The organism is Xanthomonas sp. NCPPB 1128 (assembly GCF_001043115.1).
Classification (GTDB): Bacteria; Pseudomonadota; Gammaproteobacteria; order Xanthomonadales; family Xanthomonadaceae; genus Xanthomonas_A.
The window spans coordinates 55,970-113,640 of sequence record NZ_LFME01000009.1; the positions used below are offsets into that span (position 1 = coordinate 55,970).

The 57,671-nt window shown below is 68.6% G+C and carries 46 protein-coding genes and 1 tRNA gene (1 of these 47 cut by a window edge); 24 read left to right on the plus strand and 23 right to left on the minus strand.

Annotated features, from left to right (window positions below; translation table 11 throughout):
* The 3 genes from ACP93_RS08380 to ACP93_RS08390 all read left to right on the plus strand — a co-directional run.
* Window positions 1-683, plus strand: the 3' portion of a protein-coding gene (locus ACP93_RS08380) for an agmatine deiminase family protein (RefSeq protein WP_048490249.1). 355 nt of this gene lie to the left of the window's left edge; 683 of the gene's 1,038 nt are visible here — the last part of the coding sequence; the start codon falls outside the window, past its left edge; it ends in the stop codon at window positions 681-683.
* Window positions 684-827: 144 nt separating this feature from the next.
* Entirely contained in the window at window positions 828-1,712 is an 885-nt protein-coding gene (locus tag ACP93_RS08385) for a carbon-nitrogen hydrolase (protein ID WP_048490250.1), read from the plus strand.
* 159 nt (window positions 1,713-1,871) lie between these two features.
* A complete protein-coding gene (locus ACP93_RS08390; RefSeq protein ID WP_204243658.1) occupies window positions 1,872-3,152 on the plus strand; it encodes a TraB/GumN family protein in 1,281 nt (426 codons plus the stop codon).
* A 300-nt stretch (window positions 3,153-3,452) separates the two neighbouring features.
* On the opposite strand, the gene ACP93_RS08395 is transcribed toward ACP93_RS08390, so the two are convergent.
* Genes ACP93_RS08395 through ACP93_RS08405 form a run of 3 tightly spaced genes read right to left on the minus strand, consistent with a single transcriptional unit; the run spans window position 3,453 to window position 11,160 of the window.
* On the minus strand, window positions 3,453-6,539 hold the full coding sequence (locus ACP93_RS08395) for an efflux RND transporter permease subunit (protein ID WP_048490252.1): 3,087 nt from the start codon (window positions 6,537-6,539) through the stop codon (window positions 3,453-3,455).
* Window positions 6,536-10,042 carry an efflux RND transporter permease subunit gene (locus ACP93_RS08400; RefSeq protein WP_048490253.1) on the minus strand — a complete coding sequence of 1,169 codons (3,507 nt, stop codon included), beginning with the start codon at window positions 10,040-10,042 and terminating at the stop codon, window positions 6,536-6,538. The genes ACP93_RS08395 and ACP93_RS08400 overlap by 4 nt, the downstream gene beginning before the upstream one ends.
* Entirely contained in the window at window positions 10,042-11,160 is a 1,119-nt protein-coding gene (locus tag ACP93_RS08405) for an efflux RND transporter periplasmic adaptor subunit (protein ID WP_048490254.1), read from the minus strand. The genes ACP93_RS08400 and ACP93_RS08405 overlap by 1 nt, the downstream gene beginning before the upstream one ends.
* Before the next feature lie 194 nt (window positions 11,161-11,354).
* On the opposite strand from ACP93_RS08405, the gene ACP93_RS08410 reads away from it, so the two are divergent.
* Window positions 11,355-11,738 carry a c-type cytochrome gene (locus tag ACP93_RS08410; RefSeq protein ID WP_048490255.1) on the plus strand — a complete coding sequence of 128 codons (384 nt, stop codon included), beginning with the start codon at window positions 11,355-11,357 and terminating at the stop codon, window positions 11,736-11,738.
* A 7-nt stretch (window positions 11,739-11,745) separates the two neighbouring features.
* Complete coding sequence (locus tag ACP93_RS08415; RefSeq protein ID WP_048490256.1) at window positions 11,746-12,207, plus strand: c-type cytochrome; 462 nt, start codon at window positions 11,746-11,748, stop codon at window positions 12,205-12,207.
* 445 nt (window positions 12,208-12,652) lie between these two features.
* Here ACP93_RS08415 and ACP93_RS08420 read toward each other — a convergent pair whose 3' ends face one another.
* Both ACP93_RS08420 and ACP93_RS08425 read right to left on the minus strand, forming a co-directional pair.
* Window positions 12,653-14,362, minus strand: a complete 1,710-nt coding sequence (locus ACP93_RS08420) for a hypothetical protein (protein WP_048490257.1) — start codon at window positions 14,360-14,362, stop codon at window positions 12,653-12,655.
* Between the two features lie 13 nt (window positions 14,363-14,375).
* Window positions 14,376-14,972 carry an NfuA family Fe-S biogenesis protein gene (locus tag ACP93_RS08425; RefSeq protein WP_048490258.1) on the minus strand — a complete coding sequence of 199 codons (597 nt, stop codon included), beginning with the start codon at window positions 14,970-14,972 and terminating at the stop codon, window positions 14,376-14,378.
* An 86-nt stretch (window positions 14,973-15,058) separates the two neighbouring features.
* Here ACP93_RS08425 and ACP93_RS08430 point away from each other — a divergent pair, with 86 nt between their 5' ends.
* The 4 genes from ACP93_RS08430 to ACP93_RS08445 all read left to right on the plus strand — a co-directional run bounded on the left by ACP93_RS08430 (window position 15,059) and on the right by ACP93_RS08445 (window position 18,703).
* On the plus strand, window positions 15,059-15,400 hold the full coding sequence (locus ACP93_RS08430; RefSeq protein WP_048490259.1) for a 4a-hydroxytetrahydrobiopterin dehydratase: 342 nt from the start codon (window positions 15,059-15,061) through the stop codon (window positions 15,398-15,400).
* 5 nt (window positions 15,401-15,405) lie between these two features.
* Entirely contained in the window at window positions 15,406-15,837 is a 432-nt protein-coding gene (locus ACP93_RS08435; protein WP_048490301.1) for an energy transducer TonB, read from the plus strand.
* 85 nt (window positions 15,838-15,922) lie between these two features.
* Window positions 15,923-16,744 (plus strand): zinc transporter ZupT, encoded by an 822-nt coding sequence (gene zupT, locus ACP93_RS08440; protein WP_048490260.1) that lies wholly within the window; start codon window positions 15,923-15,925, stop codon window positions 16,742-16,744.
* Between the two features lie 126 nt (window positions 16,745-16,870).
* Complete coding sequence (locus ACP93_RS08445) at window positions 16,871-18,703, plus strand: DUF3300 domain-containing protein (RefSeq protein ID WP_048490261.1); 1,833 nt, start codon at window positions 16,871-16,873, stop codon at window positions 18,701-18,703.
* A 48-nt stretch (window positions 18,704-18,751) separates the two neighbouring features.
* Here ACP93_RS08445 and ACP93_RS08450 read toward each other — a convergent pair whose 3' ends face one another.
* The gene (locus ACP93_RS08450; RefSeq protein WP_048490262.1) at window positions 18,752-19,741 is read right to left on the minus strand and encodes an RluA family pseudouridine synthase; all 990 of its coding nucleotides are present in this window, start codon (window positions 19,739-19,741) and stop codon (window positions 18,752-18,754) included.
* A gap of 394 nt (window positions 19,742-20,135) precedes the next feature.
* On the opposite strand from ACP93_RS08450, the gene ACP93_RS08455 reads away from it, so the two are divergent.
* On the plus strand, window positions 20,136-23,702 hold the full coding sequence (locus tag ACP93_RS08455; protein ID WP_053069710.1) for an Rne/Rng family ribonuclease: 3,567 nt from the start codon (window positions 20,136-20,138) through the stop codon (window positions 23,700-23,702).
* A 610-nt stretch (window positions 23,703-24,312) separates the two neighbouring features.
* Here ACP93_RS08455 and ACP93_RS08460 read toward each other — a convergent pair.
* Window positions 24,313-24,960: a response regulator gene (locus ACP93_RS08460; RefSeq protein ID WP_026143418.1), complete on the minus strand. Its 648-nt coding sequence runs from the start codon at window positions 24,958-24,960 to the stop codon at window positions 24,313-24,315.
* 461 nt (window positions 24,961-25,421) lie between these two features.
* Here ACP93_RS08460 and ACP93_RS08465 point away from each other — a divergent pair, with 461 nt between their 5' ends.
* Entirely contained in the window at window positions 25,422-25,886 is a 465-nt protein-coding gene (locus ACP93_RS08465; protein WP_048490302.1) for a GNAT family N-acetyltransferase, read from the plus strand.
* A gap of 49 nt (window positions 25,887-25,935) precedes the next feature.
* Here the strand turns inward: ACP93_RS08465 and ACP93_RS08470 are convergent, their stop codons facing one another.
* On the minus strand, window positions 25,936-27,123 hold the full coding sequence (locus ACP93_RS08470; protein ID WP_048490264.1) for a DUF2252 family protein: 1,188 nt from the start codon (window positions 27,121-27,123) through the stop codon (window positions 25,936-25,938).
* Window positions 27,124-27,473: 350 nt separating this feature from the next.
* Between ACP93_RS08470 and ACP93_RS08475 the strand changes: the two genes are divergently transcribed.
* Complete coding sequence (locus tag ACP93_RS08475; RefSeq protein ID WP_228135979.1) at window positions 27,474-28,052, plus strand: DUF3617 domain-containing protein; 579 nt, start codon at window positions 27,474-27,476, stop codon at window positions 28,050-28,052.
* Between the two features lie 148 nt (window positions 28,053-28,200).
* Here the strand turns inward: ACP93_RS08475 and ACP93_RS08480 are convergent, their stop codons facing one another.
* From ACP93_RS08480 to ACP93_RS08495, 4 genes are read right to left on the minus strand one after another with little or no spacing between them, the layout of a single operon-like run.
* Complete coding sequence (locus tag ACP93_RS08480; protein WP_048490266.1) at window positions 28,201-29,505, minus strand: hypothetical protein; 1,305 nt, start codon at window positions 29,503-29,505, stop codon at window positions 28,201-28,203.
* A complete protein-coding gene (locus ACP93_RS08485; RefSeq protein WP_228135980.1) occupies window positions 29,498-30,091 on the minus strand; it encodes a hypothetical protein in 594 nt (197 codons plus the stop codon). The genes ACP93_RS08480 and ACP93_RS08485 overlap by 8 nt, the downstream gene beginning before the upstream one ends.
* On the minus strand, window positions 30,078-30,653 hold the full coding sequence (locus tag ACP93_RS08490; protein ID WP_048490267.1) for a hypothetical protein: 576 nt from the start codon (window positions 30,651-30,653) through the stop codon (window positions 30,078-30,080). The genes ACP93_RS08485 and ACP93_RS08490 overlap by 14 nt, the downstream gene beginning before the upstream one ends.
* Entirely contained in the window at window positions 30,650-31,213 is a 564-nt protein-coding gene (locus tag ACP93_RS08495) for a hypothetical protein (protein WP_048490268.1), read from the minus strand. The genes ACP93_RS08490 and ACP93_RS08495 overlap by 4 nt, the downstream gene beginning before the upstream one ends.
* Window positions 31,214-31,613: 400 nt before the next feature.
* On the opposite strand from ACP93_RS08495, the gene ACP93_RS21080 reads away from it, so the two are divergent.
* A complete protein-coding gene (locus ACP93_RS21080; protein WP_162208497.1) occupies window positions 31,614-33,023 on the plus strand; it encodes an AAA family ATPase in 1,410 nt (469 codons plus the stop codon).
* Complete coding sequence (locus ACP93_RS21085) at window positions 33,010-33,894, plus strand: DUF4435 domain-containing protein (RefSeq protein WP_082143403.1); 885 nt, start codon at window positions 33,010-33,012, stop codon at window positions 33,892-33,894. The genes ACP93_RS21080 and ACP93_RS21085 overlap by 14 nt, the downstream gene beginning before the upstream one ends.
* A 94-nt stretch (window positions 33,895-33,988) precedes the next feature.
* On the opposite strand, the gene ACP93_RS08500 is transcribed toward ACP93_RS21085, so the two are convergent.
* From ACP93_RS08500 to serS, 3 genes are all read right to left on the minus strand, one after another.
* Window positions 33,989-34,078, minus strand: a tRNA-Ser gene (locus ACP93_RS08500).
* A 199-nt stretch (window positions 34,079-34,277) separates the two neighbouring features.
* Window positions 34,278-35,267: a LysR family transcriptional regulator gene (locus ACP93_RS08505; RefSeq protein ID WP_010342573.1), complete on the minus strand. Its 990-nt coding sequence runs from the start codon at window positions 35,265-35,267 to the stop codon at window positions 34,278-34,280.
* A 390-nt stretch (window positions 35,268-35,657) separates the two neighbouring features.
* On the minus strand, window positions 35,658-36,938 hold the full coding sequence (gene serS, locus ACP93_RS08510; RefSeq protein ID WP_048490269.1) for a serine--tRNA ligase: 1,281 nt from the start codon (window positions 36,936-36,938) through the stop codon (window positions 35,658-35,660).
* A 131-nt stretch (window positions 36,939-37,069) separates the two neighbouring features.
* On the opposite strand from serS, the gene ACP93_RS08515 reads away from it, so the two are divergent.
* Together ACP93_RS08515 and ACP93_RS21710 are read left to right on the plus strand one after the other, a co-directional pair.
* Complete coding sequence (locus tag ACP93_RS08515; protein WP_048490270.1) at window positions 37,070-37,726, plus strand: energy transducer TonB; 657 nt, start codon at window positions 37,070-37,072, stop codon at window positions 37,724-37,726.
* A gap of 114 nt (window positions 37,727-37,840) precedes the next feature.
* Window positions 37,841-38,092, plus strand: coding sequence for a hypothetical protein (locus tag ACP93_RS21710; RefSeq protein WP_131721600.1), 252 nt, complete (start codon window positions 37,841-37,843; stop codon window positions 38,090-38,092).
* 76 nt (window positions 38,093-38,168) lie between these two features.
* Here ACP93_RS21710 and aroA read toward each other — a convergent pair whose 3' ends face one another.
* From aroA to serC, 3 genes are all read right to left on the minus strand, one after another.
* Window positions 38,169-39,482 (minus strand): 3-phosphoshikimate 1-carboxyvinyltransferase, encoded by a 1,314-nt coding sequence (gene aroA / locus ACP93_RS08520; RefSeq protein ID WP_048490271.1) that lies wholly within the window; start codon window positions 39,480-39,482, stop codon window positions 38,169-38,171.
* Window positions 39,483-40,070: 588 nt separating this feature from the next.
* The gene (pheA, locus tag ACP93_RS08525) at window positions 40,071-41,222 is read right to left on the minus strand and encodes a prephenate dehydratase (RefSeq protein WP_048490272.1); all 1,152 of its coding nucleotides are present in this window, start codon (window positions 41,220-41,222) and stop codon (window positions 40,071-40,073) included.
* A gap of 80 nt (window positions 41,223-41,302) precedes the next feature.
* Window positions 41,303-42,388 carry a 3-phosphoserine/phosphohydroxythreonine transaminase gene (serC, locus tag ACP93_RS08530; protein WP_048490273.1) on the minus strand — a complete coding sequence of 362 codons (1,086 nt, stop codon included), beginning with the start codon at window positions 42,386-42,388 and terminating at the stop codon, window positions 41,303-41,305.
* A gap of 153 nt (window positions 42,389-42,541) precedes the next feature.
* Between serC and msrP the strand changes: the two genes are divergently transcribed.
* Together msrP and msrQ are read left to right on the plus strand one after the other, a co-directional pair.
* On the plus strand, window positions 42,542-43,510 hold the full coding sequence (gene msrP / locus ACP93_RS08535) for a protein-methionine-sulfoxide reductase catalytic subunit MsrP (RefSeq protein WP_048490274.1): 969 nt from the start codon (window positions 42,542-42,544) through the stop codon (window positions 43,508-43,510).
* A gap of 105 nt (window positions 43,511-43,615) precedes the next feature.
* Window positions 43,616-44,245, plus strand: a complete 630-nt coding sequence (gene msrQ / locus ACP93_RS08540; protein WP_048490275.1) for a protein-methionine-sulfoxide reductase heme-binding subunit MsrQ — start codon at window positions 43,616-43,618, stop codon at window positions 44,243-44,245.
* Here the strand turns inward: msrQ and ACP93_RS08545 are convergent.
* Window positions 44,214-45,011, minus strand: a complete 798-nt coding sequence (locus tag ACP93_RS08545; protein WP_048490276.1) for an FHA domain-containing protein — start codon at window positions 45,009-45,011, stop codon at window positions 44,214-44,216. The genes msrQ and ACP93_RS08545 overlap by 32 nt on opposite strands.
* A gap of 116 nt (window positions 45,012-45,127) precedes the next feature.
* Here ACP93_RS08545 and ACP93_RS08550 point away from each other — a divergent pair, with 116 nt between their 5' ends.
* Window positions 45,128-45,403, plus strand: a complete 276-nt coding sequence (locus ACP93_RS08550) for a polyhydroxyalkanoic acid system family protein (RefSeq protein ID WP_048490277.1) — start codon at window positions 45,128-45,130, stop codon at window positions 45,401-45,403.
* A 612-nt stretch (window positions 45,404-46,015) separates the two neighbouring features.
* Here the strand turns inward: ACP93_RS08550 and ACP93_RS08555 are convergent.
* Window positions 46,016-46,735: a DUF8198 family protein gene (locus ACP93_RS08555; RefSeq protein ID WP_048490278.1), complete on the minus strand. Its 720-nt coding sequence runs from the start codon at window positions 46,733-46,735 to the stop codon at window positions 46,016-46,018.
* Window positions 46,736-46,822: 87 nt separating this feature from the next.
* Here ACP93_RS08555 and ACP93_RS08560 point away from each other — a divergent pair, with 87 nt between their 5' ends.
* From ACP93_RS08560 to ACP93_RS08570, 3 genes are all read left to right on the plus strand, one after another.
* Entirely contained in the window at window positions 46,823-48,088 is a 1,266-nt protein-coding gene (locus ACP93_RS08560; protein WP_048490279.1) for a patatin-like phospholipase family protein, read from the plus strand.
* Window positions 48,089-48,215: 127 nt separating this feature from the next.
* Window positions 48,216-48,866 carry a phasin family protein gene (locus ACP93_RS08565; RefSeq protein ID WP_048490280.1) on the plus strand — a complete coding sequence of 217 codons (651 nt, stop codon included), beginning with the start codon at window positions 48,216-48,218 and terminating at the stop codon, window positions 48,864-48,866.
* A 200-nt stretch (window positions 48,867-49,066) separates the two neighbouring features.
* Window positions 49,067-50,083 (plus strand): restriction endonuclease, encoded by a 1,017-nt coding sequence (locus ACP93_RS08570; RefSeq protein ID WP_048490281.1) that lies wholly within the window; start codon window positions 49,067-49,069, stop codon window positions 50,081-50,083.
* A 160-nt stretch (window positions 50,084-50,243) separates the two neighbouring features.
* Here the strand turns inward: ACP93_RS08570 and ACP93_RS08575 are convergent, their stop codons facing one another.
* The 3 genes from ACP93_RS08575 to ACP93_RS08585 all read right to left on the minus strand — a co-directional run bounded on the left by ACP93_RS08575 (window position 50,244) and on the right by ACP93_RS08585 (window position 54,794).
* Window positions 50,244-52,232: an SDR family oxidoreductase gene (locus tag ACP93_RS08575; protein ID WP_048490282.1), complete on the minus strand. Its 1,989-nt coding sequence runs from the start codon at window positions 52,230-52,232 to the stop codon at window positions 50,244-50,246.
* A gap of 380 nt (window positions 52,233-52,612) precedes the next feature.
* Window positions 52,613-53,344, minus strand: coding sequence for a histidine utilization repressor (gene hutC, locus ACP93_RS08580; RefSeq protein ID WP_048490283.1), 732 nt, complete (start codon window positions 53,342-53,344; stop codon window positions 52,613-52,615).
* Window positions 53,345-53,396: 52 nt separating this feature from the next.
* Window positions 53,397-54,794, minus strand: a complete 1,398-nt coding sequence (locus ACP93_RS08585; protein ID WP_048490284.1) for a formimidoylglutamate deiminase — start codon at window positions 54,792-54,794, stop codon at window positions 53,397-53,399.
* 63 nt (window positions 54,795-54,857) lie between these two features.
* Between ACP93_RS08585 and hutI the strand changes: the two genes are divergently transcribed.
* Together hutI and hutH are read left to right on the plus strand one after the other, a co-directional pair.
* Entirely contained in the window at window positions 54,858-56,060 is a 1,203-nt protein-coding gene (hutI, locus tag ACP93_RS08590) for an imidazolonepropionase (protein WP_048490304.1), read from the plus strand.
* Window positions 56,057-57,595 carry a histidine ammonia-lyase gene (gene hutH, locus ACP93_RS08595; protein WP_048490285.1) on the plus strand — a complete coding sequence of 513 codons (1,539 nt, stop codon included), beginning with the start codon at window positions 56,057-56,059 and terminating at the stop codon, window positions 57,593-57,595. Before hutI ends, hutH begins: the two co-directional genes overlap by 4 nt.
* The last annotated feature ends 76 nt before the right edge of the window (window positions 57,596-57,671 follow it).

Genomic DNA, 57,671 nt, shown 5'->3' on the forward strand with positions numbered 1-57,671 from the left:
AGTTCCAGGCCAGCCGCGATGACCAGTTGGTCAGCGTGCTGGCCGCGCAGGGCCTGTTCGCCGACAGCGACGTGCGCCGCATCGATTTCGCCCTGGAAGGCGGCGCCATCGACTGCGACGGCGCCGGCACCCTGCTGACCACCTGGCAGTGCCTGCACGAGCGCCACCCGCAGCGCAGCCGCGACTCGCTCAGCCACGACCTGGCCGACTGGCTGGCGCAGCAGCGCGTGCTGTGGCTGGATTACGGCTACCTGGAAGGCGACGACACCGACGCGCACATCGACACCCTCGCCCGCTTCGCCAGCACCGACGCAATCGTTTACCAGGCCTGCGACGACGCCGGCGATTCGCACTACGCCGAGCTGCAGGCGATGGGCGCCGAACTGGCCGCCCTGCGCACCGCCGACGGCGCGCCCTATCGCCTGTTCCCGCTGCCGTGGGCGCAGCCGGTGATCGACCAGGGCCGGCGCCTGGCCGCGTCCTACGCCAACTTCCTGATCGTCAACGGCGCGGTGCTGATGCCGGCCTACGGCGACGCGGCCGATGCACAGGCGCAGGCGGTGATGGCGCAGGCCTTCCCGCAGCACGAGATCGTGCCGATTCCCTGCCGCGCGCTGATCTGGCAGAACGGCAGCCTGCACTGCATCACCATGCAACTGCCGGCCGGACTGCTGGCGGACTGAACCGCCTGCGCCTGCGCCGCACGCCAGCACAGCGCCGACCACACCCGCGCCGCCGCCACGCGCGGCGCGGGATTCATCTCCCCGGAACCTGCCGCGCGGCCATCCGCGCTACCATGCCGGTTTACCGCGAACCTTGATTCCGCAATGAGCCGAAACACTCTTTCCGTCGCGCTGATCCAGGAGCGCAACCACGGCGACGCCGCGGCGAACCTGGCAGCGATCGAATCGCGTGTGGCCGGGGCCGCCGCGCAGGGCGCGCAGTTGGTGCTGCTGCAGGAACTGCACAACGGCGCGTACTTCTGCCAGCACGAGTCGGTGGACGAATTCGACCTGGCCGAGCCGATTCCCGGCCCCAGCACCGAGCGCCTGGGCGCGCTGGCCAAGCGCCATGGCGTGGTCCTGGTCGGTTCGCTGTTCGAGCGCCGCGCCGCCGGCCTGTACCACAACACCGCGGTGGTGTTCGAAAAGGACGGCAGCCTGCTGGGCAAGTACCGCAAGATGCACATCCCCGACGATCCGGGCTTCTACGAGAAGTTCTACTTCACCCCGGGCGATCTGGGCTTCACCCCGATCCAGACTTCGGTCGGCCGCCTCGGCGTGCTGGTGTGCTGGGACCAGTGGTACCCGGAAGCGGCGCGGCTGATGGCGCTGGCCGGTGCCGAGCTGCTGCTGTACCCGACCGCGATCGGCTGGGACCCCAGCGACGAACAGGCCGAGCAGGAACGCCAGCGCGATGCCTGGATCCTCAGCCATCGCGGCCATGCCGTGGCCAACGGCGTGCCGGTGCTGAGCTGCAACCGGGTCGGCCACGAACCCTCGCCGCTGGGCGCGTCCGGCATCCAGTTCTGGGGCAACAGCCACGTGCTCGGCCCGCAGGGCGAGTTCATCGCCGAGGCCGGTGGCGAGCCCACGGTGCTGGTCTGCGACGTGGACCTGCAGCGCAGCGAGCACGTGCGACGGATCTGGCCGTTCCTGCGCGACCGCCGCATCGATGCCTACGGCGACCTGCTGAAGCGCTACATCGACTGACCCGCAGCGGCCGTGCCGGGTCTTTGCGTGCGCTGCGCCGCTGGCTGCGACGCAGCGCGATCCGGCGGCAGGCGCCCATGCCCGTCGCGGCCGATGCCCTCACACCCCCATGCCCGCTGAGCCCCGGCGCCGACGAGGCGCCCTCCGATGAGTGATGGAATGAACGAACTTTCCCAGGCCGACGGCGACGACGCGCTGTTCGACGGCCAGCCGTACCGCATCGTCGAACGCGACGGCATCCGCTACACCCTGCTCGGCACTGCGCACGTGTCCCTGGCCAGCGTCGCGGCCGTGGAACGGGCGATCGGCAGCGGCCATTTCGATGCGGTGGCGGTGGAACTGGATCCGCAACGCCTGCAGGCGCTGACCGACCCGGACGCGCTGACCAAGCTGGACCTGGTGCAGGTGATCCGCAAGGGCCGCGTGGCCCTGTTCGCCGCCAACCTGGCGCTGGCCGCCTACCAGCGGCGCCTGGCCGAGCAGCTGGGCATCGAGCCCGGCGCCGAGCTCAAGCGCGCGGTGCTGCTGGCGCGCGAACAGCAGTTGCCGGTGTACCTGGTCGACCGCGAAGTCGGCCTGACCTTCAAGCGTGCCTCCAGCCGGCTCGGCTTCTTCGGCAAGCTGAAACTGGCCAGCGGCCTGCTCGGCGGCCTGTTCGCCTCCGATGAGGTCGGCGAGGCGGAGATCGAGAAGCTCAAGCAGGGCGACATGCTCGAGGCCAGTTTCGGCGACTTCGCCAGCGAGAGTCCGGCGCTTTACGAAACCATCATCGCCGAGCGCGACCGCTACATGGCCACGCGCCTGCGCGAGGAACAGGCGCAACAGCGCGCGCTGCCGCTGGCCGGCAATGCCGAACCGCTGGAGGGCGCGCCGGCCAGCGGCGTGCGCGAGGTGCTGGCGGTGGTCGGTGCCGGCCACCTCGCCGGCCTGGCGCGGCACCTGCAGGGCGACCAGGACGACCCGGCGACGCTGCGCAAGGCGCTGGAGGACGTGCCGACGAAGAAGAAGGTGCCGTGGATCACCCTGACCCTGACCGCGCTGGTGCTGGGCGGCGTGGCCTGGGGTTACTGGCACGGCGGCTTCGCACTGGGCACCGACCTGCTGCTGCAGTGGGTGCTGTTCACCGGCGGCCTGGCCGGGCTGGGCTGCATCCTGGCCGGCGGCCACCCGCTGAGCGTGATCGCCGGTGCGATCGCCGCGCCGCTGAAGCCGTTCCGCCCCGGCGTGCCGGCCGGCGCGTTCAGCGCCCTGGTCGAAGTGCACATGCGCAAGCCGGCCTATGGCGACTTCCTGGCGCTGCGCGACGACGCGCAGAACCTGCGCGGCTGGTACCGCAACCGCGTCTCGCGGGTGGTGCTGACCTTCCTGCTGACCAACCTGGGCAGCATGCTCGGCGTGTGGCTGGCCGGCTTCCGCATCTTCGGCAAGCTGGCGGGTTGAGGAACAAAGCACGGCGGCCAACGTCGCTGCGCAAGTTTCACTCTTGTGGGAGGGGCTTCAGTCCCTACGCTGCAGCGATACGGCGTCGGGGCTGAAGCCCCTCCCACATGCGAGTTCCAGCAGCCACGTCGCGTCCAATCCGTCGACAAGCTGGCGGGTTGAACGATTCCTCACGGCGGCGGCAAACGTCGCGCCGGTTTCATCCTTTTGGGAGGGACTTTAGTCCCGACGCTTCAGTGGTACGGCGTCGGGGCTGAAGCCCCTCCCACAGTCGGTTTCGAGCAGGCACGTCGCCACGCATCAGCGCGCCGGCTGCGGCGCCGCGGCGCGCTGGCCACGCGCACGCCGCACCAACTGCGCTACGCCATTGCTGAGATCGTCCAGGATCGCGTAGATGGTCGGCAGGAACAGCAGGCTGACCACGGTCGAGAACGCCAGGCCGCCGGCGATGGCGCGTGCCATCGGGTAGTAGGCCGGGCCGTCGCCGAACATCTGCGTGGTGGTCAGCGAGATCGGCACCATCGCCAGGATCGCCGTGCCCATGGTCATCATGATCGGACGCAGGCGCTCACGCGAGCCTTCGATCAGCGCCTCGGTGCGGCACAGGCCGCGCCGGCGCAGATTGTTGATGTGCTCGATCATCACGATGCCGTTGTTCACCACCACGCCCATCAGCACCAGGATGCCGATGAAGGCCATGATTCCGAAGCTGGTGCCGGTGATCCAGAACAGCCAGAACACGCCGAACACCGAGAACAGCACGCCGCTCATGATCGCCACGGGAAACAGCAGCGATTCGAACATCGCGGCCATCACCACGTAGATCATCACCAGCGCGATCAGCAGATTGAACAGCATTTGCTTGCTGGCCCGGTCGTCGTCCTGGCCATCCGCGCCGTCGAAACTGTAGCGGTAGCCGACCGGGAAACTGACCGCCTTGAGGGTGTCCTCGATCGCCTGCTTGGCTTCCGGCGCGGTGACCTTGGCGCCGAGATTGGCGGTGATGGTCAGCGTGGTCTGCCGGTTGGTCCGGGTGATCTGGGTGGCGGCCGCGCGCGGTTGCGTCTCGACCAGGCTCAGCAAGGGCACGCTGCGCCCGTCCTGGGTGCGCACGTTGAAGCTGTCCAGGTCTTCCGGCGAGGTCTGCTCGGCGCCGGCGAAGCGCACCCATACAGGCACTTCGTTGTCGCCGTGACGGAACTCGCGCAGCGACGCGCCGCGCAGCGCCAGGCCGACGAAGCTGGCGACCTGCTCGGCACTGAAGCCGAACGCGGCGGCGCGCTCGCGGTCCACCCGCACGGCCAGCTCGGTGCTGCGATCGCCGCTGTCCACGCGCACGTCGCGCAGTTCCTTGCGCCGCGCCAGCAGCGGCACCACGTCGTCGGCCAGCGCGCGCAGCGCCTCGGTGGAATCGCCGACCAGTTGCACCTGCACGGTCTGCCCGCCGCCGTTGCCGCCATCGCCGCCGTTGCTGTTGCCGACGTGGAAATCCACCCGCGCCGAGCGCGGCAGTTCCTTGCGGATGCGTTCCATCAGCGCCGGCAGATCGCGGACCTGCTTCAGGTCCACGGTCAGCGTGGTGCTGCTGCCCTCCTCCTCGCTGAACCACGAATACACCTGGGTCACGTGGTACTGCGCGCGGCGCGCATCGATGAAACGCTCGAGCCGGGTCACTTCCTCGGCCATCTGCTCGCGCGTGTAGGCGCCCTTCCACTGGTAGCCGATGAAGACCTGTTCGCCGCCGTCGCCGCCGAACATGTCCTTCTTGGTCTGCAGCATCGGGATCACGCTCAGCGCGCTGATCAGCACGATCGCGCACACGCTCCAGCCGCGGTGGGCCAGCGACCAGGCCAGCACCCGCGCGTAGCGGCGCTGCAGGCGCGGGATCAGCCCGTGCGGGGAATGCACCAGCGCCGGGGTGCGCATGCGCGCGGACAGCATCGGGATCAGGCTCACCGCCACCAGCCACGACGCCAGCAGCGACACCGAGATGGTGATGGCGATCTGCGACATGAAGACGCTGATGTTGTTGGTCTCGCCGAACAGGTTCGGCAGGAACACGATGCAATGGCACAGGGTGCCGGCCGACAGCGCGATGGCGACGTTGCGGGTACCGACGATGGAGGCGCGCTGCGGCTGATCGGGCATGCGCTCGCGCTCCTGGTAGATGCTTTCCACCACCACCACCGCGTTGTCCACCAGCATGCCCACCGCCAGCAGCAGGCCCATCATGGTCAGGATGTTGAGGGTGACCCCGGCGAAATACATGAAACCAAGGGTGATCGCGAAGCAGATCGGGATCGCCAGGGTCACCATCAGCGTCGACGGCCAGTGCCGCAGGAAGAAGAACAGCACCGTCACAGACAGCAGCAGGCCCACCGCGCCAGCCTCTGCCAGCTCCGCCAGCGACGAGGTCACCGCCTTGCCCTGGTTGTCGATGACCTTGATCTGCACGTCGCTCAGCGCCGGCTGCTTGCGGATCTGCTCGACCTCGGCCAGCACCGCGCGCGAGACCTCGACCAGGTTGGCGCTGCGCTCCTTGAACACGTCCAGACCCACCGCCGGGCGCCCGTCCAGGCGCCGGCCGTAGCTCATCCGGGTCGGCTTCAGCCGCACCTCGGCGATGTCGCCCAGGCGCAGGCCCTTGGCGTCGATGACCAGGTCGCGCAGCTCCTGCAGGTCGCGCAGTTCGCCGACCGGCTGCACCCGCAGGCGCTGGCCGTTGTCGTCGATCTGCCCGGCCGACAGCGAGAAGTTGAGCTTGCCCAGGCGTTCGCTGAGCTGGTTGAGGCTGAGGTTGTGCGCACTGAGCCGGTCCGGGGCGATGGCGATCTCGACCTCGTTCGGCGGCGCCCCGGACACCGACACCTTGGCGACCCCGGGAATGCGCTCCAGGCGACGCTTGAACTCGCGGTCGAGCATGTCGTACGCGCCGGTCAGGTCGGCCGCGCCGGCCAGGCGCACCTTCAGCACCGGCTGGTCGCTGCTGGACCACTTGAACACGTTGTAGCGCCGCAGATCCGTCGGCAGGTCGGCGCGGATCGCATCGATGCGCTCGCGCGCGTCGGAGGCGGCGATGGCGATGTCGCGGTCCCAGTCGGAGAACTCGATGAAGATGTTGGCGCCGTCGGCGGTAGCGGTCGAGCGCATGCGCTTGATCCCGGTCATCGTCGCCAGCGCTTCCTCGGTCGGCCGCACCAGGTTGCGCTCGACCTCGTCCGGGGTCGAGCCGGTGTACGGCAACTGCACGAACAGGAACGGCGCGGAGATGTCCGGCAACGCCTCCAGCGGCAGGCGGAAGGCGGCGATCAGCCCAACCACCACCAGCGACACGAAGCACATGATGGTGGTGACCGGACGGCGGATGCTGAATTCGGCGACGCTCATGCCGGTGCACCCTCACCATCCTGCAGACGCTGCTGTCCCTGCTCGCGCTGCCGCGTGCGGCGTCCGCGCTCGGCGTAGTACGCGTCGGCGCGGCGGTCCAGGCGATCGTAGACCACCGGGATCACCAGCAGGGTCAGCAGCGTGGACACCAGCAGTCCGCCGATCACGGTGATTGCCATCGGCGCACGCACCTCGGCGCCCTCGCCGCTGGCGATCGCCAGCGGCAGGAAGCCGAACAGCGTGCACAGCGTGGTCATCACGATCGGCCGCAGCCGCGAGCGCGCGCCTTCGATCAGCGCCGCGCGCTTGGCCACGCCCTCCTCGCGCAACTGGTTGACCTTGTCGATCAGGATGATCGCGTTCTTGGTTACCAGGCCCACCAGCAGGATCAGGCCGATGAACACCACCACCGACACCGGCTTGCCGGTCAGCAGCAACGCCAGCACCGCGCCGACCAGCGCCAGCGGGATGGTGAACAGGATGACGAACGGATGCAGCAGCGACTCGAACTGCGAGGCCATCACCAGGTACACCAGGAACACCGCCAGGCCGAATGCGAACAGCAACGAGCGCGCCGACTGCGCCAGTTCCTCGCCCTGCCCGCCGATGTGCATGCCGACGCCGGCACCGAGCGGATCGCGTGCCACCATCTCGCCCACCTCGCGCACCGCCGTGCCCAGATCGATGTCGCGCAGGTTGGCCGAGACGATCGCCACGCGGATCTGGTCGGCGCGGTGGATCTCGCTGGGACCGGTGGTGGCGACGACGTCGGCGACCGCGTCCAGGGTCACCGGCCGGCTGCTGCCGGGATTGACGATCAGCCGACGGATGCTGTCGACGCTAGCGCGGTCGCTCTGCTGCGCGCGCACAAGGACGTCGATCTTGCGGTCGCGGAAGCTGTAGCGGGTGGCGACGTCGCCGCGCACCTTCTTCACCACCACGTCGGCGATCTGCCGCGTGGTCAGCCCCAGCGCGCCGGCACGTTCCTGGTCGAAGCGGATCTGGATCTCCGGGAAGCCCTCCTCCACCGTGGATTTGACGTCGGCGAAGTGGCCGTTGCCGCGCAGCAGCGCTGCCAGTTTCTGTCCGGCGTGCTGGATGGTCTGCAGGTCCTGGCCGCGCAGCTCGATCTCCAGCGGCGTGGAGAAACTGAACAGCTCGGGCCGGCTGAAACCGACCTGCACGCCCGGGTGGTTGCGCATCGTCGCGCGCATGCGCTCGCTCTGCTGCGCCTCGAACTGTGCGCTGCCACCGCCGGCCATGGCGATGGTCAGCTTGCCGATGTTCTCGCCGCTCTCGGTGGGGTTGGCGTCGAGCCGGGTGCCGCTGCCGCTGACGCCGTACAACGCCTGCACGCCGGCGTCTTTGCCGTGCACCTCCTGCAGTTCGCGCACCAGCGCGTCGGTCTGCCGCAGCGGGGTGCCTGCCGGCAGCTTCACGGTCATCTCGAAGCGGTCCTGCGCCAGCTGCGGGATCAGGTCGGCGCCCAGCAACGGCGCCACCGCCAGGGTCGCGGCGAAGGCCAGCGCCGCCAGCCCCAACACCCATCCCGGACGCGCCAGCGCGCCCGGCAGCAGCCGCAGATAGCCGCGCTCGGCCAGCGCGTACGGCGCCATCGCCAGGTCGCTGGCCTTGCGCATCACCGGCGCGATCACCGCCACCGCGCCGCGCCACAGCCGCACGCACAACCAGGCCACGCCGAAGAACGCACCACGCACCGCCGCAGCGGCACCGCGCCGGCTCCAGGCCAGCGGCTTCAGCCAGCCGCGCCGCGGCTGCCAGTGCGGCGGCGCCGGCTCCACCGGGAACGCCAGCGGCGCACGCCCCTTCAGCGAGCTGAGCATCGGAATCAGGGTCATCGACACCACCAGCGAGATCGCGATGGCGATCGCCACGGTCAACGCCTGGTCGCGGAACAGTTGCCCGGCCACGCCTTCCACGAACACCAGCGGCAGGAACACCGCGATCGTGGTCAGGGTCGAGGCGACCACCGCCATGCCCACCTCGCGGGTACCGACGATCGCCGCATCGAGCACGCTCAGGCCGCGCTCGCGCGCCTTGGCGATGCTTTCCAGCACCACGATCGAATCGTCCACCACCAGGCCGGTGGCCAAGGCCAGCCCGCCCAGCGACATCACGTTGAGGCTAAGCCCGAGCTGGCCCATGAAGAAGAACGTGGTGACGATCGACACCGGCAGCGACAGGCCGATCACGAAGGTGCTCCAGCCGTCGCGCAGGAACAGGAAGATGATCAGGATCGCCAGCAGGCCGCCGATCACCGCATCCTTCTTGACGTCGCCGATGGCGTGCTCGATGAAGCGCGACTGGTCCTCCAGCGTGGTCAGCTCGGCGTCGGCCGGGATCTGCGCCTGCAGTTGTTCCAGCCGCTTGCGCAGCGCCGCCGCGGTGGCCACGGTGTTGGCGTCGCCTTCCTTGTAGATCGCCAGCTCCACCGCCTCCTTTCCGCCCAGGCGGATGATCGCCTCGCGTTCCTTGTAGCCCTGCCGCACCTGCGCCACGTCCTTGAGCCGGATCGGCAGGCCGCCGGCGACGGTGGTGGTATTGCTGGACGACGCGCTCTGCGCCGCCGAGGCCGCCGCGATCGCGGCTTCCGAACCAGTGGAGGCGGCGATCGCGTACATCTGCTGCAAGGCCGCGTCGGCCGCGTTGCCGCCGGCGCCCTGGGTGGTCAGCAACAGGTTGCGGATCTCGTCCAGGTCGGCGAACTGGTTGACCGTGCGCACCAGGTAGCGCTGCGTGCCCTGCTCCAGGCGTCCGCCTGAGAGATTGACGTTCTCGTCCTTGAGCCGCGCGATCACCGTGTCGATCGGCATGTTGAGCTGCGCCAGCCGTTGCTGGTCGATGTCCACCTGGATCTCGTCCTCCAGGCCGCCACCGACCTTGACCGCGGCCACGCCCGCCACCGGCTCCAGCTTCTTCTTCAGATCCTCGTCGGCATAACGGCGCAACTGGGTGAGCGCGCGCACCGACTCGGCGTCGCTGTGCGCGGCAACCTTGCTCGACAGCACCAGGCGCATGATGGGCTGCGTGGAGGGATTGAAGCGCAGCAGCACCGGCGCCTTGGCCTCCAGCGGCAGCGACAGCGCCTCCATCTTGTCGCGCACCTCCAGGCTGGCCTGGTCCATGTTGGTGCCCCAGGCGAACTCCAGCACCACGTCGCTCTGCCCGGTGCGCGACACCGACTTGAGCTTGCGCAGGTTCTTGACCACGCCGACCGCTTCCTCCACCGGCTCGGTCACCAGCGTCTCGATCTCCGAGGGCGCGGCGCCGGCGTACTCGGTGCGCACGGTGAGCGTCGGATAGCTCAGGTCCGGCAGCAGGTTGACCTTGAGGCCGTGCAGCGCGATCGCGCCGAACAGCAGCATGGTCAGGGTGATCATCGCGATGGTCACGCGACGGCGGGTGGCGAATTCGACCAGGCCGCCGCCGTGCGCAGCGGCGGGCGCAGGCGGTGCGTGCGGGTCGGGACCGGCGCCGTGCATCAGCGCGCTCCGGAAGCGGTCGCCGGTGCGGCAGCGGCGACCTCGCGTTGCGGCGCGATCACCTGCACGCGGCTGCCGTCGCGCAGCGCGACCTTGCCGGCGGTGACCACTTGGTCGCCCGCCTGCAGGCCCTGGCGGATCTCCACCCACGGCCCTTCGGCATAACCCAGGGTCACCGGCACCCGCGCGACCTTGCCGGCGACCACGCGGAACACCGCCGGCTCGCCATCGTCGAGCAGCGCCAGCCGCGGCACCACCAGCGCATCGGTGCGCTGGTCGTAATCGATGCGGATGCGGCCGAACATGCCCGGCTGCAGCGCTTCGGCGCCCTCGTCGAAGGCGCAGACCACGCGGAAGGTGCCGCTGCCCGCATCCACCACCGGTGCGATGCGGTCGACCCGGCCACGGAACTGCTTGCCCGGCAACGCATCGGCCAGCAGGGTCACCGGCTGCCCGGTCTTGAGCGTGGCCAGTTCGCGCTCGGGCACGTTGAGCGTGGCCTCCAGCCGCGAATCGTCGACGATGCGGAAGATCGGCGTGTTGATCTGCACGAAGTTGCCGGTCTTGATCGAACGCGAGGCGATCACCCCGGAGATCGGCGCCACCACCGTGGCGTAGGACAGTTCCAGCGACGCCAACTGGTGTTGTGCGCGCACGTTGGCCAGGTCGTACTTGATCTGGTCGACGTCGGCGGCACTGACCAGTTGCTGGCCCACCAGTTGCTGCGAGCGCCGGTAGTTGTTCTCCAGCTTGCGCAGTTGCGCCTCGCTCTGCGCCAGCGCCAGCCGCGCGCGGTCCGGGTCCAGCCGCACCAGCGGCTGCCCGGCGCGCACCTGCTGGCCTTCCTCGGCCAGCACCGCCAAGGCTACGCCGGAGGTCTTGGCCACCACCTGCGATTCGGCACGCGCCTCCAGCGCCGCGGTGCCGCTGTAGCTGGCCGCCACCGCGCGGCGGCTGGCCGCGGCCACCTCCACCGGCACGGCCTCCGGCGCCTTCTCGCTGTCGGCGGCCTTGGCCTTGGCCTCCGCGGCCGGCTTGCAGGCGCCGAGCAGCAGCGTGGTGGTGACCAGCAGCGCGGCAGCGCAAGTGGCAGTGCGGCGCGTGAGCGGTCGCGTCATCGTCGTGTCCTTGGTGGATGGCGTGAATGGTGTTGTAGATAAGTAGATCACCAATCGACGTCGCGTCGAATGCCCCAAAGGTCACGGGTCGCCCAGCGCCGCCAGTTTCGGAGCCGCGAAAGGTGAGGCTATACTCGGGCCGTTCCGTGTTCCCCCACGCCGGAACCCCAATCAGTCCTCCGGACCACGAAACCATGCGCACGCAGCCGCTAGCCGCTTGTTTTGCTCTGGCCGTACTCGTTTCTGTTGGGGCCGCCCCGGCCATGGCGCAGACCGCGCCGGCGCCCGCCGCTCCCGCCGCCGCAGCCGCGGCGCCCGCGCCCATTCAGGGCAACGCCGCCAACGGTCGGGTGCTCACCTACACCTGCCAGGGTTGCCATGGGGTCACCGGCTACAAGAACGCCTACCCCAGCTACCGCATCCCCAAGATTGGCGGGCAGTCGGCGCAGTACCTGACCCAGGCGCTGACCGAATACCGGCTCGGCAAGCGCAAGCATCCGACCATGCAGGCCCAGGCGGAAAGCTTCTCCGACCAGGAGATCGCCGACATCGCCGCTTTCCTGTCCACCCTCAAGTAGGCCTCCCATGCCGAACGCCGCGCACGCCTTGCGTCCCGCCCTCGTCCTGCTTGCCGCCCTGTGCCTGGGGGCCTGTTCGCAATCGCAGGTGGAATCCACCAGCAAATCCGCCGGCGATGCCGGCCACGGCAGCGGCGAGCACGGTTCCGGCTCCTCCGCCGGCCTGCCCGGCGGACGCATCGAGGCCGGCGACAAGTTGGCCCACGCCAAGGGCAAGGCCACCGGGCAGAGCTGCATCGACTGCCACGGCGCCGACGGCAATGCGCCGATCGACCCGACCTACCCCAAGCTCGGCGGCCAGTACGGCGACTACCTCGCGCACGCGCTGCAGGCCTACCGCGGCGGCACCCGCACGCATCCGCTGATGAGCCCGCAGGCGGCGCAGCTGAGCGACCAGGACATCGCCGACCTGGCGGCCTACTTCGGCTCGCGCAGCAGCCAGCTGCGCGATTTGCACGGCGTGAACTGAGCGCACCACGCGCAGGCGACCACGCATGCGGCATGACGCGCGGCCGCCTGCACCATAGTGCGCTGAGCAGCGGCGACGCGACTGTGCACAGGGCGCTCTGGATGCGCCACGGTAGACCCGTGGCGACCGCGCCGCCGCGTTAGAAGGCTGGGTAATCCTGTATCGCTCCGGCCCTATCCAACGACGTAAGGCACACACGTAGGAGCGGCTTCAGCCGCGACGGGGCTTTACCGGGAACGCCCGTCGCGGCTGAAGCCGCTCCTACGAAACAGCACGCCGTCCGCAACAGGTCGTTCGGAGTTGCCTTTCCGCCGCGACGCACTCTCGCTGGAAACGCCATGCCGGCTGAAGCCGCCCACGCAGAGCAGGCCGCGTCCCGTTCGCGTGTACTGAACGTTGGTGATGTGCGTCGCCCGCATGTCGGAGCAGGCGGGTATACCGTCGCTCAGCGGCTGCCGTTGTCTTCCTGCAATTCGCGCTTGAACGGCACGTTCGGCGGCGGCCGTGCGCCGGCCGGCTGTTCGTTGAGATTGGGGTCGGTGATGCCGCAGCCGCCGCCCACCTGCAGGATCGAGATCACGCAGGAAATGCTGCTGGTAGTGCCGGGGATCGGGATCTTCACCGACTTGATGCCGCGCCGCACCCACTCTTCCAGCAGGGTCGCGTTCGGCAGCCAGTACTTGTCGAACGAGGTCGGCCTGTAGTCGTACGGCGGACGCTTGAGCCATTCCCCGGCCTTTTCGATGCGCTCGCGCGTCCAGGTGTCGGTCTCGGAACCGGGCGCGCTGCGCGCCGGCGCCTGCTCGTTGCCGCGGCCATCGGCCAGGCGCACGCTGCCGTCGGCATTGAACAGGCCGCCGCCCTTGCTGGCGCCGGCACCGGCATCGCCGGGGCGGTTGCGGGCGGCCGCGCCCCAGTCGTCGCCGCGCTGTGGCGTGGCCCAGCCGCCATCGCGGGCGACCGGCGCCGGGCCGCTGCCCGGCGTCGCGGCCTGGCTGCCGGGCGGCGCGGTGCCGGCTGCAGGTGTGGTCGGCTTGGCAGTCGCGCTGGCCGCAGCGCCGGCAGCGGCGGCCGGTGCCGGCTGCGGGGTCGGCGCGCTCGCCGGCGTGGCGTCCGGGCTGGCAACCGGAGCAGTTGCCGGTGCCGGCGTGGTCGCGGTGGCGGGACTCGGCGTCGGCACTTCGATCTGCCGCACCTGCGGCGCCTCGGCACTGCGCAGCACCGGCGTCGACGCCGGGGTGCGCATCTGCGGTGCGGGAATCTGCACCTGCGGCAGCGGTGCCGGCACCTCGCGTTCGCGCACCTGCACCTGCTGCGGCGCGGCTGGGCGCGGCACCGCGATGTCGCGCGGGCGCAGCTGCGCCACGGTCGGCACGTCGGTGACCACCTCGACGTCGCGGACCGGCACCTGCACATCGGGCGGCACCACCGCGCGTGGTGTCGGCACCGGCACGCGCACGCTCGGTGGCGGCGGCAGCACGAAGTCGCGGGTGGGCGTCGGCGTTTCGGTCACCTGCAGCGGCTGCTCGGCCGGCGGCGGCGGCGGCGGCGGCGCGCTGGCCGCGGCCTGCGCCGGCACTGCCGGGGTCGGCTCCGCGGCAGGCGCCGGTGCTGCAGCGGCTGGCGGGGTCGGCCGCGCGGACGCGGCGCGCTGCGCGCGCGGCGGGGTCGGCGACGTCGCATCCGTAGACGCAGCCGCCTCGGCCGGCGCACCGCCACCGCTCTCGGCCGGCGTGCCGCGGCCGACGAATTCCACCTGCACGCGGCCAGCCTGGTCTGCGTCGGCGAGCGGCGGCAACCAGCGCACGAACGCCACCCACAGCAGGAACATCGCGAACAGCAGATGCAGCAGCAGGCTGAGCAGCACGGCCAGGCGCCGCCACCAGCGCTGGTCGTAGGGCGCCGGATCCCAGTGCTGCCACCACAGGCGGCGGAACGCCTGCCACAGCGGCAGCGCCGGCAGGCGCAGGGTCGCAACCGGCTGCGCCGGTGGCATCGCCGCGATCAGCTCGGGTGCGGCGAACGGACGCGGCATGGCAGGCTGCGCCGCGATCCAGTGCGCCCACGCGTACGGCAGGCCGGTGCGGCGGTCGCGCAGCAGCTTGCGCGGCGTGCGCGCCAACAACACATCGAGGATGTCGGCGGCGCGCGTCACCGGCAGCGGAACGTCAGGCGGCCGAATCGCGCGGAATGTAGGGAGCGCTGCCGCTGTCGTGGTCGGTGGCGTCGCGCACCGCGGTCACCCCCGGCACGCGGCCCATCAGCGTCTTCTCGATACCCTGCTTCAGGGTCACGTCGGCCATGCCGCAGCCGTGGCAGCCGCCGCCGAAGCGCAGCAGCACCACGCCATCGGCGGACACTTCCTGCACCGCCACGCGGCCGCCGTGCTGGGCCAGTTGCGGATTGACCTCGTTTTCCACCACCCAGCGCACCCGCTCCACCAGCGAGGCCGCCTCGCCCGGGGCTTCGCCCTTGATCTTCGGCGCCTTGATGGTGAGCTGCTGGCCGGTGCCCTGGGTGACGTAGTCGATTTCGGCGCCGTCGAGCCAGCCGACGCTGTCGGCCGCCACGTACAGGGTGAAGCCGGCGCAATCGATCGCCCATTCGTCGCCGGCCAGGTCCGCCGGCTCGGCGAACTCCAGCCGCGCATCGGCGCGTGGCGTACCGGCATCGACCGCGCTCAGGCGAACGCCCATGCCGGGCACGGCCTCGCGTTCGAGCAACTTGCGGAAATGGGTTTGCGCGTTGTCTGAGATCTGGATCATGCGGGTATTCTAGACCCTTCCACGCCTTGCGCTCGTCGCGGGCGGTATGTTGACCGGCCCTGTCCGTTCCACCGCAGAGACCCTCCATGAACGACCTGATCCCGCTCGCCCAGGCCCACTGCTCGCCCTGCAAGGGCAGCGAATACAAACTGACCCAGGCGCGCCTGGCCGAACTGCTGCCGCAGGTGCCCGGCTGGGACGTGGTGGAGAACGGCAACGCGATCAGCCGCACCTTCCGCTTCCCCGACTATTACCGCACCCTGGCCTTCGTCAACGCGCTGGCCTGGATCGCGCACCGCGAGGACCACCACCCCGACCTGGGCGTGCACTACGACCGCGTGGTGGTGCGCTACTCCACCCACGACGTCGGCGGCCTCAGCGAGAACGACTTCATCTGCGCCGCCAAGGCGTCCGCCCTTCCGGAATGATCCCGATGACCGCTACCGCCCGCCGTCTGCTCCCCCTGGCCTGCCTGAGCGCCGTGCTGCTCAGCGCCTGCGGCCAATCCCAGCAATCGCAGCAACACACCGTGGCGCAGCCGCCGACCGAGGTCGCCGCGGTGAAGACGCCGCCGCCGGACTACCCGATCGACGTGGCCTGCGCCGGACTCGGCGGCACCACGGTGCTGAAGGTGGTGGTCGGCGTGCAGGGCAAGCCGACCGAGGTGGACGTGGTTGCCGGCAGCGGCCAGGCCAAGCTGGACGCCTCGGCGCAGGAGGCCGTGCGCGGCTGGACCTTCAATCCCGCCACCCGCAACGGCCAGGCGGTGCCGTGGACCATCCAGGTGCCGGTCAACTTCAATCCGCCGCAGCCGCGCCCGGACCGTTGCTTCGCGCTGGACGCGCAGGCGCACAAGGCCGGCTGAGCCACGGGCGCGCACCGCGCGCCTTCACGCGACACCCGCACCGCGCCGGGTTTGATCGACGCCTCTTCCTCGGAGCCGCCGGCGCATGCTGGAGATCCCGCTGCACAATGTCCTGGTCGCGCTCGCCGTGACCCTCGGCGCCGGCCTGGCCACCGGCCTGGGCAGCGTACTGGTGTTGTTCAGCAAGGGGCCCAATCCACGCCTGCTCGCCTTCGGCCTGGCGTTCTCCGCCGGCGCGATGGTGTACGTGTCGCTGACCGAGATCCTCGGCAAGTCGATCGCCGCCTTCAGCGACGCCTTCGACCCGCGCCTGGGCCAGGCCTACGCCACCCTGGCGTTCCTGGCCGGCATGGTGCTGATCGTGACCATCGACCGCCTGGTACCCAATCCGCACGAAAGCCTCAACAGCCGCGATCCGCTGTTCCGCGACGACAACCGCGCCTACGTCAAGCGCGTCGGCCTGCTCACCGCGGTGGCGATCACCGCGCACAACTTCCCCGAGGGCCTGGCCACCTTCTTCGCGACGCTGGAGAGCCCGGCGGTGGGCATGCCGCTGGCCTTCGCCATCGCCGTGCACAACATCCCCGAGGGCATCGCCATCGCGGTGCCGGTGCATTACGCCACCGGGCGCAAGTCCTATGCCTTCGCCGCCAGCCTGCTGTCCGGCCTGGCCGAGCCGATCGGCGCGCTGATCGGCTACGTAGCGCTGGCGCGTTTCCTGTCCGATGCAGTGTTCGGCGCGGTATTCGGGCTGATCGCCGGGGTGATGGTGTTCCTGGCGCTGGACGAATTGCTGCCGGCGGCCAAGCGCTATGCGCAAGGACACGAAACGGTGTACGGCCTGGTCGCGGGCATGGCCACGCTGGCGCTCAGCCTGGTGCTGTTCCGGTTATCCGCGCCGCTCTGATGGCAGCGGCCGACGCCGGCTGAACGCGCGCTCGCTGGCCCGCGCGAGCACGCCGCGCAGAAAGGTCGCAGACACCAAAGGCGGCGCATGCTGCGGCCACCTTCGCCCCGCTCGATGAGGTGTCGCATGGAGTTCCGTCCCCTGCCCCCGGCCAGGCTGGCCCTGTTCACCGCGCTGAGCGTCGTGGCGCTGGGTGCCTGCCAGCGACAAGACACGCCATCCCCCGCAACCCAGGCCGATGCGACCGCCCCTGCCGCAGCGCCCGCGCCTGCGCCCTACGTGCCGCCCACCGCCGACCAGTTGTATCAACTGGTGGCGCCGATCGCCCTGTTCCCGGACAAGCTGCTGGCGCAGACCCTCGCCGCCTCGGTGTATCCGGACCAGGTGATGTCCGCGCAGGACTGGCTGCGCAACAACCGTACCCTTGCCGCCACCGACCGCTTGCAGGCGGCCGCGGCGCAGCCCTGGGACCCCAGCGTCAAGGCGCTGACCGCCTTCCCCGACGTGGTAGACCAGTTGGCCGGCAACGGCGACTGGACCCGCGCACTGGGCGATGCCTATGCCCACGATCCCAACCAGGTGCTGGACGCGGTGCAGGTGATGCGCCAGCGCGCGCAGGCGCAGGGCCACCTGCGCAGCACGCCGCAGCAGCGCGTGCAGGTCGTGCAGCGCACCGTGGTGGAACCGGCGCCGGCCCATGCCGACGCAGTGCCGCCGCCGACCCGCACCATCGTGATCGAACCGGCGCAGCCGGACGTGGTCTACGTGCCGCGCTACGACCCCGACGTGGTCTACGGCGCCCCGGTCAACGTCTACCGCGAGTACCGCTACCGTCCGCCACGCCCCTATTACGACACCGGCGACCTGGTCACGGCCGGCATCATTTCCTTCGGCGTCGGCGTACTCGTCGGCGACGCGCTCGAACACCATCACCACAGCGTGTTCGGCTGGCTGGAACCGGCACCGCCGTGGCACAGCTGGGGCTGGAACAACTGGGGGGTGAACTGGAACGCGCCGCCGTCGGCGCCGAACTACGTGGTCTACCGCAACAGCGTGTACGCGCCGCGCACCACCATCATCAACAACCACTACGACAACCGCAGCTACGTGCACAACGACTACCGCGGTGCGCCGCCGCCGGCCGCACCGATGAGTGGACCGGGCGGTCAGCAGGCCTTCGCCGCCGCACATGCGCCGGGCGCCGCGTTTGCCGCTGCGGCGATGGGCGCGCGTGCTCCTGCCGCGGCGTTCGGGCCGGCCCGCGCGCAGCCGCCGGCGCTGCCGCAGACCATGCCGCACTTCACCAACCAGATGCTGCAGGCCGGCCGCCCGGTGGCGGCGATGGCACCGCCGGTGCAGCGCCCGCCGGCCCCGGGCACCCCGGCGGCCATGGCCGCCGCGCGCGACCCGCGTCTGCTGCCCGGCTTCGCCCAGCATGTTCCGGCAGCGCAACGCACCGTGGCGATGGCCCAGCCGAACGCGCTACGCGCAGCGCCGGCGATGCCGGTCCCGCAGTTCCATGGTCGGCCGGTCCCGCAGGCGCTGACGCCCACACCGGTGCCGCGCGAGGCGACCGCCAATCGTGGCGGCATGCCGGAAGCGCGCTTCGCCGAACCGCCGCGGCACGGCGACCCGGGCATGCAACCCTCCGGCTTCGCCCGCGAGATGGCACGCACGCAACCGCCGCGAGAGGCAATGCCGACCGAAGCCCCACGCGCGCAGGCCTGGCATGCGCCGGCACCCGAGCGCGAAGCGCGCGCGCCGCAGATGCCGCGCGAGGCAATGCGTGCGCCGATGCCGGAACCACGCCAGGAGCAGCAGCGCCAGGAGCAGCGCGTGGCCCGGTTCTCGCCACCGCCGCGCATGCCTCAGCAGCGCCCGGCCGAGTCGCATCCGGCACAACGGCCGGCCCCCGCCCACCACGACGGACGCCACGATCACGACCATCACGACAGTTGAGCGCGATATCGGGGGCGGCCGCGCGATGCCGCTCCCGGCGCGTCCGCCTCAGCCGAGGCGGTTCAGCGCCTCGGCCAGTTCGTCGGCCAGCGGCGCGTTCAATAAATAAGGTGTCTTGCCGTCGTCCAGGCTGAACTCCAGCGAGGCGGCATGCAGGAACAGGCGCTTGAGCCCGATCTGCTCGCGCAGGCGCTTGTTGACCGCCGGATCGCCGTACTTGTCGTCGCCGGCGACCGGATGCCCCAGGTGCTGCGCGTGCACGCGGATCTGGTGGGTGCGGCCGGTCTCGATCCGCACCTCGCAATAGGAATGTCCGCCGCGCCGCTCCAGCACCCGGAAGTGGCTCAGCGACGGCTTGCCCGCCGCGTTCACCTGCACGTGGCGCTCGCCGCCCTGGCGCAGGCCGATGTGCAGCGGCGCGTCCACGCTCATGGTGCCGTCGGGCATGCGCCCGACCAGCAGGGTCAGATAGCGCTTGCTGATGCCGCGGCCCTGGACCCGGTCGTCCTCGCGCATCAGCGCCTGCAGCTCGGTCAGCGCCGAGCGCTTCTTGGCCACGATCAACAGGCCGGAAGTGTCGCGGTCGAGCCGGTGCACCAGCTCCAGCGATTGATTGGGACGCAGCGCACGCAGCGTCTCGATGGCGCCGAAACTGATCCCGCTGCCGCCGTGGCTGGCGACGCCCGACGGCTTGTTCAGCGCCAGCAGCCGCGCGTCCTCGTAGACGATCGCCGCCTCCAGCCGGGCCATGAAGGCGTCCGGCGGCGCGCTCTTCTCGCCTTCTTCGGCCAGCCGCACCGGCGGAATGCGCACCTCGTCGCCGGCTTCGAGCTTGCGCTCGGCCTTGGTGCGGCCGCCGTTGACCCGCACCTGGCCGCTGCGCATCAGCTTGTAGATCAGGCTGCGCGGGGCGCCCTTGAGCTGGCCGAGCAGGAAATTGTCTACGCGCTGTCCGGCCCTGTCTTCCGGGACCTTGAGAATGCGCACCGCGCTGGTCGCGACATCGCGCGGCTTTGGAGGGATCGGGGGGGAAGTCATCAGGCAGTTTATTCTGTTACACTCGGGGGGCGAGATAAGGGTTTGATTTCGTTGGAAGTTAGTTGAGGGCCAGAAGCCCGGCTTACGACGATTCCGGCACAGTGCGCGACCACCGCCCCCGGGGCGGCCATGTTAGCGGCTCACCGGCCTGCCCGGCCATCGCCGGATGCCGCAAGCGTCCGCGCTGAACATGCCCCGTGCGGCGCCCAGCCTGGCTGGAGTCGCCGCCGGTCCTGAACCACCTAAAAGCAAAAAGCGCTCCCGCGGCTCGCCGTGGTGTCGTAGCGCTGGAAACCCAAGACGCCCACCCCGCGCCTGCGCGATGGGCGACGAAGCGTGACCAGAAGCGAAACCCCATGGCGTTCCGCGCGGTAGCAGCGCGAGGAACGCAACAATGAAGCGAATGCTGATCAACGCCACGCAGGCAGAAGAACTGCGTGTGGCCATCGTGGACGGCCAGACCCTGTACGACATCGACATCGAGCAGCCGTCCAAGGAACAGAAGAAGTCCAACATCTACAAGGGCCGCATCACCCGGCTCGAGCCCTCGCTGGAAGCGGCCTTCGTCGAATACGGCGGCGAGCGCCACGGTTTCCTGCCGCTGAAGGAAATCTCCCGCGATTACTTCCAGGCCGGCGTCGACCACAACAAGGCGACGATCCGCGAACTGCTGCGCGAGGGCCAGGAAGTCGTGGTCCAGGTCGACAAGGAAGAGCGCGGCAACAAGGGCGCTGCCCTGACCACGTTCATCTCTCTGGCCGGCCGCTACATGGTGCTGATGCCGAACTCGCCCAGCGCCGGCGGCGTCTCGCGCCGGATCGAAGGCGAGGACCGCGCCGCGCTGAAGGAAGCGCTGGACAAGCTGAACATCCCCGACGACATGGGCGTAATCATCCGCACCGCCGGCGTCGGCCGCGATGCCGAAGAGCTGCAGTGGGACCTGGACTACCTGCTGCAGGTGTGGAAGTCGATCGCCGAGGCGGCGCTGGCCAAGCCGGCGCCGTTCCTGATCTACCAGGAATCGCGGCTGATCATCCGCGCCCTGCGCGACTACCTGCGCGCCGACATCGGCGAGATCCTGGTCGACACCGCCGAGATGTACGGCGACGCCCAGGAGTTCATGCAGCAGGTGATGCCGCAGAGCCTGCGCAAGCTCAAGCACTACACCGACGACATCCCGCTGTTCAACCGCTTCCAGATCGAATCGCAGATCGAGGCCGCCTACGAGCGCAGCGTGCGCCTGCCGTCCGGCGGTTCGATCGTGGTCGACCAGACCGAGGCGCTGACCGCGGTGGACGTCAACTCCTCGCGCGCCACCAAGGGCAGCGACATCGAGGACACCGCGTTCCAGACCAACCTGGAGGCGGCCGAAGAGGTCGCGCGCCAGCTGCGCCTGCGCGACCTCGGCGGCCTGGTGGTCATCGACTTCATCGACATGGCCTCCAACAAGCACCAGCGCGAGGTCGAGAACCGCCTGCAGAACGCGCTCAAGTACGACCGCGCGCGGGTGCAGATCGGCCGCATCTCGCGCTTCGGCCTGCTGGAGATGAGCCGCCAGCGCCTGCGTCCGTCGCTGGGCGAATCCAGCCAGATCGTCTGCCCGCGCTGCGACGGCCACGGCCGCATGCGCAGCGTCGAGTCGCTGTCGCTGTCGATCATCCGCGTCGCCGAAGAGCACGCGATGAAGGAGAACACCGGACAGGTGCTGGTGCAGGCCCCGGTGGAGATCGCCAACTACCTGCTCAACGAGAAGCGCCGCGCGCTCAGCGAGATCGAGAAGCGCCACGACGCGCCGATCGTGATCGTCGCCGACGAGCAGTTGCACACCCCGCACTACGAAGTGACCCGCCTGCGCGAGAACGAGCTGGGCGAGGAAAGCACCAAGCCCAGCTACCAGCGCGGCACCCCGCGCAAGCTGCCGGTGCATGCCCTGACCAAGGCGCAGTTGAACATCCCGGCGCCTGCGGTGACCAATGTGAAGCACTCGCAGCCGGCCCCGGTGCGCGAAGTGGTCGAAGAACCGGTCGCCGCGCCGGCACCGGCCCCGGTCGTCGCGCCGGCACCGGTCGCACCGCCGGCCACCGGCGTGGTCGGCTGGCTGAAGCGCATCTTCGGCGCTGGCGACAGCCCGGCCCCGGCCCCGGCCGCCGCCGAGCCGGCACAGCGCCAGCGCCCGCAGGACGGCAACCGCAACCGCAACGACCGTGGCGATCGTAACGACCGCAATGCGCGCCGCGACGGCAACCGCAACGGCGGCCAGGGCGGCAATGCCGCGCGTGGCAACGGCAACAACGGCGGCGGCAACGCGCGCCGCGATGAGCGCCGCAACGGCAACGGCAACGGCGCTGCCGCGCCGGCCGGGCAGCAGAACCCGCAGCCTAAGGCACCGCGCAACGAGCAGGCCGCGCAGCAGGCCAAGCCGCAGCCGCAGCCGCAGACGCAGACGCCCAAGCCACCGAAGCAGCAGCAGCAGCCGCAGAACCCGCCGCGCCAGCCGAAGCCGCAGCAGGAACCGGCACAGGCCGCCGCGCAGGGCGACAAGCCGCAGCGTCAGCCGCGTGCCGAGGAGGCCGTCGCCAAGCAGCCGGCCGCGCCTGTCGCCACCGCACCGGTGACGCCGGCACAGGACGCCACCACCCTGGCCGCCGCCGCGGTTGCCGGTGGCGCGATCGCCGCGTCGCAGGAACCTGCAGCAGCTGTCGACGCTGCAGCCGCAGCACCGGTGCAGCCGGCGCAGACCGCGGCAGCAGCGAGCATTGATGAACGCGAAAGCGCCGCCGAAACCGCGCAGGCCGTGCCCGCCGGCGAAGGCGCCGAGGGCGAGGACGGTACCGGCGACGCCGGCGGCCGCCGCCGCCGTGGCCGTCGCGGTGGCCGCCGCCGCCGCCGTGGCAATGGCGAAGCCGGTGCTGCCGGCGATGCCGCCGGTCTGGACGATGCCGACCTGGATGCCGGCGACAGCGACGGCGAAAGCGCGCCCGCGCCGAGCCGCAGCCAGCCGGAGTTCGACTTCGACGACGACGGTGCCACCGATGCACCCGCGCCCAAGCCGCCCGTGCAGGAGAAGCGCGAGCCGCAGGAAAAGCGCGAGCGCCGTGAGCGTCCTGCTGCCGTCAGTGCCCCGGCACCGGCCGACGACGCAGCCCAGGCCCCCGCGCCGATCGCCGCCGACCCCGTGCCTGCGCCGGCCACCGCACCGATGCAGCCGGCCGCCCCTGCCGACGCCGTGACCGCATCGCCTGCGCCGGCCACTGCAGCCCAGGGCGTCAGCGATGCCGCCGTGGCTCACGCCGACACCGTGGTGGCTGCGGAACCCGCGGCACCGGCAGCGGTTGCAGAGACCACGCCGGTTGCGCAGCAGACCGGCGCCACCGAGGGCGCTGCTGCGCCGGCCGAGCGTGCAACGACACCGTCCGCCACGCCGGCCGTGTCGCAGCCGCAACCGCAGGCAGTCACCACCGCCGTCGAGCAACCGACTGCCACCGCCGCCAAGGCGCCGGTCGCGGAGCCGGACGCTGCGGATACCGCGACCACGGTCGAGGATCCGGCGGGCGTCACCGCGCCGGCGGCAGCTGCCGTCATTCCGCCGAGCGCAGCGCCGGCCGTCACCGCCGCGCCCACCGCTTCCGTGGAGCCGCGTGCGGAAGAAGCTGCCCCGGCCAAGCCGGCCTACGCACCGGTGCAGACCACCTTGCTCGACGCCTTCGCCGAGGCACCGGCGCAGGCATCGCACCATGGTGAAGCAGCGGCCGCAGCGTCGACCAAGGCCGCATCGGCCATGCCGGCAAGCGATGACACCGCAACGTCCGTCGCTACTCCGGCGACGCCGGCGCAGGCGGAGATCGCGGCTGCGGACGAGGCAGCGCGGAAGCAACGTGCTGCTGCCGCGGCGCAATCCGCAACGCCTGCGCCACATGTCGCGGACAAGGCCGACGGCGACGAGCACAAGGATCGCAGCTGATCCACGCTCCCGTCGCAGCATGAAAGAAGCGGCCTTCGGGCCGCTTTTTTTCTTGTAGGCACCCTTGAAGCGCGTCCATCGCTGCGGCTCAAGACGATCGTCTGCACGCGTACTGTTTTCGCGCGTCCCGTTCGGCGCAGCAGCAGGGGCTTCAAAAGCCACGGCAAAACTGGCTTTGCCGTGGCTCAACGAGATACACCCTCACCCCGTAGGAGCGGCTTCAGCCGCGACAGACGTCAACGGTAGGGCTGTCGCGGCTGAAGCCGCTCCTACGAAAACACCCGATGAGTGCAGTACGTGCTGCGCGGAACGCGGCGACCGAAGTGTCTTGAAGGCACCCCAACACATGCACGTCCTCGTGGTTGTGCGCTCGCTGCAGTCGTGAGTGATGCATCCGCGCAGAGCACTCCCTGCTCCACTGCTTTCGCCAAGTGACGCCGCAGTGGCACCCAACCATTCCGACCGCGGCACTCACGAGCGCCTAGGACATCGACAACGCCGGTGCGCGGTCGCTATTTGATCAAGCAGCCGCGAAAAGATCTTTTCCTTCGCCCGCACAACGCAAGAGCGGCCCGAAGGCCGCTCTCGTGTCGGTCGACAGGCGCCACCGCTACAGCGGGTGCGTCGGATCCAGCAAGCCGTACTGCGTGGCCAGGCGCGCCAGGGCGATGTTGTCCTGGATGCCGACCTTTTCGAACAGCCGCGCCTTGTGCGTGTTGACGGTCTTGGCGCTGAGGCTCAGGCGCTTGGCGATGTCTTCCTGGCGCAGGCCGCGGGTCAGCAGCAGGGCCACTTCCAGTTCGCGCGGCGACAACGCATCGAATGGCGAACCGCCGCCTTCCAGATTGGCCAGCGCCAGGTTCTGCGCGATGTTGGCGCCGAGATAGCGCTTGCCCATCGCCACGTCGCGGACCGCGCGCAGCAATTCCTGCGCGTCGCCGGCCTTGCCGACGTAGCCGGACGCACCGGCTTCCAGCAGGCGCTTTGGCAACGGGCCGTCTTCCAGCACCGAGACGATGATGACCTTGGTGCCGTGGTCGCCCTTGACGATGCGCTCGGTGACTTCCAGCCCGCTGACGCCGGGCATGTGCAGATCGCACAGGACGATGTCCGGCTTCAGTTGCCGGATCTGCGGGAGTGCATTTTCGCCGCTGTCGGCCTCGCCGACGATCTCGATATCCGTTTGATTCGACAGGATCAGCTTCATGCCCGTCCGGACAAGAGCGTGATCATCGACCAGAAAAACCCTGATGGCCATCTCGTATAACCCCAACGCAGCGGATACCGCACCATCCAGACTATCTGCGTGAATTATTCAGGGCAATACGAATTCGTAGACAAACGACGACGCTTCACGGAGTGCTCATCTGCACCTCGCGAAACGTCATCGTGTCGTCATGAAAACCCTGCCGAGCTTACTCAAGGCTCGGCACGCAGGGTCGAGTGACCTGCCAGCGCTCTCCCCGTGAGGCGCGCGACGGTCCCTGCGTCAGGCCGAGGCCAGTATGCTGGCATGAGTGGGAAAGCGTTATCAGGACAATCCTGATCTCACGTCAGAATTATCTGACCCTCCCCCTTCCCGCTTCCGGACACCACCCCGCTGCGGATCCCGGACAGGCCTGGCGAAATTTTCCGACAACGCGTTCGGAAATGGCCGATGCGGTAGGCCCAACCCGACGCAACCACGACTTGATCGGGCGTCTGCGGCACACTGCACAGGTGAATACCGTCCGTCCGTATGCCGCGCAGGACCACGCCGCCTGCCTGGCGCTGTTCGACAGCAACGTCCCGCAGTTCTTCGCTCGCAGTGAACGCACCGACTTCGAACGCTTCTTGGAGCACGACGCCGACGCCTGGCACTACCTGGCCATCGTCCGCGCGGGCGCGGTCGTGGCCTGCGGCGGCCACGCGCTGAGCGCCGACGGCCGCGTCGCCAGCTTCGGCTGGGGCATGGTCGACCGCCGCCTGCATCGGCAGGGCCTGGGCCGTGCCTTGACCGAGGCGCGGCTCGACGCCTGCCGGCGCAGGGCCGGCGTGGCGCGGATCGAACTGGACACCAGCCAGCACACCCAGGCGTTCTATGCGCGCTTCGGCTTCGTCGTCGAACGCGTGGTCGCGAACGGCTACGGCCCGGGCTTGGATCGCTGGGACATGGCGCTGGACCTGGACCGCGCGCGCGGCTGAAACGGATCGCGACGCGGCGCCAGTCTGTCACTACTCGCGGCCACTGCCGTCAGGCGGCCAGCGCGTAGCGGCGACAATGTTCGAGATAGCCCGCTTCGTGATGGCCGGCGAGCGCGACCACGCTCTCCCACAGCCACGACGGCGTATCGATGGCCTTGCGCCGGTCGGCGTCCAGCAGCTTCAGCCATGCGACGCGCGTTTTGGGCTTCATCTGCCGCGCATGTGCCTTGCCGACGACGAAGGCGAGATAGCGCGCCGAGCGCACCGCCTCGACGTGATTGAACTGGTCGACTTCCAGTTTCAGGTCGCGCGGCGAGAGTTCGCGAATGAACAGCGAACGGCCCAGCAGATGCACCGGCAGCATCCTGCTGCCCAGGTACGGCGACAGCGCACGCGCCGCGGCGGTCACGCGTTCGGCGTTGTCGGCCGGCATGCGTGCATCGGGGGCCGCCGGCGCGATCGGTGCGATCGCCTCCTTCAGATCGACCAGCGCGTAGGACCAGTGGCCCTTGCCGGTCTTCAAGGCGACGATCGCCGCATAGCGCAGCAGACCCAGCGAACTGCAGCCCTTCATCCAGTAGGCCGCATCGACCAGGCGCACCTCGCGGTCCTTGGGCTTCCCCTTCAGCGACAGCACCATCTGCGCCACCGCCGGATCGGCGAACAGCCGTTCCAGCGCCTCGTGTTCTTCCGGCGCCAACGCCCAGAACTTCTCGCCCAACGGGATGCGCGGCTCCACTGCCTGCAGACGCTCCTTGGCCAGATGGCGCCAGCGCCGGCCGAAGGCCTCGCGGCGGATGCTGCGCACGGTCTCGGGTTCGGCGCCGGGGTGATCGCGCGTCGGATCCTCGATGGCGGCGCCATAACCGTCGATCATCGCCTCCATCATCCGCGCCGTGGTGACGCCGGGCAGATCCGAGCCGCGCGCCGCGGTGGCGAGCGACAAGCCCAGGCGGATGAGATCGTGCGCGGGATTGCCGATCACGCCCTGATCGAGGTCGCGGATCTGGATCTCGATATGTCCCTCGCCGTCGGCGACCGGGCCCAGGTTGCCGAGATGACAGTCGCCGCAGATCCAGATCGCCGGCCCCATCGGCACGCGCCGCGCCGCCGGCGACGCTGCCAGCCATTCGTAGAACTTGAGGGTATTGCCGCGGACGTAGGCGTGGGCGGAGCGGGCCATCTTCAAGGTGCGCTTGCGTTCGAGGATGACGGGGCGTTCGGCGAGACTGGGCATCGAGGTACGAACCTGGAGCAGATGGCGTGGGGGTCACGCGCGGCGGCGCAGACGCTAGCAGAGCCCAACGCAATGGTCCGTGCACGGCAGGTGCGGTCCGAACGTGCTCCGCTATCGCCGGAATCGCACGGCGTTGCCCGTGTGCGGCCATACCTTGGCGTCACGTGATTGCGCGGGGTTTCTCCCTCCTCGCCAGCCGCAGAGCAAGCCTGCGACGATCTGCCCTCATCTTTCCCTGGCGCCGGCCTTATGGCCAGGCACCGACCGGCGGCGAGCGCCGGACGTCCACGTGATCTTAATCACGCACCCGGCTATGCTCCGCGCACTTCACATAACTTAGGGAGAAGTTCATGCGTCTGACCATGCCGGCAACGCTTGCTGTGTGTGTGCTGCTCGCCGCCTGCAGCAAGGGCGGCGACAAGAATGGCGACAACGTCGCGATGTCCAACGCCTCGGTCGCCGACGTGGCCAAGGTGCAGGCGGCCAAGCTGCAGCCCGGTCAATGGGAGATGCGGATCGAGCAGGTGAGCAGCGAGACCACCGGCGGCTCCGGCAACATGCCGCAGATGCCGAAGGTGCCGCCGAGCACCGCCAAGGTGTGCCTCACCGCCGAACAGATCAACGACCCCGCCAGCCTCTTCGGCAGTGCCTCGCCGATGCAGAAGAACTGCGTGTACGACACCTTCAGCATGAAGGACGGAAAGATCGACGCGAAGATGCATTGCACGATGGGCGACATCAAGGTCGCGGGCACCAGCACCGGCACCTTCAGCGCCACCGAAATGGCCTCCGAATCGCATTCCGAGATCACCGGCCTGCCCGGCGGCATGTCGATGAAGACGCACATGAAGATGGACGGCAAGCGCCTGGGTGAGTGCCAGCCGGGCGACATCAAGGCGGGCGACACCAAGGCGCCGGCCGCTGGCTGATCCTCCGGGTTTCGACGGCGCCGACCAGAACGCGTCGCCTGATGCCCTGTTCCGCAGCGCCGCGATGTTCAGTCATCGCGGCGCTTTTCTTTGCGCCTTTGCAACCCACAACCGGTGGCGCCGCGAAGACGGCGCAATACGCGCCGGACTACTTCAATGCCCGCCAGCTCCGCCCGGCACGGAAGGCACGCTCCAGCGTCGCTGCAAGCAGGCAGATCTTCAGCGTCTGCGGCAGGATGCCGTCGCCGGGATCGCTGGGCGTACCCAGCACCACCGACAGCTGATTGGCGATCGCCTGCCACACCACCTGCGGGTGGGGGCCGATCAGCCGGGTCAGACCCATCCAGGCCCAGGCCGAGGCCCAGTCCAGGGCGCGATAGAGCACGATCAGGGTGACCAGCGCCGCCAACCCGGTGGCACCGGCCAGTTGCACGCTATTGGCGGCGGCGCGATAGCGCGAGACAGTGCCGGCCCAGAAATGGCCGATGAAGTCGCGCAACCAGGTCGGCAGTTTCCGCCACAGCCCGAGCGTGCCATCGACCTTGCTCGACCACTTGGCGGGCGCGTTCAATGCGGCGTTGTGCACGTCATAGCGGTAGATCAACGCGGCCAGCGCCAGCCAGACCACCGGCAACAAGGCCGAGAAGAAGATCACCACCAGCGTGTCCGCCACGCCGGGCGGCGCCTGCTCCACCGCGCCCGGCAGCGCGGCATGGGCGACGCCGATCGGATGGCTGATGCCCTGCCACAGTTGCTGGCCGAGATCGGCGATGCGCAGATGCGCCAGCCAGCGGAACACCCCGCCCTTCCATTCGGTGAGCACGTACATGCCGACGAAGGTCCAGCCGGCTTCGCACAGCACGATCAGCACGTTCCAGGCCGGATGCGCGCTGCGCTGCTTTTGTTTCTTCGCAGCGCGCCGGATCAGCCACAGCAGCGCCACCGACGCCACCAGCCACCAGCCGCCCGACACCTCGAACAATGAACCGCGGTAGGTCGGGTCGAACGGATTGAACTGCCCCAACCCCTCGCGCCCGTAGGCGCGAATTGTCTCGCCGAGGAAGCCCCAGGCGGCGTAGTAGGCGAAGAACGGCACCAGCGCCTGCGAGACGATCGCCGACAGGCGGCGCCAGCGCGCCCTGCCTTCGTCCTCTGCTGCCGTCGCGTCGGCCTGTTCGGCCAGCGCCGCACTGGCGATCCCCGGCAAGGCCGGGCGCAGCGTCTCGAACAGCAGCACGAAGATCACCAGCTTGACCAGCACCACCAGCGTCAGCGACAGCAAGCCAGCGAGCCGGTTCTGGTAGCCGATCCACACCGCGGCCTGCAGCAGCAGTTCGTTGAGCAACACGCCGGCCAGTGCCACGGCGAGCAGTTGCGGCATGTAGCGGACCCACAGCCGCAGCGTGTCGCCGATCAGCCCCAGCGGCCCGCCACGCAGCGCCAACTCAGTCATGAGCTTGCTCCCGCGCGAAACGCAAATAGTGGGGGCGACCGCCGTGCGTGCTCACGGTGAGTTGCAGCTGCGCGGCCACCGCACGCGGCACCAGGTAATAGCCGTCGATCGCCAACGGCACGCCTGGCTTGGCCGTGGACACGGCCAACCCATCACAGGCGACGCCGGGCGACTCGCCCGGCTTGGCCAGGGCACGCTGCAACAGGTCCGGCACGGTGTCGATGGCGGACCAGGAACGACCTGTGCCGTCGACCAGCTTGAGCGCGCAATCGCTCCACTGCGCGCCGGAAGCGCCCGGCACCAGCGTCAGCCGCGTACGCACGAACGTGCGATCGGCGGGCAGTCCTGCCTCGAACGGCAGCACATCGACCGACGCAAGCCGAACGGCGGCACCGTCGTAGTCCACGGTCTGCGCCATCGCCACATCCACCGGCCACCATTCGCGCGCATGCAGCAACTCCCGCGCGTCGCGCCAGCCGGTCGCGGCCATCGTGCACGGCACCAGCACGACCAGCGCCGCAAGCGCGAGCCAGCGCATGCGCCGCTCGGAAACGGCCGGGGCCACGTCGCGGTCAGAGGCGTGCATGCAGCGCATCCAGATCGAGCACGTCCACCGGAGACCCGGCAGGGATTGGCGGATAGCGCACCAGTGCCTCGGCCGTCAGCTGCGGATCTCGGTCTTCCGACAGCACCAACGTGCCGCCTGCCCGGGCGAGCGCGGACGGCAACTCGAAGACCAGCACATCCTTGCGTTCCAGCCCGGGTTGCAGCGTCTTGATCGACGACAGCACTGCATCGCCCATCTCCGCGCGGCCGCTGGCGCGGTAGCGGCGGCCGTCGGGCGTCGCCCAGACCCGGCCGTACACGCGCGCGGTCGCGCGCGCGACCTTCGACCGCACCGGCACCACCAGCCACACCCCGCCGCTGTCGCGCTGCTGCAGCGCGCCCGCCGCCTTGAAACGGAGCGTGCGCGCGAGTTGCGGCGTCCCGGCGTTCACGGCCAGATTGTCGGTCTGCACCCAACTACCAGGCGCTCCGGATACCGGAATCGGGCCGGTGATGCGCTCGTAGCGCGGCATCGTCCAGCGCATGCCGGCAAGCAGCACGAAGCCGAGCAGCAGGATCGCGATGGCGGCCAGCCGCTTCACGGTTCACCCGCCTGTGCGCCGGCACGCGACACACCAAGCGGCAACTCCACGACCCCGACCGGATGCGGATCGGTCCACAGCGGCTGCGCATAGAGATTGTCGAAGGCCTTGAAGGTCCTGGCGGTGACGTCGAAGCGCACACGCGCCGCCGACTGCTCCGTCGCCGGATAGGTCCAGACCAGGGCGATCTGCTCCGGCAGGCCCGGCTGCAATTCGGTGGTCGCCGCGCGATCGCGCAAGAGATACGCCGTCGGCCGCGCATCGGCCCCGCGCGGCGGCGTCTTCAACGCCACCGCCTGCACCAGCGAGCCGCTGGTCTGCGTGGTGCGGTTGGTCGCCTGCAGATACAGCACGATCGCCTTGCGACCATCGCGCGACACCACCTCGCCATTCGGCAGTTGGTCGCTGGTCTCTACGTGGTCGAAGCGCAGCGACCATTCGCCGGCGGCGACGTCCTTCCCGGCCTGCAGCGCGGGCGGCACCGGCACCTCCTTGGCCTCGAACAAGCCGATGCCCCACCCCACCACGATCGCGGCAATGCCACCGATCCCGGCCAGCATCCGTGTCCGCCACTGTCCTAGAGACGTTTTGCTCGCCAAACCGGGTGACCCTTCTGGAAGCTCGGCCGGAACGTAGCATTCGCTTACAAAAAGATGCAACCTACAACCTCGATCCACAATAGACCTGACCAGGCATCTGCAGCCACGTGCGAAAATCCGTTGTGTTGTACGGCGTCATAGCCATGTCATTTCATACCCACTTTAACGCAGTTGCTAGGTGCTTTACTAAATAGGCTCAGGCTCAACCCCTTAAGAGATGCGGCACTAATAACCTTAAATTTTTGACACTGGGATTTGTGCCTCAATAGTTATACCTAGTGAGACGCTTCAGCCCCGAAACTACAATCCGGATGACACGCGGCTTATGGCCACGGCAAACGTAATCATCAAAGGAGCCTCAGTGAGCCACCAGCCGATTAGCCCCCCGCTAGAAAGCTTCTGCATTAAAGGCCTTCATGGATACAAGGACGTGAGAATTGATTTCTCCGGAAAATCCACAGTCGTAGTCGCAGAGAATGGAACCGGCAAGACGACAGTGCTCAATGCTTTGAACGCTTTTGTTACGCGCCGATTTCAGCGCCTGTCCTCTATCAACTTTGAGTCAATAGAATGTAAGTTTTCGCATTCGCTATTACCAATATCAATTCCAAAAGAACATCTAATTTCACGCAAGGGCGACCCTCTAGAAGAACTCAGCCAACTCGCTTCTTCTGCCTCAATCGCTGAATCTGCACTTTCAGAATTCATATCAACAACCTATCAGCCTGGCAACATGTGGCGCCTGCGCGAGCATCCCGTCGCAAAACAGGTTTACATCAATACACCCCACAACTGGGATTCACTAGAAGAAATCTTTGACGACTTGTACATAGCGCTAGACTTCTCCCTCACCGATGCAGCTAAGGCCGCCAGCGAAGAAGTAAAGGCTTGCATGGGTGACGTTCAAGTAATTTTTCTCCCGACATACCGGAGAATTGAGCGCCCAATTCTCAGGCCATCTCGCGCGCGTCAAGTCGCAAGACGGAATCAGCCAAGCAAAGCTCAGCACGACGATATGGCATTTGGTCTTGCTGACGTCCAGGAGCGCCTTGCTCAACTAAGCGAGGACATAGAGCGACGCTCAAATATTGAGTATCGCAACCTGAGTGCCCGAATGCTGCAGGACATGCTTACGCGGCAGGATTCAAGTGAAACTATAGACGCAGCCCTACTCCCTGACGTGAATTCACTTGCCCTTTTTTTGAGTCGAGTGGACCGAACAGCGAGAACGTCTCCGAGCGCGATGCTAAGCCGAATTCAGCAACTTTATGATACAGGCCACATTGATGACACTGAAAACAAGTTCCTTAGATACTTCCTTAGCCAGCTAGCGCAAGTCATCGATGAAACTCGAGAAACCGAACTCGTAATCGAACAGTTCGTAGCTATCTGCAACAGCTATCTCACATTATCGAGCGACGAGAAGAGTTTAGCGTTCGACCCAAGGACCCTAGAGGTAATCGTCCAGAACACTTGGACAAGAGACCCTATATCTCTGGATGACCTTTCCTCCGGTGAGAAGCAAATAGTCTCGCTCATGGCGCACCTGTACCTCAGCCCACAACCAAAAATCGTATTGATTGATGAGCCTGAGCTATCACTTTCCATCGATTGGCAGAGAAAGGTGCTCCCAGACATTGCCAATAGTCCTTCCGTGACACAAATGCTGGCAATCACGCATTCGCCATTCGTTTTCGAGAACGAACTAGACAAGTGCGCCACGCCACTAACTGTATCTCGCCGGGAGAGCAAAGAAGATGCAGATTCTTGAACGACTGCGAGAAGGAAGAAAGAGTCCTCAAGTACTCAATGTTAAACTCCTATCGATCCGAAGCTCCAGACCAAACTCCATCGTTTTTATATTCGAAAGCCACGATGACGTATCGGTGTATGGCGACTGGATAAGCCGAATCCCAAACAGTCCGAGATATGAAGCAGTAGCTGGGAACGGCAAGGAGCAACTTCTTGCATTTCACCTTATGCTCGAACAGGATAGACGATTGAAGGGCGTATATTTTTTTGTAGACCATGACTACGACGAAAATTCGCCGCTTGCGCAGGTCTTCGTAGTACCAGCATATTCTTTTGAGAACCTTCTGTGCGTACAAGAAGTTATTGACAGCGTTCTCATTGACGAGCTCCGCTGCGCAGGAGACCCAACTACCCGAGCAAGAGTGATATCAACTTTCAAACAAGTTGTTGAGCAATTCGAGAAGCATAGCAACTCTCTTCACGAGACCCTCTTCATTGCCAGGAGGGGAGGCTTCAGAGTGAGTTCACGGCCAAATTCCGCGACTGATTTCTTGGATATATTTCTAACTAGCGTTACCCCAAAATTCTCAAGATTGGAAGAAATCATTGAAGTCAGCATTGATCTGCCTGCGGAAAAACTGGAAGCACTCAGAGTTTCATTTCTTGAGCTAAATTCCACGCACTCTGTTCGCGGAAAATATTTACTTCAGACAACTCGAGAATGGCTACGACTCGTCACTGCAGACCGGCGCAGCGCTAATCCTTCGCTCTTCCCGAAGCTTGATAGCAGACTTCCGGGCTCTCCCGAGCAGGTCACAGTGCGCAGACTCGCTTCTGCAGCATCACTACCGCATGGCCTTCCTGAGTTCATACAGGCTGTGGCTGCATGATTCACAGTACTACCGATCTTTTGCAGGGAAAATACAGAGAAAAGCCCGCGAACTAGCTGGTAACTTCAAAATTATCACGAATTTCGTGAATTATTGGCGGAGAGAGTGGGATTCGAACCCACGGAAGGTTTGACCCTTCGCCGGTTTTCAAGACCGGTGCCTTAAACCGCTCGGCCATCTCTCCGTTTGCGAACGCGGCGGTACTGCGGAAGAGCGTCGCAGCCGCTTGAAGCACAACGCCGCGGAAGCGCGACGCTGCAGTGCCTGTCCCGCTCGACGCGGGCCGGTGCCGCTGACGGCACCGCATGCACCCCGAACCCAGAACCACCAGCACGGGCGCGCATTTTCGCACGCCCGCGGCGGTTTTGCTCGGCCGGCGTCGCTCAACCCGCCTCGACCGCCATCGCGCCCAGGGTCGAGTGCCGGGCCTTGGTGCGTTCGGGGCAGTTGCCGCCGCAGTCCAGGCGCGAGGCCTCGATCTGGCGCGGCAGGTGTTCGGCGAGGAAGTCGATGAACACGCGCACCGCCGGCAGCAGGCCGCGGCGCGAGGCGAACACGGCGTGGCAGATGCCCTGCGGCAGCGACCATTCCGGCAGCACCACTTCCAGTTCGCCGTTGCGCACGGCTTCGGCGCAGACGGTCTCGGGTAGCAGGGTGATGCCGAAGCCGTCCTTGACCATCGACTGCAGCAGCGGGAAGTCGAAGCCGGCCACGCGCGGCTGCAGGTCGACGCGGCGCACTTCGCCGGCCGGGCCGTGCAGCTCCCAGCGCTGTCGGGCTTCGTCCTCGCTGATGCTGAGGGTGACGTGCGAAGTCAGTTCCTCGGGGTCCTTGGGGCGCCCGGCACGGTCCAGGTACTTGGGGCTGGCGACCAGCAGTTCCTGCACCTGGCCAAAGCTGCGCATCACCAGGCTGCCGTCGTCGTCCAGGCGCGAGCGCACGCGCAGGGCGACGTCGTAGCCTTCGTTGATGATGTCGACGCGGCGATTGCTGATGTTCAGTTGCAGCCGCACCTTGGGGTACTGGTCCAGGAACATCGGCAGCAATTTGGGCAACTGCATCTGCGCCAGCGACACCGGCACGCTCACCCGCACCAGGCCGCGCGGTTCGGCGCTGAGCCGGTCGACCACTTCGCGCGCGGCCTGCGCCTCGGCCAGCATGGTCTGGGCGTGACGGTGCACGCTCATGCCCAGGTCGGTGACGGCGAAGCGGCGCGTGGAGCGCTGCAGCAGGCGCACGCCCAGATCGCTCTCCAGCTGGCTGATGCGGCGGCTCAGGCGCGACTTGGGGATGCCCAAGGCGCGCTCGGCGGCGGCGAACCCGCCGTGGTCGACCACCATGGCGAAGTAATACAGATCGTTGAGGTCGTGCATGTTCTTTCGATATTTAGAACGATGGGGACAATCGGATCCGGTTCATTCTACTCCTACAACGATTCGCGCTGCAGCGACGCCGGTCGCGCTGGCGAACTCAGGCAAGGAGGTAGACGTAGACGGCGCAAGATAACCCCGGCCAGGCTAGCGCGAAGTGACGGGTGTGACGGGTGCGGGAGTTCGGCGCGCGCGGCGCGCCGCCTGCTGCGAGTGCTGCAGGGGGCAATGCATGCGAACTTGCTCCATCTGGGTCGAAGACCCAATTAGCGCAAGGCGGGGCATTGCCCGCATCACGCCAATTCGCCTGAGCGCGGTAACAGACAGAAGGCGTCGCCGCGGTAACGGCGACGCCAAGCTCGCCCGAGGCGGATACCCGGGGCTGGGCGGCGATCAGCCGATCCGCTCGGCCCCACCCATATACGGGCGCAGCGCGTCGGGCACGGTGATCGAGCCGTCGGCGTTCTGGTAGTTCTCCATCACCGCGATCATGGCGCGGCCGACCGCGGTGCCGGAGCCGTTGAGCGTGTGCAGCAGCTCGGGCTTGCCGGTGGCCGGGTTGCGCCAGCGCGCCTGCATGCGCCGGGCCTGGAAGTCGCCGCAGTTGGAGCAGGAGGAGATCTCGCGATAGGTCTGCTGCGACGGCAGCCAGACTTCCAGGTCGTAGGTCTTGCTGGCCGAGAAGCCCATGTCGCCGGTGCACAGCAGCATCTTGCGATACGGCAGGCCGAGCGTCTCCAGCACCACTTCGGCGCAGCGGGTCATGCGCTCGTGTTCGGCGGCGCTGTCCTCCGGGCGGCACACGCTGACCAGTTCCACCTTCTCGAACTGGTGCTGGCGGATCATGCCGCGGGTGTCGCGGCCGCCGCTGCCGGCCTCGGAGCGGAAGCACAGCGAGTGCGCGGTCATGCGCAGCGGCAGGCGCTCGGCCTCGACGATCTCGTCGCGCACCAGGTTGGTCAGCGAGATCTCCGAGGTGGAGATCAGGTAGCGCTTCTGCTCGCCCAGCGCGGTGGCGAACATGTCTTCCTCGAACTTCGGCAACTGGCCAGTGCCGTACAGGCTGTCGGCGTTGACGATCACCGGCACGTTGGTTTCCTGGTAGGCGTGCGGACCGGTGTGCAGGTCTAGCATGAACTGCGCCAGGGCGCGGTGCAGGCGCGCGATCGGCCCGCGCAGCACGGTGAAGCGCGCGCCCGACAACTTGGCCGCCGACTCGCCGTCCAGCCAGCCGTGGCGCGCGCCGAGTTCGACATGGTCCTTGACCTCGAACTCGAAGCTGCGCGGGCTGCCCCAGCGCTGCAGTTCGACGTTGTCGGCCTCGTCCTTGCCGGCGGGCACGTCGGCCTGCGGCAGGTTGGGAATCTCCAGCGCCAGCGTCTCCAGCTGCGCACGGATCTCGTCCAGGCGCTGCTCGGAGGCCTTCAATTCGTCGCCGAAGCCGGCCACTTCGGCCATCAGCGCGGTCACGTCCTCGCCCTTGGCCTTGGCCTGGCCGATCGCCTTGGAGCGGCTGTTGCGCAGGCTCTGCAGTTCCTGGGTCCGCACCTGGATGCGCTTGCGGTCGGCCTCCAGGGCCTCCAGGGCGGCCACGTCCAGCGAATACCCGCGGCTGGTGCGCAGGCGCTCGGCGAGGTCGGCGGGCTGTTGGCGAAGCAGAGCGGGATCGAGCATGGGCGCGGGGTGCCAGGAGAACGAAACCGGGATTATCGCCTGTCCGTCGCGCTTTTGCCGACCCGCTGCCGCCGCGGCGCGCGATTCACCGCGGCTATGCCAGAATCGAGCGGTTCCCCACGGTGAGTCCCATGTCCACGTCGCCCCCGTCCTCCAAGTCCGGCATCGTGCTGCATCTGCCGCGGCGCCTGCTCGCGATCGTCGGCATCGCTTTCGCCGCCGGCCTGCTGCTGTTTCTGGTGGTGTGGCTGGTTGGACGCAAGGACAACGAGTTCTACAAGCCGCAGCCTGCGCAACAGGTGCAGCAGGACACCGAACAGGTGAAGCCGCTGCCCGAACCGCTGCCCGCCGGCAGCGCCGCCAGCAGCATGCCGCAGGCCAAGCCCGCGCCCGCTGGCGACGCACCGAAACTGGTTGAGACCGCACCTGCGCCGCCGCCGACCACGGAAGCGCCGGCACCGGCCGCAGGCGGCGATGCCGCCGGCAACACGGCCACCGCGCTGGCCCCGGGCGACCGTCCGGTGCCGCTGGAAGGCCAGACCCCGCCGCCGCGCTATCCGCCTGCGGCGCTGCGTCGGGGCGATGCCGGCACCGTGGTGGTGCGGGTCGAGGTCGATGCCAGCGGTTCGCCCGCCGGCGTCGCCCTGCTCCGCCGCAGCGGCTCGCGCGACCTGGACCGCGCGGCGATGGAAACCGTGCGCCGCTGGAAGTTCCGCCCGGCGCAGCAGAACGGCCGCGCGGTGCCGTCCAGCATCGAGATCCCGTTCGACTTCAAGCCGGGGCCGTAACCGAAATAACTGAACCGCCGCCCGGGTACGCCGGCGGCGTTCACATGGGGGTGACACTGCAGGGACGGGTCCTGGGCGACACTGGAACCGTCCCACGGCACCGGAGTTGCCGCCATGCCCACCCCGTACAAGTCGACACAGCCGCTGGACGCCTGGAAGCGCCCCGCTCGTCCGTCGTCTGCGCGCCGGGAGCCGCATGCGCGCGCCGACCATGGGTCGCCCTGGGCCTGGGTGATCGTGATCGCGCTGGCCCTGGCGGTGGCCGGGTGGTGGCTGGCGATGGATCGCGACGACGACAGCAGCGGCTACAGGGCGCCGCCCTCGACGCCTGCCAACGATCCGCCGCGTCCGCAGCCGACGCACTGATCTCCGACGGCCTTACTTACTTCCCACGCGCTTCTTCACCGGCCGCGCGTGTGCGCGACCGGCACCGCGCGTTCGCTCAGGCGGTGCGCAACCCGAAGCCGGCACCGCGCGCCAGTGCGTCGAAGCCCGGGAACGACGTCGCTACGTTCGCCACGTCCTCGATCCGCACCTCGCCCTGCGCCAGCTGCCCGGCGATGGCGAAAGCCATGGCGATGCGATGGTCGCCGTGGCTCTCGATGGTTCCCGCACCCAGCGTGCCGCCGTGGATTGTGGCGCCGTCCGGGGTCTCGTCGACGACGATGCCGAGGCTGCGCAGCCCGGTCGCCATCGCCGCCAGGCGGTCCGATTCCTTGACCCGCAGCTCCGCCGCGCCGCTGACCACGGTCTGGCCTTCGGCGGCGGCCGCGGCCACGAATAACGCCGGGAACTCGTCGATCATGTCCGGCACCACGTCCTCTGGAATCCGCGCACCGCGCAGCGGCGCGTAGCGCACGCGCAGGTCGGCGACCGGCTCGCCGCCGTGCTCGCTGTGGTTGTGCTCGACGATGTCCGCACCCATCAAGCGCAGCGCGGCCAGCAGGCCGGTGCGGCGCGGATTGAGCCCGACCGCCTTCAGGGTGATGTCCGAGCCGGGAATGATGCTGGCGGCGACGATGAAGAACGCCGCCGAGGAGAAGTCCGCCGGCACCGCGATGTCGGTGGAGCGCAGGCGCTGGCCGCCGCGCAGGCGCGCCTGGCCGGGCGCGAAGTCGATATCCACGCCGAACGCGGACAACATGCGCTCGGTGTAGTCGCGGGTGGGATGTGGCTCCTGCACCGAAGTGACGCCCTCGGCATACAGCCCGGCCAGCAGCACCGCCGACTTGACCTGCGCACTGGCCACCGGCGAGACGAAGTCGATGCCGCGCAGCGGCTGCCCGCCGTGGATGCGCAGCGGCGGCACGCCATTGGCCTCGGTGTCGATACGCGCGCCCATCAGCGCCAGCGGCTCGGTCACCCGCCGCATCGGCCGCTTGGACAGCGACGCATCGCCGACCAGCACGCTATCGAACGACTGCGCTGCGAGCAGCCCGGCGAGCAGGCGCATGCCGGTGCCGGCGTTGCCGCAATCCAGCTCGCCCTGCGGCGCCTGCAGCCCATCCACGCCCACCCCATGCACGACGCGCTGCGACGGCGACGGCGTCTCGATCCGCACCCCGAGCCGCGCGAAGATCGCCGCGGTCGAACGCGTGTCCTCGCCCTCGAGAAACCCCTCGATCCGCGACGTGCCATCGGCCAACGCCGCGAACATCACCGCCCGGTGCGACACCGACTTGTCCCCCGGCACCGTCAGCGTGCCCTGCAGCGCAGTGCCGCGCGTTGCGATCCAGCCTTGCTCGTTGCTCATCATCGTTCCTGAAAGTCCAACCACCCGAAGATCCACCCTACCCGACGACACCGCAGCCGATACCGGGCGCTTGCGCCACCGCTACGACGCTTCTTACACCCAGTCCGCCACCGCTGTTGCTGTTGCTGTTGCTGTTGTTCTTGCTGTTTGCTCTTGCTGTTGCCGTTGTTCTTGCTGTTTGTTCTTGCTCTTGCTGTTTGTTCTTGCTCTTGCTGTTTGCTCTTGCTGTCGCTGCTGCTCTCAATCCCCCGTGAGGGCTGGCGGGCACGACGGGTAAAACCCCGTAAGGGGCGACGCGCAGGATGCGCGTCGTTTTCGGCAGGCACATGGATGTGCCTTCCGAAAATTCCCGTCGTGACCGCGGACCCCGCGCGCAGCGCGGGGCAGCCCGCCCGGGGGTGTGTTTCTTTTGGTTACTTTTCTTTGCACAAGCAAAGAAAAGTGACTCGCGCGTCAGCGCGAAAGCTGTTGCAGTTGCTGCTGTCTTGCCGCTTTTCCAGCCAACCAGTTAGAGCACCTGACTGTTAATCAAGTAGCCATTGCTTAGAGATCAACTTCGTCGTCACACAGCAAAGACCAAAGCCGTCCGGATCAAGGCACCGCCACCGGATACGACCCCAACACCTTGATCTGCGCCGAATGCGCCTTCAACTCCGCCAACGCCAACTTCATCGCCTCATCCTCTACATGCCCCGCCAGATCGATGAAGAACCCGTACTCCCACTTCGCCTGATGCGACGGCCGCGACTCGATCCGGTTCATGCTGATCCCATGCCGCGCGAACGGACTGAGCACATCGAACAGCGCACCCGGCTTGTCGTGGATGAACACCAGCACCGACGTGCGATCGTGCCCCGACGGCGGGAAGATCTGCCGCCCGATCACCAGGAACCGCGTGGTGTTGTCCGCGTCGTCCTCGATCGACTTCATGATCACCTTCTTCAGCGCATACACATGCGCCGCGCTCTCCCCACCGATCGCCGCCGCATCGTCGGCGTTGCGCGCGCGGCGCGCGCCCTCGGCGTTGCTGGAGACCGGAATCTTCTCCACCTTGGGCAGGTTCGCACGCAGCCAGCCGGCAGTCTGCGCGAACGACTGCGGATGCGCATAGATCCGCTCGATCGCGTCCAGCCGCCCGCTGCGCGAGAGCAGGAACTGGTGCACGCGCAGCTCGGTCTCGCCGCAGATCTTCAGGTTGGAGGTCAGGAACATGTCCAGGGTGACCTGGATCGTGCCTTGCCCGGAGTTCTCCACCGGCACCACGCCGAAGTCGGCGTTGCCGCTCTCCACTTCCTGGAACACTTCCTCGATGGTCGCCATCGGCAGGCCCACCGCCGAGCGACCGAAGTGCTTGAGCACCGCCTGCTGGCTGAAGGTGCCTTCCGGCCCCAGGTAGCCGATCTTCAGCGGTTCCTGCTGCGCCAGGCAGGCGGACATGATCTCGCGGAACACGTGCACCAGCACTTCGTCGCTGAGCGGGCCCTGGTTGCGGTCCACCACCATGCGCAGCACCTGCGCCTCGCGCTCGGGCCGGTAATAGTCCACCGCCGCAGCGAGCTTGCCCTTGGCCTTGCCGACCTGGTGCGCGAATTGCGCGCGCTCGGCGATCAGCGCCTGGATAGTGCGGTCGATCTCGTCGATCTTGGCGCGCACGTCGGCCAGGGCCGGCGTGGCGGCGGGCTTGGCCGGCTTGGACGACTTAGGGTCGGCGGCGGTGGGGGATTTCTTCGGCTTTGCGGCCATGGATCGGGGGTTCCTCGGTGGTCCGGATCGCCGGCGCGATCCGGTCGCGGCTGAAGCCGCTCCTACAAAAAATCGGCGACTCAGCCGTGGCGCTGCTGGAAGTCGTGCATGAACGCGACCAGCGCCTGCGCGCCGGCCAGGGGCATGGCGTTGTACAGCGACGCGCGGATGCCGCCGACCGCCTTGTGGCCCTTCAGCGCCAGCAGGCCGGCCGCCTTGGACTCCGCGACGAAACGCGTAGTCAGCGTCTCATCCGGCAGGAAGAACGGGATGTTCATCCGCGAGCGCACCGCCGCCGCGACCTCGTTGCGGTAGAAGCCGCCGGAGGCGTCGATCGCTGCGTACACCAGCGCCGACTTGGCCTGGTTGCGCTTCGCGAACGCCTCTACCCCGCCCTCGGCCAGCATCCACTTGAACACCAGCCCGGCCAGGTACCAGTTCCAGGTCGGCGGCGTGTTGAGCATGGAATCGCGCGCCACGTGCGAGCGGTAGTCGAAGATGTCCGCGCGCGGCTGGCCGGCGCGTTCGAGCAGGTCGCGACGGACGATCACCACGGTGACGCCGACCGGGCCGAGGTTCTTCTGCGCGCCGGCGTAGATCAGGGCGTACCTGGACACGTCGATCGGCTCGGAGGCGATGCTGGAGCTGAAATCGGCGAACAGCGGCACCGCGCCGACGTCAGGCGTGTCGCGGAACTCCACGCCATGGATGGTCTCGTTGGCGGTGATGTGCACGTAGGCGGCATCGTCGCGCAACTGCCAGGCGGCGCGCGGCGGGATGTCGCGGAAGCCGTCGGCCTCGCTGCTGGCGGCCACGTGCACGTCGACGTAGGGCCCGACCTGCTTGATCGCGGTCTTGCCCCAGTGCCCGGTCACCACATAGTCCACGGTCTGCCCGGGCGCGGCGAAGTTCAGCGCCAGCAGCGCCTGCTGGGTGGTGGCGCCACCGGCCAGGAACAGCACGGCATAGTCGTCGGGAATGCCGATCAGCCGGCGCAGGTCGGCGTCGGCCTGCGCCGCCACCTCCATGAACTCGGCGCCACGGTGGCTCAGCTCCACGATCGAGGCGCCCACGCCGTTCCACTCCAACATCTCCGCCTGCGCCTGGCGCAGGACCGATTCCGGCAAGGCAGCGGGGCCGGCACTGAAATTGAACGCGCGCGTCATGGGGCACCTATCGGACAGGATCCCTAGTATGCCGCAGCGCAACAGCTTGCGGCCCGGGCAATTTAGGTTGCATTTGCATCCATTCGCCCGGCGCATGCGTAGTCTGTGTTGAAGTCCCCGCTACCGCTCGCCCCTTCGCTCCAGGAGTCCGCCATGTCGTTGCGCGATGCCCTCACCGTCCCCAGCCGCGAGATCACCGACGAGGCGGTCTACCGCGACCGGCGGCGCCTGCTGCAGGCCCTGGCGTTGACCCCGCTGTCCGGCCTGGTCGGCTGCGCCGATGCCGAGCCGCCGGCCCCGCCGAAGACCGTGGTGACGCCGGAGCAGGCGCGCAGCGGGTTCCGCACCAACGAGGAACTGACCCGCTACGAGGACGTGACCAGCTACAACAACTTCTACGAGTTCGGCACCGACAAGACCGATCCGTCGAAGGCGGCCAAGACCCTGCGCACTTCGCCGTGGTCGGTGAAGGTGTCCGGGGAATGCGAGAAGCCCGGCACGCTGTCCCTGGACGACCTGCTCAAGGGCCATACGCCCGAGGAGCGGATCTACCGGCTGCGCTGCGTGGAAGGCTGGTCGATGGTGATCCCGTGGCTGGGCGTGCCGCTGGGCGAGGTGCTCAAGCGCTTCGCCCCGACCTCCAAGGCCAAGTATGTCGCCTTCACCACCCTGGCCGATCCGCAGCAGATGCCCGGCGTCCGCTACAGCTCGATCGACTGGCCGTACAAGGAAGGCCTGCGCATCGACGAGGCCATGCACCCGCTGACCCTGCTCGCCACCGGCCTGTACGGCAAGCCGCTGCCGCAGCAGAACGGCGCGCCGCTGCGGCTGGTGGTGCCGTGGAAGTACGGCTTCAAGAGCATCAAGTCGATCGTGGAGATCCGCTTCGTCGAGCGCATGCCGGAAACCGCCTGGCACGAGCTGCAGCCGTCCGAGTACGGCTTCTTCTCCAACGTCAATCCGGCGGTGGACCACCCGCGCTGGAGCCAGAAGACCGAGCGACGCATCGCCGGCAAGGCCAGCAAGCTGTTCGCCGAGCGCATTCCCACCCGCCCGTTCAACGGCTATGCCGACCAGGTGGCGTCGCTGTATGCGGGGATGGATCTGAAGAAATGGTATTGAGCCGGGATTGGGGATTCGGGAGTGGGGATTCGTGGAGCGGTCGCTGCGCGCGGCGGGTTTGCGCATCCTCCCTGGCATTGTTGGCGTGCATTGGTTTGAGATTGCATGGCTAAGACCTCCGCTTCGTTGATCGCTGCCAAGGCGGTGGTGCATGCACTCGCGCTGGCGCCGATGGCGTACCTGGGCTGGCAGTTCTGGCAGGTGTGGCAGAGCGGCAGCGATGCGCTCGGGGCCGATCCGGTGGCCGAGGTCGAGCATCGCACCGGGCTGTGGGCGCTGCGGCTGTTGCTGCTGACCCTGGCGATCACGCCGCTGCGGCAGCTGACCGGGCAATCGGTACTGCTGCGCTTCCGGCGCATGCTCGGGCTGTACGCGTTCTTCTACGCGACCGTGCATCTGGCGGCCTACCTGGGGCTGGACCTGCGCGGCTACTGGACGCAGATCTTCGAGGAAATCGTCAAGCGTCCGTACATCACCGTCGGCTTCCTGGCCTGGCTGCTGCTGGTGCCATTGGCGATCACCTCGACCCAGGGCTGGATGCGCCGGCTCAAGCGCAACTGGGGCAAGCTGCACAAGGCGATCTATGCGATCGGCGTGCTCGCCGTGCTGCACTTCTGGTGGCTGGTGAAATCGGACATTCGCGAGCCGCTGCTGTACGCGGCGATCCTGGCGGTGCTGCTGGGCTGGCGCGGCTGGCGGGTGCTCAGCGCGCGCCGAACCACAGCAGGCCGCTGAGCGCAGCGGCAAGGAGCAAGGCGCTGAGCAACAGCCACGGCCAGCGCCGCACGGTGGCCGGGCGCGGCGCCACCGCGGGGGTCAGTGCCAGCGCGGCCAGGGCCGGGTCGTCGCGCAGGGGCTCGGCGCCGACCACCTGCGGGACTTCCAGCACGAACCGGTGCTGGGCATCGAACACCACCTGATCGCCGGGCTGCAGCCAGCAGCTGCGCACGGCGATGCCGTTGACCTGGGTCTGCGCATCGCCGAAGCCGCGCAGCAATACCCGCTCGCCATGCCGTTCCAGGCGCGCGTGCTGCTCGGCGCAGGCCGGATCGTCGATGCGGATGTCGCACTCGCGCAGGCGGCCGACGCTGCGCACGCGGTCCACGGTGAAACTGCGGCCATGGTGCGGACCACCGACGCCGCGCAACACCAGACGCGGATCGTCGTGCTCGGCCTCGCTGACCTCGGGCAGGCGCTGCAGCGGCTCGCACTTGCCCTGCACCACCATCTCCACGCCGTCGGCATAGACCGCATCGCCGGCGCGCAGCAGGGCCATGCGCCGCACCGGGCGGCCGTTGACGTGGATGCCGCGGCTGCCGTTGGCGACCTGCAGCCACAGACCGCGCCGGTCCAGGCAGAATTGCGCCAGCAGCAACGCGCCCTGGGTGTCGTCGACCACGCTGACCTGGCCGGAGGCCAGCCGCACGATGCGATGCACGCCCGCGCGCAGGGGCCGGTCGGGATGTTGGCGGTTGCTGAAATGGACTTGCAGATCGTGCACGGCGGGCAGCCTAGCAGGTTGCCTGCGAGTGCAGAAGCGCGCGCGCTGGACAATGCACGGCGCATACGCACAATGCCTGATCGTTCACGCGGGCGCCCGCCCGCACAGGAGCCAGCATGTCCAGCATCGACATCCGCCACGACCACACCAAGACCCCCGCGCAGGCCCGCAAGGCCATCGAAACCGCCGCCAAGAAACTGTCCGAGCGCTTCGACCTGGAATCGCACTGGGATGGCGACGCCCTGCTGTTCTCGCGCTCGGGCGTGGACGGACGCATCGAACTGCTGCCCAAGCAGGTGCACGTCACCGCCGAACTGGGCTTCCTGCTCTCGGCGATGAAGGGCACGGTGGAAAGCGAGATCCGCCGTGTGCTGTCGGAGAAGCTGGGCTGAGGAATGGACCGAGCCCCTCTCCCCTCGGGAGAGGGGGTGGGGTGAGGGTGCGGCGCCAAGCGCTGCTGGAATCAGTTGCACGAGGCTGCGCCCGTACCCTCATCCGCCCCTGCGGGGCACCTTCTCCCGAGGGGAGAAGGAACAGCGCTAGCCCCTCTCCACCGGGAGAGGGGTTGGGGTGAGGGTGCGACGCCACGCGTTGCTGAATCAGCTGCACGAGGCTGCGCCCGTACCCTCATCCGCCCCTGCGGGGCACCTTCTCCCGGAGGGGAGAAGGAACAGCATTAGCCCCTCTCCCACCGGGAGAGGGGTTGGGGTGAGGGTGCGACGCCACGCGTTGCTGGAATCAGCTGCACGAGGCTGCGCCCGTACCCTCATCCGCCCCTGCGGGGCACCTTCTCCCGAGGGGGGAAGGAACAGCGCTAGCCCCTCTCCCACCGGGAGAGGGGTTGGGGTGAGGGTGCGGCGCCAAGCGCTGCTGGAATCAGTTGCACGAGGCTGCGCCCGTACCCTCATCCGCCCCTTCGGGGCATCTTCTCCCGAGGGCAGAAGGAACAGCGTTAGCCCCTCTCCCACCGGGAGAGGGGTTGGGGTGAGGGTCCGGGCGCCGACTCACTCCAACGCAAACGGATCCGGATCGCCCGCAAACAACCGCTGCGATACGGCACGCTCGGTGGTCTCGATATCGCCAATGAACCCCTCGGCGTCGCCCAGGGTGGAGAACGCGTCGAAGCCGCGTTCCAGAAACCCCTGCAGTTCCGACAGCCCGGCCGCCTTGGCCGGGCCGCGGGCGAAGCGCAGCAGCATGCGCACCCCCGGCGTGTGCACCGCCTTGGCCAGGCCCAGGCCGACGCGGGCGATCAGGTCGATCTGGCGCTGGCGCAGCCGCGGCAGTCCGGTCTGCCGATAGGCCTCGGCATACAGCGCTTCGTCCAGGCGCTTGCGCCGCGGCGCCAGGACCTGCAGCGCCTCGGCCATGCGCAGGTCCAGGGCGTGGGTCAGCGCACCCAGTTCGATGCCGTCGGCGACGGTGTCCAGCAACGACGCCGGCATCAGCCGCTGCATCATCGGCAACACCTTGACGATGTCGGCGTCGCGGCGGCTGAAGTCGCGGTCGCCATAGACGTCGGTGAGGAAGAACATTGCCGCCGGGCGCCGCTGCGGATCCTCCAGGAAATGCTCGAAGCTGCGTTCCAGCCGCTGCGATTGCCAGCGCCGCAGTTCCTGCAGCCAGCGCAGCGCGTTGCGCGGTTCGCGCGCGGGGTCGTGCAGCGCCTGGTGCCATGCCAGGCGGCGGCCGAGTCGTTCCAGGACGGGAGTGCTGCGCGCCATGGGCGCCGATGATGGTCGCAGCCCGGCACGACCGCAAGCGTCACGGCGCTCGGCTACACTCGCGCCACTGCCTTTTGCGGACCGCGCATGCTTTCCCTCCACAGCGCCTCGCCCCGTCCCCATTCCAACGGCCGCATCGGCCTGGCCATCGCCGGCGGCGGCCCGATCGGCGGCATGTACGGCCTCGGTGCGCTGCGCGCCCTCGACGAGGCATTGGACGGACTGGACCTGACCCGCCTGGATTGCTACGTGGGCGTCAGCTCCGGCGCGTTCCTCACCGCCGGCCTGGCCAACCGGGTCAGCAGCGCCGAAATCTGCCGGATCTTCGTCACCGGCAACAGCGACGATGCGCGCTTCCGCCCGGAAGACTTCCTGCGGCCCAACGTCTACGAATACCTGCGCCGCGCCGCGACCCTGCCCGGGCTGGCCTACGGCTGGTGGCACGACCTGCTCACCGAGCCGCGCAAGACCCGCTGGTCGGACCTGATCACCCGTTTCGGCGGGCTGGTGCCCAGCGGCCTGTTCGACAACGCCGGGGTCGAGCGTTTCCTGCAGGACGTGTTCAGCCGTCGCGGTCGCAGCAACGATTTCCGCGACCTGGATACCAACCTGTTCGTGGTCGCGGTGGATCTGGACAGCGGCCGCGCGGTGCGCTTCGGCGAGCCGGGCATGGACCACGTGCCGATCTCGCTGGCGATCCAGGCCAGTGCCGCGCTGCCGGGGCTGTACCCGCCGGTGCAGATCGACGGTCACCATTACGTGGACGGCGCACTGCGCCGCACCATGCACGCCTCCACCCTGCTGGAACGCGGCATCGACCTGATGATCGGGATCAACCCGCTGGTGCCCTACGATGCCACCCACGCGCCACGCCGCGACGGCCACGTCGACCGCGCGCGGCTGCTCGCCGGCGGCCTGCCAGCGGTGCTGTCGCAGACCTTCCGCACCCTGCTGCAGTCGCGCATGCAGGTGGGGTTGGAGAAGTACGCACGGCAGTACCCGCAGGTGGACCAGCTGGTGTTCGAGCCCAACGCCGACAATGGCGAACTGTTCTTCACCAATCTCTTCAGTTACGCGGCGCGCCACCGCGTGTGCCAGCTCGCCTATCGCAACACCCTGTCCGACCTGCGCCGCAACGCGCAGACGCTGGAGCCGCTGCTGGCCGCGCACGGCATCGCACTGCGCCACGATATCCTCAATGACCGCAAGCGCACCTTCCTCGATGGCGTGGACGTGCAGCCGCGGCGCATGACCGAGACCACCGCGCGGTTGCGGCGTGCGCTGGACGACGTCGACCAGGTCATCGCCAACCGCCGCGCCAAGCGCCGCACCCGCCGTTCGCCCGAGGCATAACGCATGCCGCGTCGGCCGACGTCCCCATCCCGCCGCGCGCACCGCATGCGCACGCTGGTGTGATTACTCTAGTCACAGTCCCGAGTCTCGACCTCCGCCACTCACCCGCCGAAGGAACCGCACCGCCATGGCCACGTTGAAGAAATCCGCCCGCAAGAAGCGCAGTACCGCCACTGCCGACGACACCCTGCAGGCGCAGGCGGAGAAACTGTCCAAGCGCCTGGGCGAATCGGCGCAGCAGGTCTGGCTGGCCGGGGTCGGTGCGTTCGGCCGTGCCCAGGCCGAGGGCGGCAAGCTGTTCGAGACCCTGGTGAAGGAAGGACTGAACCTGGAGCAGAGCACCCGCAAGCTGGCCGGCGGCGGCGTCGACGCGGTCCGCGATGCGGTGGAGAACCGAGTCGGCCAGGCCCGCGAGCGCGCCGCCGACACCTGGGACCGCCTGGAGAAGGTGTTCGAGGACCGCGTGCAGCGTGCCCTGCGCCGCCTCGAGGTGCCCAGCCGCGAGGACCTGGGCGCGCTGATCGAACGCGTGGACGCGCTCAACGGCGAACTGCGCCATCTGCGTGGCGGCCGTGCAGCGCAGACGTCGGGCAAGGCGCCTGCGGCGAAGAAGGCCGCCAGGAAGACGGCCGCAGCGTCCACGGGCACCGCCAAACGTGCGGCACCGGCGCGCCGCCGTGCCGGCCCGGTGGTCGCCAAGGTCGCGCCAGCCAAGAGCGCCACCGCGCCCAAGCGCGCCAGCCGCAAGCGCAATGTGGCACCCACCCCGGCCGAGTAACCGGATTGTTGCAAAGCAGCACGTTTTTCCAGACAATCGAAACGGACCCGCCAGTCCATCAGAAGACCGTTTGCTCCCCTCCCCTCTCGGCTTCGGACTGGCGGGTCTTTTTTGTCCGCCTTCCACCGCTGTCGCCTTGCCGGCGCCGTGACACGCTGGCGATACACTGACTTCTTTACGGCGCGTGTGCGGGTGCGAGCATGTTTTCCTGGATAGCGGCAGCGATCTTGGCAGTCGCGGCATGGCTGGCAGCCAGTGGCTACCTGTGGCTGGTGCGGCGCCGCGAGAACGAGGCCACGGCCGGGCTGCATGCACTGGCCGGCCTGCACTGGCGCGATTTCTCCTACATGGTGCGGCGCGCGATGCGCGAGCAGCGCGACCTGCAGGATGCGGCCATGGACGAGCATGCGAGCCAGGAACCGCAGAGCGACTTCGTGATGACCCGTGGCGACGCGCGCTGGCTGCTGTCGTGCAAGCACGGCCGGGCCTACCGGATCGGTTCGGCCGCGGTCAACGAACTGGGCGCGGCGGCGCGGCTGATGGGCGCGCAGGGCGGCATCCTGATCACCGAGGGCAAGGTGCAGCGCGACGGCATCGCCGCGGCCGAGAAGCAGGCGGTGGAAATCCTCGACGGCCGGCGCATCTGGCCCATGCTCAAGCCCTACCTGCCCAGCGAACTGGAAGACGGCGTGATCGGCGCCAGCCGTCGCCGCGCGCAGCGCCACATCGCCATCGCCGGCCTGGCGTCGCTCGCCTTGGGCGTGGTGACCGGCGTCGGTGCCCTGGCGCTGCAGCAACCCGCAGAGCCGCCGGCTTCCGCGGCCGTGGCGGTGCCACCGCCTGCGCCCGCCGCCGCTGCCGCGCCCACGCAGTCGGCGGCGATGCAGGCCGCAGCCACGCCGACGAGCACCACCGCCGCCGCGCCGCGACCGGCGCTCGACAACGCCAGCGACTTGGCCGAACCCGACCCCGCGACCGAGCAGCGCAACCGCCAGGAACTCTCCAAGACCCTGGCCGGCACACCGGGCGTGATCCGCGGCATCTGGCAGACGCAGATGACCCTGGTGGTCGACCGCAGCGGCGACGACGCCCAGGTGTGGCCGCGCATCTGCAAGGAAGTGGAGCGCTATCCGTCCCTGCGCACGGTCCGCATCCAGCTCAACCCGCGCCCCGGCCACGAGGAACCGGTGCGCTGGCGTCAATGCAGGACATTCTGATGAGCCGGGATTGGGAAATCGGGAATGGGGAATCGGTAGAGCGGGCTATCGGTGCCAACGTGCATGCACACGTGACGTCTCGCCTGATAGGACAGAAAAGGCACCGCGTGCAGACTGCGCCTTTTCCGATTCCCGACTCCCAATTCCCGATTCCCCGCTCCTACCAATGCACGCCCCGCATCAGCGCGGCAAACGCGATCTGCTCCTGGCTCGGCTTGGTCTCGCGTAGCGCCTTGCGGTCGCCCTTGGCCGCGGCCGAGTCCGGGAACAGTTCGAAGGCGGTGTTCATCACCACCTCGTAGGCCTTCGGTGCCACCGCGTTGACCAGGGCGGCAAAGATGCCCAGGCGCGTGGCCACGCGGCTGGGGCGTTCGATGATCGCCTTGACCATCAGGTCGGCGGCCTCGTCCACGCTCAGCGTCGGCACGCTGTCGTACATCTTGGTCGGGGCGATCATCGGCGTCTTCACCAGCGGCATGTTGACGGTGGTGAAGCTGATGCCCTTGCCCGAGAGTTCGCCCTGCGCGCAACGGCTCCAGGCGTCCAGCGCGGCCTTGGAGGCGACGTAGGCGGAGAAGCGCGGCGAATTGGCCAACACGCCGATCGAGCTGACGTTGATGATGTGGCCCTTGCGTCGCGCGGTCATGCCCGGCAGCACGCCCATGATCAGGCGCAGGCTGCCGAAGTAGTTCAACTGCATGGTCCGCTCGAAATCGTGGAAGCGATCGTAGCTGAGTTCGATCGAGCGGCGAATCGAACGGCCGGCGTTGTTGATCAGCACGTCGACATGGCCGTGCGCTTCCAGCACGGTCGCGATCAGGCGGTCGCAGTCGGCCAGGTCCGACAGGTCGGCGGTATAGGCGAAGACCTTGCCGCCCTTGGCGTTCATGGCGTCGCGCGCGGCATGCAGTTCCTGCTCGCCGCGGGCCACGATGACGGTGATGGCGCCGGCCTCGGCGACGCGCTGCGCGGTGGCCAGGCCGATGCCGGAGGAACCGCCGGTGATCAGCACCACCTTGCCGCGGACCTTGCCCTTGAGCGAGCGGTCCACGAACAGGTCCGGGTCCAGGTGCCGTTCCCAGTGGTCCCACAGGCGCCAGGCGTAGTCTTCCAGGCGCGGCACGGCGATGCCGCTGCCCTTGAGCGCACGCTCGGTCTCGCGGCTGTCGAAACGCGTGGGATAGGTGATGAACTTCAGCACCTCGCGCGGGATGCGGAAGTCGCGCAGCAGCATGCCGGTGAAGCGGCGGATCGGCGGCAGGCTGCCGACCGCGGCGCGGATGCTGGAGGGCACGAAGGCGAACATGCGCGCATCCACCCGCAAGGTCATCTCCGGGGCGTGGCCGGCGCGGCAGAACACGTTGAGCACCTCGCCCACGCGCAGCGGCTCGGGGTCGGTGAGGTGGAAGGTGTGGCCGTCGAGCTTGGGCTTGTGCGCGATGTGGTCCATCGCATCGGCGACGAAGTCCACCGGCACCAGGTTGATCCGCCCGCCCTCGATGCCGAGCATTGGCGCCCACGGCGGCAGCAACTGGCGCAGTTTCTTGATCAGCGGGAAGAAGTAGTACGGGCCGTCGATCTTGTCGATGGCGCCGGTGCGCGAGTCGCCCACCACCATCGCCGGGCGGTAGATGCGCCACTTGATCCGGGTCTCGGCGCGCACCAGCGCCTCGGCGTCGTGCTTGGTGCGCAGGTAGGGGTCGTCCAGTCCCTCGGCTTCCTCGAACATGTCCTCGCGGAAGATGCCCGGATACAGGCCGGCCACCGCGATCGAACTGGTGTGGTGGAAGATGCCGGCGCCGAGCTGCGCGGCCAGTTCCAGCGCGTTGCGGGTGCCGTCGAGGTTGGCGACGCGCTGCTCCTCGGCCTTGGCGGTGAGGTCGTACAGCGCGGCCAGATGGAAGAAGTGCTTGACCTTGCCGTGCAGCGCCTTGCGCTGCGCCGCAGTCAGCCCGCAATACTCGGCGCCGACGTCGCCGTGCAGCACCACCAGACGCTTGGGATCCCAGCCCTGCTCGCGCACCAGCGCGTCGAACTTGCGCTGCGACTCCTTGCGCAGCAGGACATGCACGACGCCCTTGCGCCGCATCAGCTTGGCCATCAGGTAGCGGCCGATGAAACCGGTGGCGCCTGTCACGAAATACGTCATGCCGAACCATCCCTCGTTCCGCGGCCACGGCCCCTCGCCCGGCCCCGGCGCTAACTTGCCAGAGTGCGGCGGGCAGGACAAACGCACGCCGGCGTATGGCGCGCGTGCGGCAATGCAGCATCGCGCGCCGCCGACCTGTCTTCGTCAGAACGTCCGTCGCTGCTTGAGCGCATCCCCACTCACCTCGGGCCTGTACGCGCAGGCGCGGCGTTTGTCCGCTTTGCTGGCTTCGCCGCGGCGAGGCTGTCCTTGGAAAGCCATCGCGGCTACGCCGCGCGCACATGATGACGTGATGCGCGGCGAACGCAGCTTTGATGAGGTGCGCTCCAGACGCGCCAAGACGAGCGTCCGCCGTACTGGAGCCGCCTGGCGCACCGCGCTCAGCGCGCGCCAGGCGAAAATCGCGCGACTAGGTCGTAGGTATCGCCGAGGAACACCTGGCGCACGAAGGTCACCGCCTGTTCGCCGCGCCAGGTGCGGCGGTCGATCAGCAGGCAGGCGGTGCCGACCGGCACCTGCAGGCGTGCCGCCTGCGCGGCACTGGCGCCGACCGCGCTGATGCGGTGTTCGGCGCGGGTCCAGGGCACGTGCTGCAGCAGCCAGCTGCCGGGCACGGTGACCGCGAAGTCCATCTGCAAGGCCTCGGGCACCGCCACCGGATTGATCACCCGCTCCTCCAGCGCGAACGGACGGCCGTCGGCGTAGTGCAGGCACTGCAGCGCCAGCAGACTGCCGCCGGCGGCGACCTCAGCTTCCTGCGGCAGCGCCGCACGCGGTGCGCGCTGCTGCCGTTCCAGCAATTCGAAGCGGTAGGCGTGGCCGCGCGCGGCGACCTCGACCGGGATGTCCGGGATCTCCAGCGCCACCTGCTCCATGTGCGGATGCGGGCGTGCCACGAACGAGCCGGCGCGGCGCCGGCGCTCGATCATGCCGGCGTCGGCGAGCAGCGCCAGCACCTTGTTGACGGTCATCCGCGAGCAGCCGTACTGCGCCATCAGCTCGTGCTCGAACGGAATGCGATGGCCCGGCGGCCACTCGCCGCTGCGGATGTGCGCCTCGATGTCGCGGCGGATGCGCTGGTTGAGCGGCAGCGTCGGCTCGGCAGGACTCATTGGCGCTCCGCACTGCGGCGGCAACTGCACAAGGCCAGGCGACCAGCGTGCCTCATGCGTCCAGCAGCCGGGCCAGCGCACGCGCATAGCGGGCCGCGACCGCCTCGCGCTGCAGGTGACGCCCCTCGCGCACCAACTCGCGGCCGTGTCGCCAGACCGAGCGCGCCGCGCCGCCACGCGCGGCGAACAGCCAGCTGTCCAGCCAGGCGTCGCCATGGCGCGCCTGCAATGCAGGATGCGCCGCGTCCAGCTCGACCAGATCGGCCGGAGCGTCCACACACAGGCCCTGGGCGACGCCAAGCGCCTGCGCCGCCCCCTGCGCGGCGGACTGGAACAGGAAGCGGCCACTGGACAGCGCGGTGTCGCCGGTGAGCACGTTGCGCCCGCGCAGGGTCAAGCGCTGGCCGTACTCGAGCAGGCGCAGTTCCTCGGCCGCATCGATCAGCACGTTGGAGTCCGACCCCACACCGAAACGGCCGCCGGCGCGCAGGAAGTCCTGCATCGGGAACAGCCCGTCGCCGAGGTTGGCCTCGGTGATCGGGCACAGCCCGACCACCGCGCCACTGGCGGCGATGCCCTGCACTTCGGCGGCATCGACGTGGGTGGCGTGGACCAGGCACCAGCGCGCATCCACCGGCGCGTGCGCCAGCAGCCATTGCACCGGCCGTTGCCCGCTCCAGGCCAGGCAGGCGTCGACCTCGCGGGTCTGCTCGGCGATATGGATGTGCACCGGGCCGTCGCACAGCGGCAGCAGGGCCGCCAGTTCGTCCGGGGTGACCGCGCGCAGGCTGTGCGGGGCAAGGCCGAGCACCGCATCGTCCAGCCCCTGCAGCGCGCGACGGCTGCCATCCAGCAGCGCGGCGAAGCCGTCGACGTCGTGCAGCAGGCGCTGCTGCGCCGGGTTCGGCGCGGCGCCGCCAAAGTCGGCGTGCGCGTAGAACACCGGCAACAGGGTCAGGCCGATGCCGCTGGTCTGCGCCGCCGCGGCCAGGCGCTGCGCCATTTCAGCGCGGTCGGCGTAGGGCCGGCCGTCGGCGGCGTGGTGCACGTAATGGAACTCGCCGACCCGGGTGAAGCCGGCCTCGAGCATCTCCACGTAGGCCTGCTCGGCGATGGCCTGCAGATCGTCGGGGCTCAGCCGCTGCAGGAAGCGGTACATCAGTTCGCGCCAGCTCCAGAAGCTGTCGCCGCTGCGCCCGCCGATCTCGGTCAGGCCGGCCATGCCGCGCTGGAAGGCGTGGCTGTGCAGGTTGCCCAGCCCCGGCACCACGATGTCCAGGCGCTGATCGCCCAGTGCCGCGGCCACGCCGCTGTCCACCGTGACGACGCGGCCGCCGCGCACGCCGATGCGCACGTCGCGCGCCCAGCCTTGCGGCAGCAGCGCGTGCGCGCACCAGAATTCGCCCGATCCCACCTTGCCGCTGGCCTGCTGCTGCGCCTGGGTCTGCACTGGACACCCTCCATCGACCACAATATTGTATATACAAAATAACCGACGAGCCCGCCCGTGACCATGCCCTGCGACACGCTCTGGCACAACGCGCACCTGATGACGCTGGACGCCGAGGACGGCGGATTGGGCCTGGTCCACGACGGCGTGGTGGCGTGCCGCGATGGCCGCATCGTCTATGCCGGCGCCGCCGCGCAGTTGCCCGGCCCGCTGTCGGCGCAACGCAGCATCGACTGCGGCGGGCGCTGGATCGGCCCCGGCCTGATCGACTGCCACACCCACCTGGTCTATGCCGGCAACCGCGCCGGCGAGTTCGAGCAGCGCCTGCTCGGCGCCAGCTACGCCGACATCGCCCGCGCCGGCGGCGGCATCGTCTCCACGGTACGCGCCACCCGCGCCGCCGACGAGGACGCCCTGCTCGCCGCCAGCCTGCCGCGGCTGGACGCGCTGCTGGCCGAAGGCGTGACCACGGTGGAGATCAAGTCCGGCTACGGCCTGACCCTGGACGACGAACTGCGCCTGCTGCGCGTGGCGCGGCGCCTGGGCGCGCTGCGCGCGGTGGACGTGTCGCCGACCTTCCTCGGCGCGCACGCGGTGCCGCCCGGCGCCGAGGCGCAGGCCTACATCGACGAAGTGTGCGAGCGCATGATTCCCGCGGTGGCCGCGCAGGGCCTGGCCGAGGCGGTGGACGTGTTCTGCGAGCATCTGGCGTTCACCCCGGCGCAGACCGAGCAGGTGTTCCAGGCCGCGCAGCGCCACGGCCTGGCGCTGAAGATCCACGCCGAGCAGCTGTCCAACCAGGGCGGCGCGGCGCTGGCGGCGCGCTACGGCGCGCGCTCGGCCGACCATGTCGAATACCTGGACGACGCCGGCGTCGCCGCGATGGCTGCCGCCGGCACCGTCGCGGTGCTGCTGCCGGGCGCGTTCTATTTCACCCGCGACACCCAGTTGCCGCCGATCGCCGCGCTGCGCGCCGCGGGCGTGCCGCGCGCGCTGGCCACCGACTGCAACCCCGGCACCTCGCCGCTGACCAGCCCGCTGCTGGCGATGAACCTGGCGGCGACGCTGTTCCGGCTGACCGTGGCCGAGTGCCTCGCCGGCTTCACCCGCGAGGCGGCGCGTGCGCTCGGGCGCCAGGACCAGGTCGGCCGGCTGCGCGCCGGAATGGCCTGCGACCTGGCGATCTGGGACATCGCCGAACCGGCCGAATTGGTCTATCGCATGGGCTTCAACCCGCTGCATACGCGTATCTGGAGAGGACAATGAGCGACGACGAGATCCTGCTGCGCCCCGGCGCGGTGAGCCTGGCGCAGTGGCGCGCCGTATACCGCGGCGCCGGCGTGCGGCTTGACCCGGCCTGCAACGACACGGTGCTGCGCAGCGCGCAGACCGTGGAGGCGATCGTCGCCACCGGCGCACCGGTGTACGGCATCAATACAGGCTTCGGCAAGCTGGCCAGCGTGCGCATCGAACGCGATGACTTGGAGGCCCTGCAGCGCAACATCGTGCTGTCGCATGCGGCCGGAGTCGGCGCGCCGATGCCTGTGCCGGCGGTGCGGCTGATGATGGCGCTGAAGCTGGCCAGCCTGGCCCAGGGCGCCTCGGGCGTGCGCCCGGAAACGCTGTCGATGCTAGAAGCGCTGCTGCAGCACGAGGTGATCCCGGTGGTGCCGTGCCAGGGCTCGGTCGGCGCCTCCGGCGACCTGGCGCCGCTGGCGCACCTGGCCACGGTGATGCTCGGCGTCGGCGAGGCCTTCGTCGGCGACGCGCGCCTGCCGGCCGCGCAGGCACTGGCCCAGGCCGGGCTGCAACCGCTGACGCTGGGCGCCAAGGAGGGCCTGGCGCTGCTCAACGGCACCCAGTATTCCACCGCCTACGCGCTGGCCGGGCTGTTCGAGATCGAACGCGTGTTCCATGCCGCGCTGGTCGCCGGTGCGCTGTCCACCGAGGCCGCGAAAGGCTCGGACACCCCGTTCGATCCGCGCATCCACGCGCTGCGCGGCCAGCCCGGGCAGATCGCGACCGCCGCCACGCTGCGCGACCTGATGCACGCCTCGGCGATCCGCGATTCGCATCGCGACAACGACGTGCGCGTACAGGACCCGTACTGCCTGCGCTGCCAGCCGCAGGTGATGGGCGCGGCGCTGGACGTGATGCGCCAGGCCGCCACCACCCTGGCCACCGAGGCCAACGGCGTATCGGACAACCCGTTGGTGTTCAGCGACACCGGCGAGGCGCTGTCCGGCGGCAACTTCCACGCCGAGCCGGTGGCCTTCGCCGCCGACATGCTGGCGCTGGCGGTGTGCGAGATCGGCTCGATCAGCGAGCGCCGCGTCGCCATGCTGGTGGATCCGGCGCTGTCCGGGTTGCCGGCGTTCCTGACGCCCAAGCCCGGCCTCAACTCCGGCTTCATGATCCCGCAGGTGACCGCCGCCGCACTGGTCTCGGAGAACAAGCAGCGCGCCTATCCGGCCAGCGTCGATTCGATCCCGACCTCGGCCAACCAGGAAGACCACGTGTCGATGGCCGCGCACGGCGCGCGCCGCCTTTTGGCGATGGCCGAGAACGCGGCCAACGTGGTCGGCATCGAACTGCTGGCGGCCGCGCAGGGCTGCGACTTCCACGCGCCGCTGCGCTCCAGCGCCGCCCTGGAAGCGGCACGCGCGCTGCTGCGTGCCCGTGTGCCGACGCTGCAGGACGACCGCTATTTCCACCCCGACATGCTGGCCGCCACCGCGCTGGTGCGCGACGGCGCACTGGCCGCGGCGGTGGGGATGCGCTTGCCCGAGGCGAGCGCCTGATCCGATGACACACTCGTAGGAGCGGCTCTTGTCCCCTTTTTGGGATCAGCCGCGACCGGGCTTTCCCGGCAATGCC

Coding starts and splice junctions, on each gene's coding strand:
- ACP93_RS08460 (WP_026143418.1), bottom strand. CDS start 24,960: ATGGCCATCAGGGTTTTTCTGGTCGATGATCACGCTCTTGTCCGGACG.
- ACP93_RS08425 (WP_048490258.1), bottom strand. CDS start 14,972: ATGATCCAGATCTCAGACAACGCGCAAACCCATTTCCGCAAGTTGCTC.
- aroA (WP_048490271.1), bottom strand. CDS start 39,482: ATGATGAGCAACGAGCAAGGCTGGATCGCAACGCGCGGCACTGCGCTG.
- ACP93_RS08390 (WP_204243658.1), top strand. CDS start 1,872: ATGAACGAACTTTCCCAGGCCGACGGCGACGACGCGCTGTTCGACGGC.
- ACP93_RS08565 (WP_048490280.1), top strand. CDS start 48,216: ATGGCCACGTTGAAGAAATCCGCCCGCAAGAAGCGCAGTACCGCCACT.
- ACP93_RS08435 (WP_048490301.1), top strand. CDS start 15,406: ATGACCGCTACCGCCCGCCGTCTGCTCCCCCTGGCCTGCCTGAGCGCC.
- ACP93_RS08495 (WP_048490268.1), bottom strand. CDS start 31,213: ATGCTGGCCGGGATCGGTGGCATTGCCGCGATCGTGGTGGGGTGGGGC.
- ACP93_RS08395 (WP_048490252.1), bottom strand. CDS start 6,539: ATGAGCGTCGCCGAATTCAGCATCCGCCGTCCGGTCACCACCATCATG.
- serC (WP_048490273.1), bottom strand. CDS start 42,388: ATGACGCGCGCGTTCAATTTCAGTGCCGGCCCCGCTGCCTTGCCGGAA.
- zupT (WP_048490260.1), top strand. CDS start 15,923: ATGCTGGAGATCCCGCTGCACAATGTCCTGGTCGCGCTCGCCGTGACC.
- ACP93_RS08570 (WP_048490281.1), top strand. CDS start 49,067: ATGTTTTCCTGGATAGCGGCAGCGATCTTGGCAGTCGCGGCATGGCTG.
- serS (WP_048490269.1), bottom strand. CDS start 36,938: ATGCTCGATCCCGCTCTGCTTCGCCAACAGCCCGCCGACCTCGCCGAG.
- msrP (WP_048490274.1), top strand. CDS start 42,542: ATGTCGTTGCGCGATGCCCTCACCGTCCCCAGCCGCGAGATCACCGAC.
- ACP93_RS08405 (WP_048490254.1), bottom strand. CDS start 11,160: ATGACGCGACCGCTCACGCGCCGCACTGCCACTTGCGCTGCCGCGCTG.
- hutI (WP_048490304.1), top strand. CDS start 54,858: ATGCCCTGCGACACGCTCTGGCACAACGCGCACCTGATGACGCTGGAC.
- ACP93_RS08410 (WP_048490255.1), top strand. CDS start 11,355: ATGCGCACGCAGCCGCTAGCCGCTTGTTTTGCTCTGGCCGTACTCGTT.
- ACP93_RS08575 (WP_048490282.1), bottom strand. CDS start 52,232: ATGACGTATTTCGTGACAGGCGCCACCGGTTTCATCGGCCGCTACCTG.
- hutC (WP_048490283.1), bottom strand. CDS start 53,344: ATGAGTCCTGCCGAGCCGACGCTGCCGCTCAACCAGCGCATCCGCCGC.
- ACP93_RS08475 (WP_228135979.1), top strand. CDS start 27,474: ATGCGTCTGACCATGCCGGCAACGCTTGCTGTGTGTGTGCTGCTCGCC.
- ACP93_RS08400 (WP_048490253.1), bottom strand. CDS start 10,042: ATGCACGGCGCCGGTCCCGACCCGCACGCACCGCCTGCGCCCGCCGCT.
- ACP93_RS08445 (WP_048490261.1), top strand. CDS start 16,871: ATGGAGTTCCGTCCCCTGCCCCCGGCCAGGCTGGCCCTGTTCACCGCG.
- ACP93_RS08515 (WP_048490270.1), top strand. CDS start 37,070: ATGTCCACGTCGCCCCCGTCCTCCAAGTCCGGCATCGTGCTGCATCTG.
- hutH (WP_048490285.1), top strand. CDS start 56,057: ATGAGCGACGACGAGATCCTGCTGCGCCCCGGCGCGGTGAGCCTGGCG.
- ACP93_RS08555 (WP_048490278.1), bottom strand. CDS start 46,735: ATGGCGCGCAGCACTCCCGTCCTGGAACGACTCGGCCGCCGCCTGGCA.
- ACP93_RS08505 (WP_010342573.1), bottom strand. CDS start 35,267: ATGCACGACCTCAACGATCTGTATTACTTCGCCATGGTGGTCGACCAC.
- ACP93_RS08430 (WP_048490259.1), top strand. CDS start 15,059: ATGAACGACCTGATCCCGCTCGCCCAGGCCCACTGCTCGCCCTGCAAG.
- ACP93_RS08550 (WP_048490277.1), top strand. CDS start 45,128: ATGTCCAGCATCGACATCCGCCACGACCACACCAAGACCCCCGCGCAG.
- ACP93_RS08415 (WP_048490256.1), top strand. CDS start 11,746: ATGCCGAACGCCGCGCACGCCTTGCGTCCCGCCCTCGTCCTGCTTGCC.
- ACP93_RS08480 (WP_048490266.1), bottom strand. CDS start 29,505: ATGACTGAGTTGGCGCTGCGTGGCGGGCCGCTGGGGCTGATCGGCGAC.
- ACP93_RS08560 (WP_048490279.1), top strand. CDS start 46,823: ATGCTTTCCCTCCACAGCGCCTCGCCCCGTCCCCATTCCAACGGCCGC.
- ACP93_RS08455 (WP_053069710.1), top strand. CDS start 20,136: ATGAAGCGAATGCTGATCAACGCCACGCAGGCAGAAGAACTGCGTGTG.
- ACP93_RS08450 (WP_048490262.1), bottom strand. CDS start 19,741: ATGACTTCCCCCCCGATCCCTCCAAAGCCGCGCGATGTCGCGACCAGC.
- ACP93_RS21085 (WP_082143403.1), top strand. CDS start 33,010: ATGCAGATTCTTGAACGACTGCGAGAAGGAAGAAAGAGTCCTCAAGTA.
- ACP93_RS08385 (WP_048490250.1), top strand. CDS start 828: ATGAGCCGAAACACTCTTTCCGTCGCGCTGATCCAGGAGCGCAACCAC.
- ACP93_RS08470 (WP_048490264.1), bottom strand. CDS start 27,123: ATGCCCAGTCTCGCCGAACGCCCCGTCATCCTCGAACGCAAGCGCACC.
- ACP93_RS08485 (WP_228135980.1), bottom strand. CDS start 30,091: ATGCACGCCTCTGACCGCGACGTGGCCCCGGCCGTTTCCGAGCGGCGC.
- pheA (WP_048490272.1), bottom strand. CDS start 41,222: ATGGCCGCAAAGCCGAAGAAATCCCCCACCGCCGCCGACCCTAAGTCG.
- ACP93_RS21710 (WP_131721600.1), top strand. CDS start 37,841: ATGCCCACCCCGTACAAGTCGACACAGCCGCTGGACGCCTGGAAGCGC.
- msrQ (WP_048490275.1), top strand. CDS start 43,616: ATGGCTAAGACCTCCGCTTCGTTGATCGCTGCCAAGGCGGTGGTGCAT.